Raw genomic sequence first — 42,817 nt, forward strand, 5'->3', positions numbered from 1 at the left:
GCGGCGGGGCGCGTCCCCGCCACCGCCCGCGTCAGGTAAAATGACGGGTTGCAAACCGGATTTGCGGCTGGCAGTGGTCAGCCGCGATACCGGGGGAGATGCTTGGTGAAACCTTACGACTTTCCGGATGCCCAGGGCCATTTCGGCCCTTATGGCGGTGTTTTCGTGGCGGAAACGCTGATGCACGCGCTCGACGAGCTGCGTGCGGCCTATGACCATTACCGTGTCGATCCCGCCTTCCTGGAAGAGTTCAACTACGAACTCAAGCATTTCGTGGGCCGTCCCAGCCCCGTCTACCATGCCCGGCGTTGGTCGGACCTGGTTGGCGGCGCCCAGATCTGGTTCAAGCGCGAAGACCTGAACCACACCGGCGCGCACAAGGTCAACAACTGCATCGGCCAGGCCTTGCTGGCCAAGCGCATGGGCAAGCCCCGCGTCATCGCCGAAACCGGCGCCGGCCAGCATGGCGTGGCCTCGGCCACCGTGGCCGCCCGCTATGGCATGGAATGCGTGGTCTACATGGGCAGCGAAGATATCCGCCGCCAGGCCTCCAACGTCTATCGCATGAAGCTGCTGGGCGCCAAGGTCGTGCCGGTCACTTCCGGTTCGCGCACCCTGAAAGACGCGCTCAATGAAGCGATGCGCGACTGGGTCACCAACATCGAGAACACGTTCTACATCATCGGCACGGTGGCGGGTCCTGACCCCTATCCCCGCATGGTGCGCGACTTCCAGACCGTCATCGGCAACGAATGCCTGACGCAGATGCCCGAAGCCATCGGCCGCCAGCCCGACTACGTCGTGGCGGCGGTGGGCGGCGGTTCCAACGCCATGGGCATCTTCCACCCCTACATCCCCTACGAAAACGTGCGCCTGATCGGCGTCGAGGCGGCGGGCGAGGGCATGGAAAGCGGCAAGCATGCGGCCTCCCTGGCTGCCGGCCAGGTCGGCGTGCTGCACGGCAACCGCACCTACGTCATGCAGAATGCCGACGGCCAGGTCCAGGAAACCCATTCGGTCTCGGCCGGGCTGGATTACCCCGGCGTCGGCCCCGAGCACGCCTGGCTCAAGGATTCCGGCCGCGCCGAGTACGTCGGCATCACCGACGACGAAGCCTTGAAGGCCTTCCACGACTGCTGCCGCATCGAAGGCATCATGCCGGCGCTGGAGTCTTCCCACGCCATTGCCCAGGCCGTGAAAATGGCCGCCACGCTGCCGCGCGACGCCGTCATCCTGGTCAACCTGTCGGGCCGTGGCGACAAAGACATGCATACCGTCGCCGAACGTGCCGGTATCGAGCTCTAACATGACGACAACCCGCTCTGATCGCATCGCCGCCGCCTTTGCGCGCACCGCCGAATCCGGCCGCGCCGCGGCGCTGATCCCCTACATTGCGGCAGGCGATCCGTCGCCCGCCGCCACCGTGCCGCTGATGCACGCACTGGTCCAGGCCGGCGCCGACGTCCTTGAGTTGGGCGTGCCGTTTTCCGATCCCATGGCCGACGGCCCCGTGATTCAACGCGCCGCCGACCGGGCCATTGCCCAGGGCGTGGGCCTGGCTCGTGTGCTTGAGCTCGTCGCCGACTTCCGCCAGCAGGACACGGCCACCCCCGTGGTGCTGATGGGCTACGCCAATCCCATCGAAAGCATGGGCCAGGCCGAATTCGCCCGCCGCGCCGAAGCCGCGGGCGTGGACGGTGTCCTGGTGGTCGACTATCCACCCGAAGAGATCGTGGAGTTTGCCGACGTCCTCGGCCGCCACGGCATCGCTCCGATCTTCCTGCTGGCCCCCACGTCCACCGACGAACGCATCCAGGCCGTCGCCAAGGTCGCCCGCGGTTACGTCTACTACGTGTCGCTCAAGGGTGTCACGGGTGCCGGTTCGCTCAACACCGACAGCGTGGCTGAACGTCTGGCCGTCATCCGTCGCTACGTGCGCGACATTCCGGTCGGCGTGGGCTTCGGCATCCGCGATGCCGAAAGCGCCCAGCGCGTGGCAGGCGTGGCCGACGCTGTCGTCATCGGCAGCAAGCTGATTGAAACCATGGAGCAGGCGGTGGCCAACGTCCCCGCGGCCCAGCAAACCGACGCTGCAGTCGCCGCCGCCAGCGGCTGGCTGCGCACCATCCGGCAAGCGCTGGATCAAGTAAAACGACAAAACGCGTCGGCCTGAGCGGCCTGGCGCGACCTCCTAACGGGATGAAACAACAATGAGCTGGATCGAAAAACTCCTGCCTCCTCGCATCAACAAGACCAGCGACAGCGGCGCCCGCCGCGTGCCTGAAGGCCTGTGGGTGAAATGCCCGTCATGCGAGACGGTGCTGTACAGCGAAGACCTGGCTGCCAATCTGCACGTCTGCCCCAAGTGCGACCATCACATGCGCATCGGGGCCCGTGCCCGTATCGATTCGCTGCTCGACCTTGAAGGCCGGGTCGAGATCGGCCAGACCACGCGCTCGGTCGACACGCTGAAGTTCAAAGACACCCGCAAGTACCCCGAGCGCCTGCAGGAGGCCGTCAAGCAAACCGGTGAAACCGACGCGCTGGTGGTGGTCAGCGGCTCGATCCGCGGCGTGCCCGCCACGCTGGCCTGCTTCGAATTCGAATTCATGGGCGGATCCATGGGCTCGGTGGTGGGCGAGCGCTTCGCGCGTGGCGCCCAGGCTGCGCTGGACAACAAGACGCCCTTCATCTGCGTGGCCGCCTCGGGCGGGGCGCGCATGCAGGAAAGCCTGCTGTCGCTGATGCAGATGGCCAAGACCAATGCCATGCTGACGCGCCTGTCGGCCGCCGGCCTGCCGTTCATCAGCGTCCTGACCGACCCCACCATGGGCGGCGTGTCGGCCAGCTTCGCCTTCATGGGCGACGTGGTCATCGCCGAACCCAAGGCGCTGATCGGCTTTGCCGGCCCGCGTGTGATCGAGCAGACCGTGCGTGAAAAGTTGCCCGAAGGGTTCCAGCGCGCCGAGTTCCTGCTGCAAAAGGGCGCCATCGACATGGTGATCGACCGCCGTCAGTTGCGTGAGGAAATTGCCCGCCTGTTGGCGCTGCTGACCAACCAGCCGGCTGACGTCGTCACCGCCGCCTGACCTGCCGCACCGGCTCGCCCAGGTCTTGTCGTCCTGGGTGTGCCTGCTGCCAATCGCCGCTCGCGCCATCGTGTGCCAGCGGCGTTTTCTTTGCCTGCGATGAGGGCGGGTGACGCCCTCATTTCACCGCGTTGGCGGAACAGTGTTTTCCGCGCGGATTGTTGCCATATTGCGACACATTGCGAGCCTTCTGGCCCGGTTTTTGCTATGTTGTGAAGTACCGGAAAATCTCGTGATTCGACCGAGAGTCTTGTCCCAATAAATACGGAGTTCCTCCCAATGCAGTCGACGAAGAAGAAAATGCTCACGCGCCTTGTCGGTTTGGCCCTGGCCGGCGTCGCTACCTTTGCCAGCGCGCAGTCGTCCGAGGGTACCCAGGGCGGCGTAAGCGCCCACTATGGCATTGGTGACCACTACCAACGTTTCACCCTGAACTACGAAACCCCGTCGATCTGGACGTACCAGTTCGGCGGCAACTGGGGGCGTCTGGACCTGACCCCCGAATTCGGCGCGTCGTACTGGTGGGCCAATAGCGGCCGCTCGCCGGGCCACGTCTGGCAACTGAACGCCATCCCGATGTTCCGCTGGTGGACCGGCGATCGCTTCTACCTCGAAGCCGGTATCGGCGCCACGGTGTTCTCCAGCACCCGTTTTGCCAACGAGAACATCAGCACGGCCTTCCAGTTCGGCGACCACGTCGGCCTGGGTTTCCTCCTGACCCCGAACAACCGTATCGGCGTGCGCTATTCGCACTTCTCCAATGCCAGCATCAAGCGCCCGAACCCGGGCCTGGACACGGTTCAGCTGACCTACACCTACCAGTTCTGATCCTTACCCCATCGGCATCAAGAGAACCCTCGGCAGCGAGGGTTTTTTTTCGGCCCGCCGAATCGGCGCATGAAAATGCGGCGCATAAAAAAAGCCCCCATCGCAAGATGGGGGCTTTTGCTCGCGCGGGGCGGCTTAGTGGCGGGTTTCGACCTGAACCAGCGGTTCGTTCGAGACGGCGGCCACCGGCTTGCGCTCGCGGCCCAGGCGCACCGGCGTGTGCGCGGCAGCGATGCGCACTTGCGTCTGAGCGTGGCGCTCGGGGTCGGTTTCCACCCATTGCAGGCCGGCGGCGTTCACCACGTCGTGCAGGGCCTGGGCCTTGGCGGACGGAGCGGTTGCCGGCACCACGATGGGTTGGGCGCTGACCGGCGCCGCAGGCGTGGCGGCCACCACAGGGGCAGCCACGGGAGCAGGCGTGGCCGCGGCCGGGGCCGGAGCGGCCTCGGGCGCTGCGGTCACAACAGGGGCCGGGGTCACGACCGGTTCCACAATGGGGGCCGGAGCGACGGGCGCTGTCGCTTCGGAAACCTGGCTGGCAGGCTCGACAGCCACGGGCGCCGTCACCACCGGAGCGGTGGTCTGCACGGGCTGCTCGGCCACAGGCTCGGCGACCGGAGCGGCCGGCGTTGCGGCCGGCTCCGCCTGGGCCACCGCCGCGGTTTCAGCCGGGCGGGCTTGAACCGGTTGGGCGTCAGGCTGGGCGTCGGCTTGCACGGCTTGCGTGTACACGGGAGCCGGTTGGGCTTCGGCCTGGGCGGCGACCGGCGCGGGGGCGGCGGTCACTTGGTCGGGCTGTTCGCCAGCGTCGTCGTCCGAACCGTCGTCCAGTTGCTCGTCGCTGCCTGCCACGCCAGATTCTTCCTGGCTGCGGCGGCCACGACGGCTGCGGCGGCGGCGGCGCTTGCGTTCCGGATCGGCACCGGCTTCGGCGCCTTCGGCGGAAACGGGGACGCCATCGGCGGATTGCTCGGCGGCCTCGGCTTGCTCGGCCGACGCGTCGACGGGCGGCTTGGCTTCAGGCAGGGCGGTGGCAACCGTCTGGGCCAGCGCGGCAACCATGCTTTCCTGTTCGCTCATCGGGGCGTCGGACTGGCCTTCTTCGCGGCGGTTGCGGCCACGGCCACGGCGGCGGTTGCGGCCGGCGCCGGCGTCATCCCCGTTGGCGTCCACGGCGACGTCAGGGCGGTTCGATGCTTGCGCGGCCTGCACGGCCTGGTCGCGTTCGGCGCGATCGCCACGCTCGTTGCGATTGTTGCGTTCGCCACGTTCCTGGCGCTCGCCGCGTTCGCCTTCAGGGCGACGGTTGCCACGGATGTGGTGGCGGCCGCCTTCGCTGCCCTCGGCGCCTTCCGTGCGGGCTTCGCCGCGACGGTTGCGGTTGCGGTCGGAGCCATGACGTTCGCCACGGCGTTCCTGGCCATCGTGGCCGCTACGGCCCTTGCCGCCGCGCGACGGCGACGAGGCGCGCTTGGCGCTCGCGTCTTCCTGGGCGGCAGGCGCCGTCTTGGCGGGTTCGGCGTTGCCGGTCAGCCAGCCGACCAGGCGCTTGAACAGGCCGCCGAGGCCGGCCGGCTGTGCTTGGGCTGCCACGGGGGCGGGCGCCGGCGCGGGCGTGGACACGGGGGCGGGCTGCGACGGCGTGATGCCCTTGACCAGCGCTTCGGGGCGAGCCTTGATTTCGCTTTCGCGCGGCTGCCAGGGGGCGTCGGTGGCCGGGGCTTCGACCAGCTCGAAGCTGGTCTTCACTTCTTCCAGGCGCGGGTCATCGTGGCGCAGGCGCTCGATGTGGTGATGCGGGGTCTCGAGATGCTTGTTGGGGATCAGCATCAGGTTGACCTTCAGGCGGGCTTCCATCTTGGTGATGTCGGCGCGCTTTTCGTTCAGCAGGTAGGTCGCCACGTCGACCGGCACCTGGGCGTGGACCGCCGCGGTGTTTTCCTTCATGGCTTCTTCCTGCAGCAGGCGCAGGACGTGCAGCGCGCTGGACTCGGCGTCGCGGATCACGCCGGTGCCGTTGCAGCGCGGGCAGGTGATGTGCGAGCCTTCGTTCAGGGCCGGACGCAGGCGCTGGCGCGACAGTTCCATCAGGCCGAAGCGCGAGATCTTGCCCATCTGGACGCGGGCGCGGTCGAAATGGAGGGCATCACGCAGGCGCTGTTCGACGGCGCGCTGGTTCTTGCTGTCTTCCATGTCGATGAAGTCGATGACGATCAGGCCGCCCAGGTCGCGCAAGCGCAGCTGGCGGGCCACTTCGTCGGCGGCTTCCGAGTTGGTCCGCAGGGCGGTTTCCTCGATGTCGGCGCCGCGGGTGGAGCGGGCCGAGTTGACGTCCACGGACACCAGCGCTTCGGTGTGGTCGATGACGATGGCGCCGCCCGAGGGCAGCGTGACCGTGCGCGAGTAGGCCGTTTCGATCTGGTGTTCGATCTGGAAGCGCGAGAACAGCGGGATATCGTCGCGGTAGCGCTTGACGCGCTGGACGTTGTCCGGCATCACGACGCTCATGAACGCGGTCGCCTGGTCGGCGATTTCGTCCGTGTCGATCAGGATTTCGCCGATTTCGGGCGAGAAGTAATCGCGGATGGCCCGGATGACCAGGCTGGATTCCAGGTAGATCAGGATGGGTGCGGAATTGTCGCGCGCGGCGCCGTCGATGGCCGTCCAGAGTTGCAACAGGTAGGACAAGTCCCACTGGAGCTCTTCGACGTTGCGGCCGATACCGGCGGTGCGGGCAATGATGCTCATGCCCTGGGGCAGCTCGAGCTGCTCCATCGTGTCGCGCAGTTCCTGTCGGTCTTCGCCCTCGACGCGGCGCGAAACGCCACCGCCACGGGGGTTGTTGGGCATCAGGACCAGATAGCGGCCGGCCAGCGAGATGAACGTGGTCAGGGCTGCGCCCTTGTTGCCGCGTTCTTCTTTTTCGACCTGGACGATCAGTTCCTGGCCTTCGCGCAGGGCATCCTGGATGCGGGCGGTGCGGACGTCGACGCCTTCCTTGAAGAAGCTGCGGGCCACTTCCTTGAAGGGAAGAAAGCCGTGGCGGTCTTCGCCGTAGTTGACGAAGCACGCTTCAAGGCCGGGTTCGATCCGGGTGATGACACCTTTGTAGATGTTGCCTTTGCGTTGTTCGCGGCCGGCAGTCTCGATGTCGAGGTCGATGAGTTTTTGCCCATCGACGATAGCGACGCGTAATTCTTCCTGGTGCGTCGCATTGAACAGCATGCGCTTCATGAGAGGGTTTCTCCGTTGTCATGACGCGCCGATATCGGCGCGTGACCTCGGGCCACTCGGGCTGCGGCTGAAGCGGGCAAGAAGATGCGGACCGTACCTGGGCGGCGCCCAGGCGTATCCGCCGCGGGTCAGGCGGGCACGTCGTGCCGTGGGGCACGGGGTTCTTTCAGCAGGAGGGTCAGCTTCACTGAATGTGGTTTGACGGAAATGTGCTGTGAACGGCAGTTGCGGTCGGATTGGTTGCCTACACGCAGCTGGTGCTTTAAATATGCGACGATTCTTGCGGTGCTTCAAGCCGCTTGCGGCATGCAACGGACCTGCTGGGACAGCGGGCAAAATGAATGCCACACCACTATCCGGCAGGGCGCGGTTGCGCCGGCGACCAAATGACCCAGGGGTTGAATGAGCAGGCAGTACAATGGCGGCCCACGCGCTCGACGGAGTTGCGTACTTGAGTTGCATCTCTACGCCAGCGGCTGATTCAGCCCCTTAAGGCTGTCCCGATTATATGTCGCTTTCCGCAATGCGCAAAGAAACTTCCTCCCCTATGGCACCCCCTTCCGTCCGCATGGTGGAGGTCGGTGCCGAGCATGCCGGCCAGCGCCTGGACAATTACCTGATGCGCCTGTGCAAGGGCGTCCCCAAAACCCACATCTACAAGGCCATCCGTGGCGGTGAGGTGCGGGTAAACAAGGGACGCATCTCGGCCGACTACCGCGTGGTGGAGGGCGACATGGTCCGCATCCCGCCGCTGCGGCTGCCGGATCCCGGTACGCCCAAACCGGTGCCGGCCGCGGAATTTCCCGTGGTGTTCGAAGATGACGCGATGCTGGTGGTGGACAAGCCCGCCGGCGTGGCCGTCCACGGGGGCAGCGGCGTGTCGTTCGGCGTCATCGAGCAACTGCGCGCCGCGCGCCCCGAGGCCAAATTCCTGGAACTGGTGCACCGGCTCGACCGCGAGACTTCCGGCCTGCTCATGGTGGCCAAGAAGCGCAGTGCGCTGCTGGCCTTGCATGCCATGCTGCGCGAAGGGCGCAGCGACAAGCACTACTTTGCACTGGTCGAGGGCGACTGGGTCAATGACCGCCAGCACATCAAGCTGGGGCTGTCCAAATGGACCACCCAGTCGGGTGAGCGTCGGGTCAAGGTCGACCCTGACGGCCAGTCGGCCCACACCATCATCACCCTGAAACAGCGCTTCGGCCGCTACAGCCTGGTCGACGCCGAGCTGCGAACCGGCCGCACCCACCAGATCCGGGTGCATCTGGCCGCCAGCGGCTTCCCTATCGTGGGTGACGACAAGTACGGCCATGACGAGGTGCGCGCCGAATTCTCGCGCATGGGCTTTGGTCGGATGTTCCTGCATGCCCATCAATTGACCCTGGCCCACCCCCTGACGGGCGAACCGATGACGCTCACGGCCGAATTGCCGCCCGCGTGCCGGAAAATACTGAAACAACTGGAGTCGGTCTGATATGTCGTATTCGCTGGTCGTTTTTGACTGGGACGGAACCCTGATGGATTCCACGCACAGCATCGTGGCCGCCATCCAGGGCGCCTGCCGCGACCTGGAGCTGCCCGTGCCGTCGGCGTCGGATGCCAGCTGGGTCATTGGTCTGTCCCTGGAAAGCGCATTGCGCCGCGCCGTGCCCGAGCTGACCCAGGCGATGCTGCCGCGCTTTCTCGAGCGCTATCGCACCCATTACCTGCTGCGTGACCCTGAACTGCGCTTGTTCGACGGCATTCCTGAACTGCTGACCGAACTGGCCGGGCGGAACGTGCGTCTGGCCGTGGCGACGGGCAAGAGCCGGGTCGGCCTGACCCGCGCCCTGGCCGCGACCGGCCTGGGCCCGATGTTCGATGCCACCCGTACCGCTGACGAAACCTTCAGCAAGCCGCACCCCGGCATGCTGCATGAGCTGATGCAGGAACTGGACGTCGACCCGACTCGGGTCGTGATGGTGGGCGATACCTCGCATGACCTGCAGATGGCGATCAACGCCGGTGTGCACGGGCTGGGGGTGACCTATGGCGCCCATACCCTGAAGGAACTTGAGGGTTGCTCGCCGCAGGCCGTGCTGGAAAGCGTGCCCCGGGTGCGCGAATGGCTGCTCAGCCGGACCCTGGCGGCCGCTGCCTGACGCGGCCTTGCCGCTGAACCGGGGCTTGCCGCGTGCCGGAAGGCGGGCGGGCTGCCCATCTGGCTGGGAACGCCTTTGTCGGGTCCAGGTCTATTCCAGATGCCCGCCGGCAGCGCCGGCGGAATATCATGGGGCCGCGCAACGTCCATGGTTTGCGCGCGGAACGGCAGCGGCCCGTGCCGGCCCCCCAGGAGACCCCGATGCTGATACGCAAGCCCGATGACATCCTTCCGTCCGACATAACTCCCGAGACGGTGTGGCGCTCGCGCCGCGAACTGATCCTGCGCGCAGGCGTGGCTGCGGCCGGGTTGGGCCTGCCTGGGTGGGCGACCCGCAGCGCGTTCGCGCAGGATGCCGGGGCGTTGCCCGGTCAGGCCAATGCCGCGTTCAGCGTCATGGACAAGCAGACGTCGCTGGCGGATGTGACGTCGTACAACAACTACTACGAATTCGGGGTGGACAAGGGTGAGCCCGCCGCCAATGCCGGCAAGCTGCAGACCCGTCCCTGGACCGTCAGCGTCGAGGGTGAGGTCGGCAAGCCGCGCACGTTCGGCATCGAAGAGCTGCTCAAGCTGGCGCCGATGGAAGAGCGTGTCTACCGGTTGCGCTGCGTCGAGGGTTGGTCGATGGTGATCCCTTGGGTCGGCTATTCGCTGTCGGCGCTGCTCAAGCAGGTCGAACCCACCGGCAACGCGAAGTACGTCGAATTTGTCACCGCGGTGCAGCGCGAGAATATGCCGGGCGTGCGCGCCGCGATCCTGGATTGGCCTTATGTCGAGGGGCTGCGCATCGACGAGGCCATGAACCCGCTGGCGATGCTGGTATTCGGCGTCTATGGCAAGGTGCTGCCCAACCAGAACGGTGCGCCCGTGCGCCTGGCGGTGCCCTGGAAATACGGCTTCAAGTCGGGCAAGTCGCTGGTCAAGATCCGCCTGGTGGAAAAACAGCCGGTGTCGTCGTGGATCAAGGCCGCGCCGCAGGAATACGGTTTCTACGCCAACGTGAATCCCACGGTGCCCCATCCGCGCTGGAGCCAGGCAACCGAGCGCCGCATCGGCGAAGACGGCCTGTTCTCGCCCAAGCGCAAGACCTTGATGTTCAACGGCTATGCCGATCAGGTCGCCTCGCTCTACCAGGGCATGGACCTGAAGGCCAACTACTGATCCGCCCATGACCGACGTGAGCCGCACAGCAGCCGCCCGCAAGCCGCAGTGGTCGGCCCGGGCCGTGGGGCGGTTCAAGCCCTTCCTGTTCCTGTTGGGGCTGGCGCCATTTCTCCGTTGGATCTGGCTGGGGTTCAACAACGGCCTGACCGCCAATCCGGTGGAGTTCCTGACCCGATCGTCGGGCACCTGGACGCTGGTCTGCCTGCTCGTCACGCTGGCCATCACGCCCTTGCGCCGCTTGAGCGGCCAGCCGGCGCTGGTGCGTCTGCGCCGCATGTGCGGACTGTTCGCATTTTTCTATGGGGCCATGCACTTCATGGCCTGGGTCTGGTGGGACCGCGGCTTCGATCCGGCGGCCATGCTGCAGGACATTGGCGAGCGCCCATTCATCACCGTGGGGTTTGCTGCCTTCGTGCTGCTGACGGCGCTGGCGGCCACCTCTACCCAGTGGGCCATGCGCAGGCTGGGCAAGCGCTGGCAGCAATTGCACCGCGCCGTGTATCTCATCGGGCTGCTGGCGGTGCTGCACTACTGGTGGCACAAGGCCGGCAAGAACGACCTGGCCCAGCCCGTCTTGTATGCTGCCGTGCTGGCGCTGCTGCTGGGATGGCGGTTGGCGGCGTGGTGGCGCCGCCGCCGCGCCTAGGGCCTGTCCTCGACGTCGATGGCCCCTGCGGCCGCTGCGCCGGCCGGGCAGGGCTACAGCATCGCCAGCATGATTGCCGCGGTTTCGGCATCCGGCTGGCCGTCGTGCACGGCGGGGCGATAGTGCATCTGGAAGGCGGCCAATACGTTGATCGTGGCGCGGTCCAGCGTGCCGTTCTGCGGGCAGGCGTAGCCCAGCCGTTGCAACTGCTGCTGGAACCAGGCGACGTCGGGCGTGCCCTGGGCCTGCAGCCGCGCCAGGTGCGATGCGGCGCCGGCTTCGTCGTACCAGCGGCCTATGCCGGCCGCGGCCAGTTGCTTCCAGGGGAACAGCGGGCCGGGGTCGACCTTGCGCTGGGGCGCGATGTCGCTATGGCCCACCACGTTCTGGGGCAGGATGCCGTTGCGCTGGATCACGTCCCGCAACAGAAGGGTCAGGGCGCGGAGCTGCTTGTCGTCATAGGCGTGCCACTGCCGCTTGCCGTCCTCGCCCTCGGTCCAGCCCGGGTTGACGATCTCGATGCCGACCGACGTGCTGTTCATGGCATTCAGGCCATACCACGCGCTTTCGCCGGCATGCCAGGCGGCACGCGTCTCGTCGACCAGGCGGTAGGTGCGTCCCGACGTGTTGATCAGGTAGTGGGCGCTGACCTGGCCCTGCGACAGGAGTCGCATGGACCGGGCGTCGTCGGCCGAGGTGTAGTGCACCACGACGAAGCGCACCCGGCTGCTCTGGCCGACCGCGGTGACGGAGGTGTCCAGGTTCAAGCCGGCGGGGCCGCGATGGGCGCAGCCGGCCAGGGCCGCGGCGGCCAGAAAGACTGCCAGGAACCGCATCATGTCAGCGCGCCAGGTACAGGAACAGGGTGGGCATCTTGTCCAGCTGCGGGGCGGGCTGTTTTTTCCAATCGGCGATGGTGCGGGTCGCGATCCATTCGTCGGCGGTGGTCAGCGCGCGGGCGATGCACAGCTTGGTATCGCCTTTCAGGCTGGCCAGGAGCGTCGCGAACATGGCGGCGTTGCGGTAGGGGGTTTCGATCAGCAACTGGGTCTGGTTATGCTTGGCGGAATGCTGTTCCCAGGCCTTGAGCTGCTTGGCGCGTTCGGCGGCGTCCACCGGGGCGTAGCCATGGAAGGCAAAACGCTGGCCGCCCAGTCCGCTGGCCATCAGGCCCAGCAGGAGGGAGGAGGGGCCGACCCAGGGCTTGACGGTCACGCCCAGCCGATGGGCGGCGTCCACGACCTTGGCGCCGGGGTCCGCGACCGCGGGGCAGCCGGCTTCGGACACCAGGCCGATGTCGGCGCCCTGGCGCACGGGCTCCAGCCAGGCCTTGATCTGGGTCGCGTCGGTTTTGTCGCTCAGCGTGTGGATGGTGATTTCCTGCAGCGGCCGGGTGGTGCCGATCTGCTTGAGGAAGGCGCGTGCCGTCTTGGCGTTTTCGGCGATGTAGGTGTCCAGCTGGCCGGCCAGGGCTCGCGCGTCGGCGGGCAGCCAGCTTTCGGGAGCGGCCTCGCCCAGGCCGACGGGAATCAGGTGCAGCGAACCACTCATGCGGGCGCTCCCGGGGCGTGCAGTGGGTCCAGGCCGAACTGGCCCAGCATGCGGGTCAGGGCGATCAGGGGCAGCCCGATGATGGCGGTGGGGTCATCGCTCTGGATGCTCTCCATCAGGGCGATGCCCAGGCTTTCCGCCTTGGCGCTGCCTGCGGTATCGTAGGGTTCTTCGGCGCGCAGGTAGGCGTCGATGGCGTGATCGGACAATTGCCGGAAACGGCACCGCGTCACGATGTCGGCTTTTTCCACCCGCTGGCCGTCCGTGACGGCCAAGGCGCTGTGAAATTCCACGATCTGCCCCGAAAGTGCGCGTAACTGGGCCTGGGCGCGCGAAAAATCCCCCGGCTTGCCGATGGGCTGGCCGTCTACCGTGGCTACCTGGTCCGATCCGATGACGAGGCTGCCCGGGTGCGTGGCCGCCACCGCCATGGCCTTGGCGACCGACAGGCGCAAGGCCAGCGCCTCGGGCGTTTCGCCCGGCTGTGGCGTTTCGTCCACATCGGGCGAAATGGCGGTAAAGGGCAGGCGCAGGCGAGTGAGCAGCTCTTTGCGATAGCGCGAGCTGGAAGCGAGGATCAGACCAGGTTGTTGGGGCATGCGGTATTTGACGCTGATACGTAAGTCACAGTATTATCTAACGTTTTGCGGCATTTTTGCAGTGCAACAGTACTGAAACCGTACTTCGTTGCATGCGAGCCTGCCTGCCAATGCACAGGAGGATGTACAGAATCCTGTGCGAAAGGACTGATCATCAAGCCCATCGACGCATTCGCATTCGCCCATCAGGGCAGGGAAGCGCAAGGCACCATACCTCTTGTGCGGTTGGCGCGCGCGGTTGACGGGCTACCCGAACAACCGCTGGGTGATGCCGGGCTGGTGACGTGGTCCGCGCGCGGCGAGATGGGCAAGACGGGGCTGGTGCTAGGCCAGCCGCTCTTGCGCATCCGTGTGCAGGCGAATCCGGTCGTGGTGTGCCAGCGGTGCAATGCGCCGTTCGCCTACCCGGTCGACAGCGAAGTCCTGCTGCAGCTGGTCAAGTCTGAAGACGATCTCGACGACGGCATTGCCGGGGGCGATCACGCCGCCGGCCTCGACGACGAGAGCGACGAAGACGAAGAAGTGGAAGGTAAAGGTTTTGTGTCCAACCAGCCTGAAAAGGTGGTGGGTTCGCATCATTTCGATTTGCTGGCCCAGATCGAAGATGAGCTCATTCTGAGCGTTCCGTATGTGCCCAAGCATGATGTATGCCCGGGCGCGCAGGCCAAAGACAACGAAGCTTCCCAAGAGCCCGTTGTCAAGCGTCCGTCGCCGTTTGCGGTGCTGGAACAACTGAAGCACAAAGATTGAGATCAACATCGGGCCGCATCGCGTACAATGCGCCCCGTTTCTAGGAGTCATCATGGCTGTTCAACAAAACAAGAAGTCCCCGTCCAAGCGCGGTATGCACCGCTCGCACGATTTTCTGGTGAATCCGTCGACGGCTATCGAACCCAACACGGGCGAGACCCATCTGCGTCACCACATCAGCCCCAACGGCTTCTACCGTGGCCGCAAGGTCCTGAAGACCAAGGCCGACGAATAAGGCCCCCGGGCCGAACTCGTACTCGGACCATTTCGGCTGAGCGCTGATACCTGGCACCCGTGATACGCATCGCCATAGACTGTATGGGCGGAGACTTCGGTCTGCCCGTCACGATTCCGGCTGCGATCGAGTTCGCCCGGCAATTTCCGGATACCCGGCTGTTGCTGGTCGGGCTTCCCGACGCTATCGAAGCGGCGCTCTCCGAGCACCGCGACGTGGCGCGCGATCGCCTTGAGATCGTGGCGGCTTCCGAAGTCGTCACCATGGACGACCCGGTCGAGGTCGCCCTGCGCCGCAAAAAAGATTCCTCCATGCGCCTGGCTGCCCAGTCCGTCAAGGATGGGCGTGCCGACGCCTGCGTTTCCGCGGGCAATACCGGCGCCTGGATGGCCATTTCACGCTACGTGCTCAAGACGCTGGACGGCATCGACCGCCCTGCGATCGCCACGTCCATTCCGAACCAGACGGGCCGCGCCACCACGGTGCTGGACCTGGGCGCGAATGTGGACTGCTCGGCCGAGCACCTTCTGCAATTCGCCATCATGGGCGCCGCGCTGTCGCAGGCGGTCGACCATCGCGAGAACCCCACCGTGGGCTTGCTCAACATCGGCGAAGAAGTCATCAAGGGCAACGAGGTCGTCAAGGAGGCCGCCGAGCTTCTGCGCGCCAGTCCCCTGAACTTCTACGGCAACGTGGAAGGCAATGACATTTTCAAGGGCACGGTCGACGTGGTCGTCTGCGACGGTTTCGTCGGCAACGTCGTGCTCAAGTCCGTCGAAGGCCTGGCCAAGATGTTGTCCAGCGTCATTCGCGAAGAGTTCAAACGCAACCTGGTCACGCTGCTGATCGGCGCGCTGGCCAAGCCGGTGCTCAACCGCCTGCGCAACCGTGTCGACAACCGCCGCTACAACGGCGCGGCGCTGCTGGGCCTGCGCGGCGTGGTCATCAAGAGCCATGGCTCTGCCGACGCCTACGCCTTCGGCTTCGCGCTGCAGCGTGCGCGCGAAGCCGTGGTGAGTAAACTGCTTGAGCGCACCGCTCAGACGGTCGCACAGATCAACCAGCGCGTGCAGTCAGGTTCGAGCGCTTCCGCGCTGGAATCGGGCGTGGCTGGGGACACCGCTTGATGGATACCGCAATGAAATATTCCGTGATCGCGGGCACCGGCAGCTTCCTGCCGGAACGCGTGGTTTCGAATGACGCCCTGGCGGCGGAACTGGCGACGCGCGATATCGCCACGTCCGACGAATGGATCGTCGAGCGTACGGGCATCCGCCAGCGCCATTTGGCCGAGCGCGGTGTCACGACCAGCCAGCTGGCCACCGAGGCCTCGCGCCGCGCGCTGGCCGATGCCGGTGTGGATGCGTCCGAAGTCGACCTGATCGTGCTGGCCACGTCCACGCCGGATTTCGTGTTTCCCAGCACTGCCTGCCTGGTGCAGGCGAACCTGGGCGCCAAGGGCTCCGCAGCCTTCGACGTGCAGGCCGTGTGCAGCGGCTTCGTCTACGCCCTGACCACCGCCGACAGCTTCATCCGCGCGGGCCGTGCGCGTTGCGCGCTGGTGATCGGCGCCGAAGTGTTCTCGCGCATCCTCGACTGGAACGACCGCAGCACCTGCGTGCTGTTCGGCGATGGCGCGGGCGCCGTGGTGCTCAAGGCCTCCGACAAGCCCGGCATCCTGGCCGCACAGCTGCATGCCGACGGCAGCCAGATGAAGATCCTCAGCGCCGCGGGCAACGTCGCCTATGGCGATGTCACGGGCGACCCGTTCCTGCGCATGGACGGCCAGGCGGTGTTCAAGCAGGCCGTCACCGTGCTGGACCGATCGGCGCGCGACACGTGCGCCGAAGCCGGTGTCGAGCTGGCCGACGTCGATTGGCTGATCCCGCACCAGGCCAACGTCCGCATCCTGAATTTCCTGGCGCGCAAGCTTGCCGTGCCGGTCGAAAAGGTTGTCATCACCGTCGACAGCCACGCCAATACCTCCGCGGCCAGCGTGCCGCTGGCCCTGGATGCCGCGCGCCGCGATGGCCGCGTCAAGCCGGGTCAGCTCATCCTGATGCAAGGCGTAGGCGGCGGATTCACCTGGGGTTCCGTACTGGCCCGCATGTAAGGGCGAGTCCGGCTCGGGCGCGGCCTGCCGCGTCCGCCCGGATGACGCGCCCGACATTCCCACAGACTCTGAATCAATCCATACGGTCGAACATGAAAATCGCTTTTGTCTTTCCTGGCCAGGGTTCCCAGTCGGTCGGCATGCTGGACGCCTGGTCCGATGTCGCCGCGGCGACCGATGTCGTGGCACGCGCCTCGCAGGCGCTCGGCCAGGACCTGGGCGCGCTGATCGCGCAGGGCCCCGCCGACCAGCTCAACCTCACCACCAACACCCAGCCGGCCATGTTGACCGCCAGCGTCGCGTTCTTCGCCGCCTGGCGCGCCGCAGGTGGCCGCATGCCCGACGTCGTGGCCGGCCACAGCCTGGGTGAATATGCCGCGCTGACAGCCGCCGGTTCGCTGGCCCTTGAAGACGCCGTGCGCCTGGTGCGTGTGCGCGCCGACGCCATGCAGGCCGCCGTGCCGGTCGGCACCGGCGCCATGGCCGCCATCCTGGGCCTGGACGACGACGCCGTGCGCGCTGCCTGTGCCGCCGCTGCTCAAGGCGAAGTGGTCGAAGCCGTCAACTTCAATGCCCCCGCCCAAGTCGTGATCGCGGGCCACAAGGCCGCCGTCGAACGCGCCTGCGAACTGGCCAAGGCCGCCGGCGCCAAGCGCGCGCTGCTCTTGCCGGTATCCGCGCCGTTCCACTCCAGCCTGCTCAAGCCTGCCGCCGACGTGCTGGCCGGCGCCCTGGCGGGCGTGACGGTGTCTGCACCCCAGGTGCCCGTCATCAACAACGTCGATGTCGCCTCGCCGGTCGAGCCCGGGGCAATCCGGGATGCGCTGGTCCGCCAGGCATGGTATCCTGTGCGCTGGGTGGAAACGCTGCGCGCCATGAAGGCCCAGGGCGTGACCCACGTCATCGAATGCGGTCCCGGCAAGGTACTGGCCGGCTTGACCAAGCGCATCGATCCCGAGCTTACCGGCCTGGCCATCACGGATCCGGCTTCGCTTGAAGCCGCGTTGGCCGCGGTTAACGGAAATTAAGAGCATGGAAAACACCTCGATCGAACTGCAGGGCAAGATCGCCCTGGTCACGGGCGCCACGCGCGGCATCGGCCGCGCCATCGCCCAGGAACTGGCCGCGCGCGGCGCAACCGTCGTCGGCACGGCCACGTCCGAGTCTGGCGCGGCCGCCATCACCGAAGCCCTGGCGCCGTTCGGCGGCCGCGGCGTGGTGCTGGACGTGACCAACGCCGAAGCGTGCGACGCCCTGATCGAAGCCCTGGGCAAAGAGGGCGGTGGCCCCCATATCCTCGTCAATAATGCAGGCATCACCCGCGATACGCTGGCAATGCGCATGAAAGACGACGACTGGTCGGCCGTCATCGACACCAACCTGGCGTCGGTGTTCCGCCTGTCGCGCGCCGTGCTCCGCAACATGATGAAGGCCCGTTGGGGACGTATCATCAACGTCACGTCGGTGGTGGGTTCCAGTGGCAACCCGGGCCAAGCCAACTACGCCGCGGCGAAAGCGGGCGTGGCCGGCATGTCGCGTGCCCTGGCGCGTGAACTGGGCAGCCGCAACATCACCGTCAATTGCGTGGCCCCGGGCTTCATCGATACCGACATGACGCGCGCCCTGGGCGAGAACCAGACCGCCGCGCTGCTGCAGCAGATTCCGCTGGGCCGTCTGGGTTCGCCCGCGGACATCGCCCATGCGGTGGCCTTTTTGTCCGGACCGCAGGCGGGTTACATTACCGGCACCACCCTGCACGTCAACGGCGGGATGTACATGCAATAAGTCACGAAGCGCGCGGGCGGCCCAGGCCGCCGCGCCATTGCCGGGCAACTGGCAGGGCAACGCGCGGTTCAACCGGAAACGCCGCACACCGGTATTGCTGCGCCCTCGGGGCGACAGTTCGAAGTGCGCGGTGTTATTTTTGTCACGGCCTGGCGTTTGCAGTACTCTGCGCTTGGCTATAATTCGCGGGATTTTTCCCATTTGGAGATCTGCATGGAAAGCATCGAACAGCGCGTCAAGAAGATCGTCGCTGAACAACTTGGCGTGAACGAAGCCGAGATCAAGAACGAATCCTCCTTCCTTGACGACCTCGGTGCCGATTCGCTCGACATGGTCGAACTGGTCATGGCGCTCGAAGACGAATTCGAGACCGAGATCCCCGACGAAGAGGCCGAAAAGATCACGACCGTGCAACAAGCGATTGATTACATCAATTCGAACGGTAAGCAGTAAGCTCAGCCTATATCCTTCTGGTTGCCCGAAATCCGATTTCGGGGCCAACCGGGAATCGGGGCGGTTTCAGGAATTTGCCGTGTGGTCCACGCGCGGGACGGGGGTTAAAGCCCGACCCGCTTTTGCGTGTTCCGCACGTGCAGCGCATCCCGAAAACCGCCTTTCTTTTGTCTGTTTGAGGAGTCATCCGTGAAGCGACGAGTCGTCATCACTGGCCTTGGTATCGTTTCGCCCGTTGGCAACGACCTGACCACCGCTTGGGACAATATCGTCAACGGACGTTCTGGCATCAGCCGCATCACCCGTTTCGATCCCTCGGCCATCACCACGCACATCGCTGGCGAAGTCAAAGACTTCGACATCAGCACCTATATCTCGGCCAAAGAAGCCCGCCAGATGGATACCTTCATCCATTACGGCCTGGCTGCCGGGATGCAGGCCTGGCGCGACAGCGGCCTGGAAGTCACCGAAGCCAATGCCGAGCGCATTGGCGTGATCGTCGGTTCGGGCATCGGCGGCCTGCCGCGCATCGAAGAAACCCAGGTCGAATACATGGCCAAGGGTCCGCGGCGCATTTCGCCGTTCTTCGTGCCGGGTTCGCTGATCAACCTGATCTCCGGCCGCCTGTCCATCGCCTATGGCATGAAGGGTCCCAGCTACGCCGTCGTGTCGGCCTGCACCACGGGCCTGCACTGTATCGGTGATGCGGCCCGCTTGATCGAGTACGGCGATGCCGACGTCATGGTGGCCGGTGGCGCCGAGTCGACCGTGTCGCCGCTGGGCATCGGCGGTTTTGCCGCCATGCGTGCGCTGTCGACCCGCAACGATGATCCTCAAACGGCTTCGCGTCCCTGGGACCGCGACCGCGATGGTTTCGTGCTGGGCGAAGGCGCCGGCGTGCTGGTGCTGGAAGAATACGAACACGCCAAGAAGCGCGGCGCGCGCATCTATGGCGAGTTCGCCGGCTACGGCATGAGCTCCGACGCGCACCACATCACGGCCCCCGACAAGGACGGCCCGCGCCGCGGCGTCATCAACGCGCTGCGCAACGGCGGCCTGAACCTGGACGACATCCAGTACGTCAACGCGCACGGCACGTCCACGCCCCTGGGCGACAAGAACGAGACCGACGCGCTGAAGCTGGCTTTCGGCGACCACGCCAAGAAGCTGGTGGTGAACTCGACCAAGTCCATGACCGGCCACCTGCTGGGTGCGGCCGGCGGCATCGAAGCCGTGTTCACGACCCTGGCGGTCTACAACCAGGTCTCGCCTCCGACCATCAACATCTTCAATCAGGATCCGGAATGCGATCTGGATTACTGCGCCAACGAAGCGCGGCAGATGAAGATCGACGTGGGGCTGTCCAACTCGTTCGGCTTCGGCGGCACCAACGGCTCGATGGCCGTTCGCCGGGTCTGATTTGGAAGGCCCGGGCCAGGGGCGCTGGACGTTTCGCGTGCCTGTCTTGCGGCCGCGCGGCGTTGCGGCGCTTCCGGCCCTGGGCCTGGCCGCGGCCGCGGTCAGCCTCCTGACGGCGGGCGCCTGGCTTGGCCCGGCCTGGCTGGGCGCCGCCGCTCTGGTGACGCTGCTGCTGGCGGCCGGGCTGTTACACTCGGACCGTAGTGGCCTGTCCCCGGTATCGGCGTTGCGTACGGCGGCCGGGTCTGGCCGCTGGCAGGTGCGCCTGCCAGGCGGCTGGCAGGACGCGGCGCTGGTGGACCAGCATCGCGGGCCGGCATGGCTTACGCTCACCCTGCAGCCTTTGCCCTCCGGGAGTATGGCCTTTAACAACAACAATGTAACTTTCACCGTCTGGCAGCAGACGTTGCGACCCCAGGCCTGGCGGCGTTTGTGCCTGCTGGCTGGTGCGGCGCGACGCCCGTCCCCGGCGGTCCGCCTGCGGGAGGCCTCATGAGCGAGCGCGAAGTCGACGCTGAGCTTGTCGCCCGCGTCCAGCGGGGCGACAAGAAGGCCTTCGATCTGCTGGTGCTCAAGTACCAGCGCAAGATTCTTCGCCTGCTGGCCCGGATGATCCGGGACCCGTCCGAAATCGAGGACGTGGCCCAGGAAGCGTTCATCAAGGCCTACCGGGCCCTGCCCCAATTCCGGGGCGAGAGCGCGTTCTACACCTGGTTGTATCGCATTGCCATCAATACGGCCCGAAATTGGCTCGCCTCGCAGGGCCGGCGGCCGAGCGCGCCCAATGCGATAGAAACGGAAGACGGTGAAACTTTTAACGAAACCGACAACCTAACCGATATAAGCACGCCGGAATCCATGGTGGCCAGCCGCGAAATCGCCGAGACGGTGAACGCGGCCATCGAGGAATTGCCCGAGGAATTGCGCACCGCGATCGTCCTGCGTGAAATCGAAGGTATGAGTTACGAAGACATCGCCCAGAGCATGGATTGCCCCATTGGTACGGTGCGTTCCCGCATTTTTCGTGCGCGTGAAGCCATCGCGACCAAGTTGCGCCCATTGCTTGGCACCGATGCCGAGCGTCGCTGGTAAGGAGTGGCAGTCATGCAGACAACAGCAGCCAAGTCCGTCGTTTCTTCCGAGGCCGCCTGGGAAGAATCACTTTCCGCCTGGATGGATGGAGAGGAAACCGACGATATTCTCCCCGGCCTGCTGACCCGTGAAGGGCGGCAGACCTGGGACACCTATCACCTCATCGGTGATGCCCTGCGCAATACCGACCTGGCGCTGACGCCCAGCGCGGGCTTTCACGCCCGCCTGTCGCGCGCGCTGGACGCCGAGCTGCCCATCGTGGCAGCGCCCCGGCGTCGTTCGCCGCTGCGCATGGGCCTGTCCGGTCTGGCCGTGGCGGCTGCGGTTGCCACCGTCGCCTGGGTGGCCCAGCCGTATCTGGCGGGCGGTTCCCCTGGCACCGAGACGCGCGTGCTGGCCGACGCCAGCCTGAGCGGCACCGACACTTCGGGCCTGAGCGACTACCTGGAGGCCCATCGCCAGATGGCTGGCCCCAGCGCGGTGCGCCAGGTGTCGTTCGATGTCGGAGCGGGACGCTGATGGCCTTGGTGCTTCCGACCCGCTGGCCGGTGCTGGGCCGGGCCGCCTCGTGGCAGGCCCACCGTGCCGGCTGGTTCGCCGCTACGCTCCTGACCGCATTCCTGGCCGCGCACGAACCCGCGCGAGCCGCCGACACGGCGCCCGCCCAGCAGGGCGATGACGTGGTGCAGCTGCTTTCGCGCATCCAGCAGGCGGCGCGCAAGCAGGACTACGCAGGCGTGTTCATGTACCAGCAAGGCGAGATGATCCAGTCGTCGCGCCTGGTGCACGTCCTGGACGGCACCGGCGAACGCGAGCGCCTCGAGATCCTGGACGGCCAGCCGCGCGAGTACCTGCGCCACAACGAAGATGTGCAGTGCCTGATTCCCGAGCGCAAGACGGTCCTGATCGAGCGTCGCCGCGGCGACCGCTTTCCCGGCCTGCTGCTGGGTGACCCGGCCAACCTGACCGAGCACTACAAGATCCGCACCGAATCGGCCCTGCACCGGGTCGCCGGGCGCGAGTGCCGCCTGATCACTATCGAACCCCTGGACAAGTTGCGTTATGGCTATCGCCTGTGCGCCGACGTCGAAACCAACCTGCTGCTGAAGGCCCAGACGCTCAACGCCGCCCGCGGCGTGGTCGAGCAGGTGTCGTTCACCTCGCTGCGCCTGGGCGCCGAGGTCGACCCGCAGTCGCTCACGTCCCGCTGGAACACGCGCGACTGGAAGGTGCTTGAGCCCGCGATGAAGCCGGTGGACCTGGGCGCGCTGGGATGGCGCATTCCGGCGCCCAAGGGGTTCAGCGTGGTGATGCAGGTGTCGCGCTCGATGGGGCGCGGCGCGACGGTCAACCAGATGGTGCTGTCCGATGGCCTGGCGGCAATTTCCGTGTTCATCGAACCCTATGACAGCCAGCGTGGCCATCATCCGCCCCCTGGCGCGGCCCAGCGCGGTTCGATTACCGTGTACGGGACCCGTATCGCCGATTACTGGCTGACCGCCGTGGGCGAAGTGCCGGTGGCGACGCTGGAACAATTGGCGCAAGCGACTGAATACGTCCCCGTGGCGAACGCTCCGGCGGCCGGCTCCAAGTGAGCGGCCTCTGCGGCAAGAAGGAAACTCGGAGCAATCTATGAAAGCATTGATGGTGTCGAACCCCAGCCTGCGGCGCTTTCTGGCGGCCGCGACGGCGGGGCTCATGATGTCGGCTGCGTTCGCGCCCCTCTCGCAGGCGCAGACCCCGGCGGCCGACACGCCCACCCCGACGGTGGTGCTGCCTGACTTCACCAGCATCATCGAGAAGGCCGATCCGGCGGTCGTGAACATCCGTACCACGGCCACCGTGCCGATCCGTGGCGTAGGCCCCGGCGGCAACGATCCGGCCGAACTGTTCCGCTGGTTCTTCGGCCCCGACTTCCAGCCCCCGGGCCAGCCGTCCCCCGGCCAGCGCCAACGTCCGCAGCAGCCGCAGCCCGAAGAACGCACCGTGCCGCGCGGCGTGGGTTCGGGCTTCTTCATTTCCGATGACGGCTACATCATGACCAACAACCACGTGGTCAGCGATGCAACCGACATCTACGTCACCCTGACCGACGGCCGCGAGTTCAAGGCCAAGGTCATCGGCACCGACGAGCGCACCGACGTCGCACTGATCAAGATCGAAGCCAAGGACATGACGCCGCTGGTCATCGGCGACCCCAAGAAGCTCAAGAAGGGCCAGTGGGTGCTGGCCATCGGCTCGCCGTTCGGGCTGGATTCCACGGTCACGTCGGGCATCGTCAGCGCGATCGGACGCGATACCGGCGAGTACCTGCCGTTCATCCAGACGGACGTGGCGGTCAACCCGGGCAACTCGGGCGGTCCGCTGATCAACCTGGCGGGCGAAGTCGTGGGTATCAATTCCCAGATCATCTCGCGCAGCGGCGGCTTCATGGGCATTTCGCTGGCCATTCCCATCGACGAAGCGATGCGGGTGGTGGATCAACTGCGCGCGACCGGCAAGGTGACGCGCGGCCGCGTGGGCGTGCAGATCGGCGAAGTCGGCAAGGATGTGGCCGAGGCCATCGGCCTGCCCAAGGCCGAAGGCGCCCTGGTCAGCAGCGTCGAGGTCGACGGCCCGGCCGAGCAGGCGGGCGTGCAGCCGGGCGACGTGATCCTGTCGTTCAACAAGGAACCGATCAAGCGTTGGTCCGACCTGCCGCGTATCGTCGGCGAAACCAAGCCCGGCACCCGCGCCGACATGGAAGTGTGGCGCAAGGGCAAGAAGATGACGCTGTCGGTCAAGGTGGGCGAGATCCCCGCCGAGAAGGCCGCGGGCGGCAAGAAGCCTGCGGCGCCTGCCCCGGAAGTCACCAATGCGTTGGGCCTGGGCGTGGTGGACGTGCCCGCCGACGTGCAGAAGAAGCTGCGCATCAAGGGCGGCGTGCAGGTCAAGGTTGCCGAGGGCGCCGCCGCCAAGGCGGGCCTGCAGGAAGGCGACATTGTGTTGGCCCTGAACGACACCGACGTCACCGGCGCCAAGCAGTTCGCCGAGCTGGTGGGCAAGCTGGACAAGGGCCGCGCGGCAGGCTTGCTGGTGCGCCGTGGCGACCAGACACAGTGGGTGGCGGTACCCGCAAGCAAATAAGGCCCAAGACCGGCTAAAATGGCTGGTTGCCGCAAGAGGGGGCGCCTGGCGCCCCCTCGTTTTTGCCCGGAAACGCCGCGAATCGCGGCCCGGCAGGGCGGCCGGGCCAGGTGCCCGAGGCGTTTGCCTGCAACCCCCCGTCAGCCGTGCCTACCCTGGTGGCGGCGTCTTCCGGCAGTTTGCCGAGTGTTCCGTCCCTTTTAAATTCAAGCATGCAGCATATTCGCAACTTCTCCATCATTGCCCACATCGATCACGGCAAATCGACCCTGGCCGATCGCCTGATCCAGCGCTGCGGCGGATTGGCGGATCGCGAAATGTCGGCGCAGGTGCTCGACTCCATGGAGATCGAACGCGAGCGCGGCATTACCATCAAGGCCCAGACCGCGGCCCTGCACTACAAGGCGCAGGACGGCAAGATCTACAACCTGAACCTGATCGACACCCCGGGGCACGTCGACTTCTCGTATGAAGTCAGCCGCTCGCTGTCGGCCTGCGAAGGCGCGCTGCTGGTGGTGGATGCATCCCAGGGCGTCGAGGCCCAGACCGTGGCCAACTGCTACACCGCGATCGAGCTGGGCGTGGAAGTGCTGCCGGTGCTGAACAAGATGGACCTGCCGCAGGCCGACCCCGAGGGCGCCCGCCAGGAAGTCGAGGACGTGATCGGCATTGACGCCTCGCAGGCCGTGCTGGCCAGCGCCAAGACCGGCATGGGCATCGACGAAATCCTCGAAGCCATCGTGGCGCGCGTGCCGCAGCCCAAGGGCGACCCCGACGCGCCGCTGCAGGCCCTGATCATCGACTCGTGGTTCGACAACTACGTGGGCGTGGTGATGCTGGTGCGCATCGTCAACGGCGTGCTCAAGCCCAAGGACAAGATCCTGCTGATGGCCTCCGGCGCCACCCACCTGTGCGAGCAGACCGGCGTGTTCACGCCGAAGTCGCAGCAGCGCCCGCATCTGTCGGCGGGCGAGGTGGGCTTCATCATCGCCGGCATCAAGCAGCTCGAAGACGCCAAGGTCGGCGACACCGTCACGCTGGCCAACAAGCCGGCCGCCGCGGCCTTGCCGGGTTTCAAGGAAGTGAAGCCGCAGGTGTTCGCCGGCCTGTACCCGGTCGAAAGCTCCGAATACGACCAACTGCGCGATTCGCTCGACAAGCTCAAGCTGAACGACGCCGCGCTGATGTTCGAACCCGAAGTGTCGCAGGCGCTGGGCTTCGGCTTTCGCTGCGGCTTCCTGGGTCTTCTGCACATGGAAATCGTGCAGGAACGCCTGGAGCGCGAGTTCGACATGGATATCATCACCACCGCGCCGTCGGTGGTGTACGAAGTCGAACAGCGTGATGGCTCGGTGATCACCGTGGAAAGTCCGTCGCGCATGCCGGAAGTGGGCAAGATCGCCGACATCCGCGAGCCGATCGTGAAGGTCACGCTGTTCATGCCGCAAGACTACGTCGGCCCGGTCATGACCTTGTGCAACAACAAGCGCGGCTCGCAGATCAACATGAGCTACCACGGGCGCCAGGTGCACCTGGTGTACGAGATCCCGCTGGCCGAAATCGTGCTGGACTTCTTCGACAAGCTCAAGTCGGTGTCGCGCGGCTATGCATCGATGGACTACGAGTTCCTGGAATACCGCTCGGCCGACGTGGTGCGCGTGGACCTGTTGATCAACAACGACCGCGTCGACGCATTGGCCGTCATCGTTCACCGCAGCAACGCGCGCCATCGCGCCCGCGACGTCGTGACCCGCATGCGCGGGCTGATTCCGCGCCAGATGTTCGACGTCGTGATCCAGGCCGCCATCGGTGCCGAAATCATCGCTCGCGAAAACGTCAAGGCGCTGCGCAAGAACGTGCTGGCCAAGTGTTATGGCGGCGACATCTCGCGCAAGAAGAAGCTGCTGGAAAAGCAGAAGGCCGGCAAGAAGCGCATGAAGCAGGTCGGCACGGTGGAAATTCCCCAGGAAGCGTTCCTGGCCATCCTGCAAGTGGACGACAAATAGAACCCAAGAAGGCGGTTAGCTGATGAGTTGGAACTTTGCCCTGATCCTGTTTGTTCTGCTGGTGCTGACCGGCATTATCTGGGCGCTCGATCTGGTTGTTCTGCGGCGCGGCCGCGAGCGTCGGGCGCAAGAGGCGATGGCGCAGTACGATGCGGCCCTGGTCGGCGACGCCCAGGAAGCCGAACGCCTGCGCCGTGAGGCCGGCGACAAGGCCCGTCGCGTGCCGTGGTGGATCGAATACGCCGTCAGCTTTTTCCCTGTGATCCTGTTCGTGTTCGTGCTGCGATCGTTCGTGGTCGAGCCGTTCCGCATCCCCTCGGGCTCGATGTTGCCCACCTTGCAATCGGGCGACCTGATCCTGGTGAACAAGTTCAGCTATGGCCTGCGCCTGCCTGTCATCGACAAGAAGGTCGTCGATATCGGCAAGCCGCAGCGTGGCGACGTGTTCGTGTTCCGCTATCCCGTGGATCCGGACGTCGACTACATCAAGCGCGTGGTCGGCCTGCCGGGTGACGAAGTGGCCTACCTGGACAAAAAGCTGTACGTGAACGGCGAATTGGTGACGCATGTGCGCGACGGCGACTACTTCGAACCCGACCGTGTGTCGTATATCGCACAATATAAAGAGAAGTTGGGCGAAGTTAGCCACAATATCCTGCTGGATGAAAGCCGGCCGCAGGAATATCGTCCGCAGTACCAATTTCCGTCCATCGGGAACTGCCAATATTCCCGCGATGGGGTACGCTGCAAAGTACCCGAAGGGCAGTACTTCGCCATGGGCGATAATCGGGATAACAGCGCCGACAGCCGATATTGGGGTTTCGTACCTGAAGCCAATATCGTCGGGAAGGCCTTCTTCATCTGGATGAATTTCAGCGATCTCAGCCGGATCGGCCGGTTCAACTGATTATGTCGCTAGCCACGCTAGAAAACCGGCTGGATCACCACTTCGGTGATCCAGCACTGCTTGAACAGGCACTGACGCACCGCAGCCATGGTGCGCGCCACAACGAGCGGCTGGAATTCCTTGGGGATTCCGTGCTGAACTTCGTCGTCGCGGCCATGCTGTTCGAGCGTTATTCCAAAATCGACGAGGGCGACCTGTCGCGCCTGCGGGCCAACCTGGTCAAGCAGGCCTCGTTGGCCGATATCGCCCAGCGCCTGGAACTGTCGCAGTACCTGCGCCTGGGCGAAGGCGAATTGAAAAGCGGCGGTTTCCGCCGCCCGTCGATCCTGGCGGACACGGTCGAGGCCCTGTTCGGCGCCGTGTTCCTGGATGCCGGCTTCGATGCTGCCCGCCGCGTGATCGTGCGCCAGTACCAGCCGGTGCTGGCTTCGGTCGATCCCAAGACCCTGGGCAAGGACGCCAAGACCTTGCTGCAGGAATTCCTGCAGGGCCGCAAGCTGGCCCTGCCCGTGTATACCGTGGTGGCCACGCATGGCGCGGCCCATAGCCAGCAGTTTGAAGTCGAGTGCGCCATTCCGGCGCTCGAGATCAAAGTGACGGCACCTGGCGCCAGCCGTCGCGCCGCCGAGCAATCGGCGGCCAAGCTGGCGCTGGAAGCCGCGCTGGCCGTCAGCCCGGCCGCCAAGGCTGCCCGCAAGTCGGGCAAGGCGCGCAAAACCGCGCAATTGTCGCTGCCCGTGGCAGTGTCCCAAGAGACTAAATGAGCGATACCCCTTTTCGTACCGGCTTCGTGGCCATCGTCGGCCGCCCCAATGTGGGCAAGTCCACGCTGACGAACGCCCTGATCGGTTCCAAGATTTCCATCGTGTCGCGCAAGGCGCAGACGACGCGTCACCGCATTCATGGCGTGCTGACGCGCGAGCACGAGCAATTCGTGTTCGTCGATACGCCGGGGTTCCAGACGCGCCATGGCGGCGCCATGAACCGCATGATGAACCGCGTCGTGACGCAGGCCCTGGCCGACGTCGACGTGGTGGTGCACGTGGTCGAGGCCGGCAAGTGGTCCGAGGGTGACGCCAAGTTGCTGCCGCTCTTGCCGTCGCCGGAGCGCACCATCCTGGTCGTCAGCAAGATCGACGCCTTGAAGAACCGCGACGAGCTGTTTGCCTTTGTCTCCAAGATCATGGCGCTGCACCCGTTCGGCGCCGTGGTGCCGGTCAGTGCCACCAAGAACCAGCAACTGGACCAGCTGCTGCAGGAAATCGCGGCGCGCCTGCCGGAAGGCGAGGCGATGTTCGAAGAAGACACCCTGACCGACCGTCCGATGCGCTTCATCGCGGCCGAGCTGGTGCGCGAGAAGATCTTCCGCCTGGTCGGCGACGAGCTGCCCTACGGCTGTACGGTCGTCATCGAGCAATGGGAAGAAACCGACAAGGGCGCGCGCATTGCGGCCTGCGTCGTCGTCGAGCGTGACAGCCACAAGCCCATTCTGCTGGGCACGGGTGGCATGCACATGAAACGCATCGCTTCCGAGGCGCGGCAGGACATCGCCAAGCTGCTGGACAAGCCGGTGCACCTTGAGATCTACATCAAGGTGCGCAAGGGCTGGTCCGACCGCGAGAGTGCGCTGCGCGATCTGGGCTATGAGTAAACGGGCGCCACGCGTCCAGGATCGCCCGGGATACATGCTGCACGCCACTGCGTGGCGTGAGACTTCCCTCATTGTTCAGACCTTCTCGCGCGACCACGGCTGCGTGGCCATGGTCGCCAAGGGCGCCAAGCGCCCGTATTCCGTCCTGCGCCCCGTGTTGTCGGCCTTTCAGCCCTTGCTGCTGTCCTGGACCGGCAACGGCGAAGTCAAGACGCTGACGCGCGCCGAGATCATGGGCGTGCGCGCCCTGAGCGGCACCGCGCTGATGTCGGCCTGGTACATGAACGAGCTGCTGCTGCGGCTGTTGCCCCGCGAAGACGCCCATCCCTTGCTGTTCGATGCCTACGACATGGCGTTGCAGCAGCTGTCGGGCGGCACCCGCGCGGCCGGCGCCTTGCGCCGTTTCGAATGGACGTTGCTGCGCGAAACCGGCTATGGCGTGGATGAAGTCGAGCCCGATTTTGACGACCCGGTCATCGAACCTGCCTTGCGCCGCGACCTGCGCGAACGCCTGGCCGAGAACCTGGCCGGCCGGCCCCTGGCCACGCGCCGGGTGCTGATGGACCTGCAGCGCATCTGAGCCTGCGGCGCGTTCGGCCATGACCTTCACGCTCAAACAGGTCGAGACCTTCCGCACGGTCTATGAAACCGAAAGCGTGACCGCCGCCGCGCGGCGCCTGGACGTATCCCCCGCCACCGTCAGCGCCACCCTGGCCGCCCTGGAGGCCAGCATTGAACTGCGGCTGTTCGAACGCGTGCGCCAGCGCATGCTGCGCACCCCCGAAGCCACGCTGCTGTACGAAGAAATCCGGCGCCTGAACGTGGGGCTGGAAAGCCTGGGCAGGAAGATCCGCGCCATTCGCGGAGCGGCCCAGCCGCGCCTGCGCATCGGTTGCATCCATGCCTATAGCGGCGCAGTGGTCAGCGATGCCATCACGCGCTTTCGCCAACGCTACCCGGATACGCCGCTGTACTTGCAGATACGCGATTCGAACACCTTGCGCGACATGGTCGTATCCGGCGAGCTGGACCTGGCGACCGTGGCCGACGAGTCAGAACTGGAAGGCCTGCGTGGCCATCGGTTGGCCAGTTTGCGAGCCGTCGTGGTGTTTCCCAAGGACCATGCGCTGGCGCGCCTCGCGCAGGTCGGGTTTGCCCAGCTGGCCGACGCCGATGTCATAGCGTTGAACACGGAAGATGCCTCGCGCCAGCGGCTGGATGCGCTGGTGCTGCAGGCCGGCGCCAGCCTGAAGATCGCGATCGAGACGCCGTATTCCGCCACGGTCTGCCAGTTGGCACTGGACGGCCATGGGATTGGCATTGCCAATCCCGCCACGGCGGTGAGCCTGGAAGCGGCGGGGTTGTGCCACCGGCCGCTGGGCGCCCCGGTGCACTTCGAGTGCCACATGATCGTCCATGGCAGCCGGCCCTTGTCCGAGGCCGGCAAATTCTGGGCAACCTGTCTGCGTGCTGCGCTGGCGCCGCTGGTGGAACGCTATGGGGTTGCCCGCGGCTAGACGCGCAGCGCAGCGGGTCCGCCGCGGCCTCGAGCCCGCGTCACCCCCGCCGTCCGTCCGACGTCAGGATCAGCACGACGGACGACTCGGCATCCAATTGCCCGGCGCGTCGCAGTCGCGTCAGCGCGGCCAGCGCCGCGGCCGACGACAGTTCGGTGGCCAGGCCCATGCGTTCCAGCCGTTGCTGGGCTTGCGCGGCGGCGGCATCCGAGACCTCGACCGGTGAGCCGCCCGAGCGCGACAGGGCTTGCAGCGACTGCAGGGTGGTGGTGCCGCCCGCGATCGAATACTGATCCGTGGTGCCTTCCCAGAGGCTGCGTGCATCGCCCGTGGTCTGCGCCCGCGACAGCCGGGCGTAGGGCTCGACGGCGTGCAGGCGTGGCAGCTGTGCAATCAGGCCGGCGTTCAGCAGGTGCTGCCAGCCCAACAGGATGCCCCACAACAGGTCGCCCCGCGCGGTCGGCACGACGATGTCCGTCGGCAGGCCGCAAGCATCGAAGATTTCGCGCGCGATGGGCTTGTAGCCTTCGACGCCATAAGGGTGGGTGCCGACGGGCGGATTGAGGTAGTTGGTGCCGGCAAAGGCGCCCTGGTTGCGGCACAGGTCCGCCACAAAGGGCCAGCGGCCCAGGCTGTCGTCGAAAGCCGTGAGGCGCGCGCCGAAGCGCTGCATGGCATCGCGTTGCAGGGGCGGACAGTTGCGGGTGATGGCGATGTCCGCTTGCAGTCCGGCGGCGGCGCAGTAGGCGGCCAGCGATACGCCGGCATTGCCGCTGGATGCGGCGGCCACGCGCGATGCCCCCGCCAGGCGGGCGCGGGACACGAGCTGCGCGGCCATGCGGTCCTTGTGGCTGCCGGTGGGATTGGCGCTTTCGCACTTGAGCCACAGCCGGCCGACGCCTTCGGCCTGTGCCAGCGTGGCGGCGTCCAGGCAGGGCGTGGCGCCTTCGCCCAGCGTGACAGGCTCCCACACCGGCAACGGCATCGCGTCATCGCCTGCGGCGGCCTCGTAGCGGCATTCCAGCGAGGCGGGGTGGCCGGCCTGCAGGCAGTGGGGGCAGCCTTCGGGGTAGTCGGCGGGCGGCAGCAGGCGTTCGCAGCGGATGCAGCGCAGGCCGGACAAGCGGGGGTTCATCTGCATGGGTCAGTACAACGAGGCAAGGGAGTCCAGGGAAAGGGCAGGCGCGACTTGCAGCAGGCAGTCGCCATCGTCGCTGCGGGCGATGGCGCGCAGGCAGACGACGGTGCCTGCCTGCGGGCTAGGCAAGTTGCGCGAAGCCAGGTCGGGCCGGGCCGGTTCGATGAGCTGGCCGATGGTCTGGCCGGCCGTCACGGTCTGGCCGAGGGCGACGCCGGGTACGAAGACGCCGCTGTCGTGCGTACGCAAGGTGGCGGCCGGCGCATCCAGGTCATAGAGGGACGGGTTGGGTCGGCGCGGCGCGGTGCTGGACAGAAGGCCCAGCTCGGCCAGGCAGCCCAACAGGCCGTCGCGGCAATCTTCGACCAGTGTGCGGGTGGTTTCGCGGCCGCCGCCGATTTCCGCGCTGAGCCGCAGCACGCCCAGGCGGCTGGCGGCCGCGGGCAGGGAGCCGGCTTCGGTGCCGCGAAAGAACACGCAATGGGGCTGGCCGAAGGCGCGCGCCAGCGCCGGCAGGCGTTCGTCGTACGCATCGTCGCCGTAGCGGGTGATGACCGATGACGGCAGGTAACGCAGCGATGCGCCACCGCTATGCACGTCGACCAGCGTCTGGATGCGCGGCAACAGCCGGGCTTCCAATGCGGCGGCCACGCTTTCCGTGTAGCCGCGCGCAGGCGCGCCCAGGAAGGCGCGATTGAGGTTGCCGGCGTCCGAGGGCGACAGGCGGGTGCCGGCCAGAGACGCTTCGGCGTTGGCGGCGGGCAGCAGGTAGACCGTGCCGCGTTGCAGGATGCCGGGCAGCAGGTGCCACAGTTGCAGGATGGCGGCCTGGCCTTCCCATTCGTCGCCATGCACGCCGGCCATCAGGGCCACGGCGGGGCCGGGCCCGGCCTCGATCTTCAGCATGGGCACGGTGATGCGCCGGTACGCCGATGTGTTGGTGGCGGCGGCGCAGGTGAAGTCCTCCCGGCTTACCTTGGCCATGGCGAGGCTCCCGTCGGCAGTGCGCGACGCGTCAATCCAGCGTGGTGCCGGCGGCCTTGATGATGCTTTCCCATTTGGGCAGTTCCTTCTGGATCTGGGTCTTCACGTCTTCGGGCGAGCCGCCCAGCGGTTCTTGCGATCGGCTGCGCAGTTCCTTGCTGACCGCGTCCGAACGCAGGGCGGTGTTCATGGCCGCGTTGAGCTTGGCAACCACCGCGGGGGGCGTGCCGGCAGGCGCCACCAGGGCGCTCCAGGCGGATTGCTCATAGTCGGGATAGCCCTGTTCGGCCACGGTCGGCACGTCCGGATTGGAGGCGGCACGGCCCTTGGTGGTGACGGCCAGCGCGCGCAGGCGGCCGTCCTTCAGGTTGCCGATCAAGGGCGGCAGGTTCTCCATCATCGAATCCACATGCCCGCCCAGGAGGTCCGACAACTGGGCGGCGGTGGCCTTGTAGGGAATCTGGCGCACGGCCGCGCCGGTCTGGGCGATGAACAGTTTGACGCCGACTTCGCTGGTGGTGCCGGGGTCTGCCGAGGTCATGGTCAGGCGGTCGGGCTGGGCGCGGCTGGCGGCGATGAAGCTTTTCAGGTCGCGATACGGCGAGGCCGCGTTCACCACGATGACGTTGGGCGTTTCGGCCACCAGCCCGACCGGGACGATGTCGCGATCCAGGTCATAAAGCTGCTGCTTGAAGAGATACCGGTGCAGCACCAGGGTGCCGACGTGGGCGTAGCCGATGGTGTAGCCGTCAGGCGCCGCGCGTACCAAGGCCTGGGTGCCGATGCGGCCCCCCGCGCCCACGCGGTTTTCCACGACCACAGGCTGTCCCAGCGTACGGCTCATTTCCTGGCCGACCAGGCGGGCGGTGATGTCGGCGTTGCCGCCGGCCGCCGCCGGCACGATCAGGGTGATCGGGCGGGTGGGGTAATCGGCCAGCGCGGGCGGCGCGGTCAGGCAAAGCAACAGGGCGGCAAGGCTGGCGGTGCGTGTCATGACGATTCCCGGGACGTTAAGGGCGTATGCAATCGTAGGGTGCGATCAGGCTGCGCTATTGTGCGGCGGCCCTGCCGGGAATTCGTTCGGTTTATTAAGATGGATGTTTGGTTGAATCTAATGGTTCGGCCACAGGCATGGGCCGGTCGGCGCGGCGGCCCAGCCCATAGCCAAGCGCGGCGGCGGCCAGCGCGCAGGCTGCGCCCAGCAGGGCGATCAAGGCGACCCCGTGGCCCAGCGCGTCCACGCCGGCCTTGACCCAGCCGCTGGCGGCGTCGCCCGCCCGGTACACGACGGTATCGATGACGTTCTTGGTCTTGTACTTGTCTTCAGGCGAGACCGCCGTGAACAGCATTTCCCGCCCTGGACGGATCAAGGCATATTCGCCCACGCGGCGCAGGATCATGGCCCCCGCCAGTACCGCGAACACGGGGTAGGCCGCCAGCGCCAGAAAGGCCAGCACCATGGCCACCGGCACGGCGGTCATCAGGAACCTCACGCCCAGCCGGGCGGCCACCCGCCCGGTGATGAACAACTGCGACAGCAGCGCCAGCGCCTGGACCGTGAAGTCCAGCGCCGAGAACACGCGGAGGCGCTGGGCGGTGTCGCTGAATGCACCAGCCACCAGGCGAGCCTGCTCCATGTAGAGAAAGGTGTTGAGGGTGGCCAGCAGCACGACCAGCCCGGCAATGCCCAGCAGGTAGCGCGACTGGAACACGCGCGCCAAGCCTGCCAGCAGGGTGCCCGGAATGGGCCGGGCCATGTCGGCCGTGTCGGCGTTGGAATGCGTGGCGCCGCGCCAGCGCAGCAGCCAGCGCTTGAGCGGCAACGTGGCGGTCAGCAGCAGGGCCGACAGCAGCAGCAGGCCCGCCGGGCCCAGCGCCCCGGCCAGCAGCCCGCCCAGCAGCGGGCCACACAGCCCGCCGGCGCTCGCGCCTGCGGCGATCAACGCGAACAGGCGCTTGGCGGAGTCCATGCGGAACACGTCGGCCATCAGGCTCCAGGCCAGCGACACCACGAACAGATTGAAGACCGACAGCCAGACATAGAAGCTGCGTGCCGCCCAGACGCTGTCGGGGCGCCAATGGAACAGCGCGGCATAGCCTGCCATGGTCGCGGCGAACACGGCATAGACCCAGGTCACCAGCGTGGCGCGCGGCACCCGGGCGGACAGCCAGCCGAACAGCGGTACCACCGCCAGCATGGCGACGAACGTGGCGGTGAACAGCCATTGCAACTGGTCCACGCCGGCCTGGATGCCCAGCGTTTCTCGGATCGGCCGCAGCATGAAATAGCCGCAGAAGAGAAAAAAGAAGAAGGCGAAGCCGCACGCGGCCGGGGCCAGTTCATCGGCGCGGATGCCGAGCGCTTGCGCCACCCGGTGACGCCAGGGGCCGGCCTGGAGGGTCATGGCGTCAGGCCAGCAAGGCGGCGATGCGTTCGCGCTGGGCGTCGTTCGCCAGCGGGCCGAAGCCGGCCAGCAGGTTGTCGGCCATGTTGGCCGGCTTGGAAGTGGCGGGGATGACCGCGGTGACGGCGGGGTGGCTGATGACGAATTTCAGGAAAAGCTGCGCCCAGGACCCGCAGCCGATCTCGGCTGCCAGCTCGGGCAGGGGCCGACCCTTGACCTGGCGGAACAGGGCGCCGTCCTGGAAGGGGCGGTTGATCAGGACGGCCACGCCATTGGCCAGGCACGCCGGCAGCAGGCGCTTTTCGGCGTTGCGCGCACCCACCGACAGGTTGATCTGCAGAAAGTCGGGCTTTTCACGCTCGACCAGTTCGGTGAGTTCGTCGTGGGCGTAATCGGTGTAGTGGGTGATGCCGATGTAGCGCGTCACGCCCTGCTGTTTCAGGTCGCGCAGCAACGCCAACTGGTTGCGGGTGTCGATCAGGTTGTGCACCTGGATCAGGTCGAGCTTGTCGGTCTTGAGCGCGCGCTGCGAGTGTTCGATCTGGCGCCGGGCCGCCTCATGCCCCTGGGTGCTGATCTTGGTGGCCAGGAAGACCTGCTTGCGCATGTCCGGCTTGCGCGCCACCAGGGCACCCGTGACGGCCTCGGCCTGGCCGTAGCTGGGGGCGGTGTCGATCAGCTTGCCGCCCGCCTCGAGCAGCGAGTCCAGCACCTGGGCCAACGGCGCCATGGCGGCCGCATCCGACGGTGGCACATTGAAGGTATCGGCCGTACCCAGCCCTATGGCCGGCAGCATTTCGCCCGACGACCAGATCTCGCGAACACGCATGGGGCGCTTGGTGCTCAGGGCATGGGCCGCCCACGGCTGGGCAAGCAAGGGCGCGCAGGCGGCGGCCTGCAGGAAACGGCGGCGGTCGGACATGGCAAGCTCCAATGAAAAAGGGCCTGCACATTTCATGCAGGCCCTTGTTTGCCGGTAGGCAGCGCGCGATTACTCGCGGTTGCCGCCGAAGATGCCCAGCAGCATCAGCAGGTTCGAGAAGACGTTGTAGACGTCCAGGTAGATGGCCAGCGTGGCGGAAACGTAGTTCGTTTCGCCGCCGTTCACGACGCGTTGCAGGTCAACCAGCATGAACGCCGAGAAGATGACGATGGCCAGCACCGAGATGGTCAGCATCAGCGCAGGCAGCTGCAGGAAGATGTTGGCCAGGGCGGCAACCAGGATGACGACCGCGCCGATGAACAGGAACTTCTGCAGGCCGGACAGATCGCGCTTGATGGTGGTGGCCAGGGTGGCCATGGTGCCGAACACGATCGCGGTGCCGCCGAAGGCCGTCATGACCAGTTGCGAGCCGTTGCTGAAGCCCATCACGAAGCCGAGCAGGCGCGACAGCATCACGCCCATGAAGAACGTGAAGGCCAGCAGCAGGACGACGCCCAGCGAGTTGTTCTTGTTTTTCTCGATGGCGAACATCAGGCCGAACGCGCCCACCAGGAACACGATGGCGGACAGGCCGGGGCTGGCGCCCATGACCCGGTTGATGCCGGTGTACAGGCCGACGGCAGCACCGAGCACGGTCGGGATCAGCGAGAGCGCCAGGAGCCAATAGGTGTTGCGCAGCACCTGGTTGCGCGCGACCTCGCCCGGCGCGCCGGCGATGGTGCCGGAACGGTTAAAGGGGGACGGACGATATTCGTTCATGGAGGACTCCTGTGTACGGCAGAAATTGATTTGCCTAGAAGGCTTAGATGCCAAGGATACCTTACAGTTCCCTGAAGAATCCAGTTTTTGGAGGAATTAGGACAGGTGGAGGGCAGTGTAGTCCCGTAATGGGGGCGGAAGGCCGGATTTCAACCGGGGCGTACGTCCTGCAGGACCCGGGCGACGATGCGGGGTAGTTCTTCGTCCATGCGTGCCTGGATCTGCTCGATGGCGTCGGCCAGCGCCTGGCGCATGGCCTGTTCGACTTCCGCTTGCAGGCGCGCGGCCAACACGGCGCCCTGTGGCGGCACGACCGCCGGAGACGCTTGTGCGGGTAGCTCGCCTTGCACTGCCGCCTGGCTTGCAGCGGGCATGGCGGGCCGGTCGGCATCCGGCGCCGCGGGCAGGTCGGCCGCTTCGGTCAGCAGCGGGAAATCGTCTGATTCGGCAGTGGCCGTCAATAGCGGGAAGTCGTCCGCGGGCCAGTCGTTCAAGCCCGCCGATTCGGCCACGTCGGTCAACACCGGGAACGCTTCGTCAGGATAAGCCCGCGCGCGGTCTTGCGCCACCTCGGTCAATACGGGGGCGTCGGGCCGGGAGGCGGAGGGCGACAGGGTGGGTTCTGCCCGCTGGGTCAGGGTGGGGATGCCGGGGTCGGTGGGGTGGGGCATGGGGGCTCCCGAGGGAGAGGCGCCGCCGGGCGGGGCGGCGCGGGTGTACGGACGGTCAGTTGCTGGCCGCTTGCCGGCTCAGGTCGTGGCTTTGCGGCGTGTGGCCGGCCCCGACGTAGGTGCGCCAGCGCTGCCGGGCGGCTTGCTTGTCGTCGGGGTCGTCCGAGACGATTTCAAGCAGACGCTCGAAGGCGTCGAAGCCGGGCGGGCAGTCGTCGTCGAGGTTCAGCAGCCAGGGTTGGGCCTGGCCATCGGCGGACGGCTGCATCGCCTGGCCAGGATCGCCGGCGGTCAGCACGACCGGCGTTTCGGCCGCCAGGGGATCGTTGGCCAGCACGTGCGGCACGAAAGAGGTGTCGTCGAACGCCCACAGCATGCGGTCGAAGGCGGTCAGCCGCGAGCCTTCCTTACAGTACACCACCAGTCGCTGGCCTGCCAGGTAGCGCTTGCGCACGACCTGGCAGGCCATGCGCAAGCGGTCCGGCGCGCCGAAGGCGAAGTCGATGCGCGTCATGCCGGGTTCCGTCGCAGGGCGATCAAGCCTGGTCCAGCAGGAACTGCATCAGGAGCGGCACGGGACGGCCCGTGGCGCCCTTGTCCTTGCCGCTTTTCCAGGCGGTGCCGGCGATGTCCAGGTGGGCCCAGCGGTACGACTTGGTGAAGCGCGACAGGAAGCAGGCGGCCGTGACGGCGCCGGCCGGGGGACCGCCGATGTTGGCCAGGTCGGCGAAGTTGGACTTCAGCTGTTCCTGGTAGGCGTCGTCCATGGGCATGCGCCATGCGGTGTCCAGCGACTGGCGGCCGGCGGCCGTCAGGGCGTCGGACAGGGCGTCGTCCTTGGTGAACAGGCCCGTGTTGACGTGGCCCAGGGCCACGACGCAGGCGCCGGTGAGGGTGGCGATGTCGATGACGGTGGACGGCTTGAAGCGTTCGGCGTAGGTCAGGGCATCGCACAGGACCAGGCGGCCTTCGGCGTCGGTATTCAGGATTTCGATGGTCAGGCCGGCCATGCTGGTGACGACGTCGCCCGGCTTGTTGGCCGTGCCGCTGGGCAGGTTTTCGCAGGCCGGGATCAGGCCGACCACGTCCAGGGGCAGCTCCAGTTCGGCCAGGGCGCGGAACGAACCCAGCACGCTGGCGGCGCCGCACATGTCGTACTTCATTTCGTCCATCGTGGCGGCGGGCTTGAGCGAGATGCCGCCGGCATCGAAGGTAATGCCCTTGCCGACCAGCACGATCGGGCCTTGCGCGGCCTTGGCGCCCTTCTTGGCGGCGGGCTTGCCGGCATGGCGCAGGACGATGAAGCGCAAGGCTTCTTCGGAACCGCGGGCCACCGACAGGAACGACCCCATGCCCAGGGCCTCGACCTGCTTCCTGTCCAGCACTTCGACCTTGATGGACTTGAACTCGCGGGCCAGTTTCTTGGCGGTGTCGCCCAGGTAGGTGGGGGTGCAGATGTTGCCGGGCAGGTTGCCCAGCGTGCGGGTCAGTTCCATGCCGTTGGCGATGGCGGCGCCTTCGCGCAGGCCCTTCTGGACCTGGCTGGCGTCGGCGCGTTCGACGATCTGGACGATCTTCTTGAGCTTGGGACGGGCGTCGCGGTCGGGTTTGCCGAAGCTGGCGTCGTAGTGATAGGTGGCGCTGCCGGCCGCGATGGCGGCGCTGCGGGCGCGGGCGATGACGGCCACGTCCGGGATCGGGTTGGCGACCAGGGTCGAGACGCCCTCGGTCAGCTGGGCGGACACGCAGGCGGCGGCAAAGGCCTGTTCGGCCGAGGCGTGGGCGCGGGCCGAGTATTCGTCCTGCTTGCCCAGGCCCACCAGGACCACGCGCTGGGCGGTCACGCCCGGCAGCGAGCGCAGCACCAGGGTGGCGCCGGCGCGGCCGCGGAATTCGGCTTTGGCGACGGCGCGCACGGCGCCGTTGGAGGCCCGGTCGATCAGGTCGGCGGCGGGGCTCAATACGCCGTCGGCAAAGACCCCGATCGCCAGCGCGGCGGTTTTGATCTGGTGCAGGGAAGCGGTGGTCTGTGTGCTAAATTCCATGAGGGTTTCCCGTGTGCGTCTGTATGATGCGGTCGATTATCCCGCATATTCTCCCATGTCTCTATTCAAACGCTCTGTCGTCAGCGAGATCACCAGTCACGCTGGCGTTGTCTTTTCCACGTTGCTCATCGTGTGGCTCAGCGTGCTGCTCGTGCGCCTGCTCGGTGAAGCGGCGGGCGGCAACATCGGGGCGGACGTCGTGCTCGTGCTGGCCGCGCTGTCCACCATCACGGCCCTGCCTACCATCCTGGCGGTGTCGATCTTCATCGCGGTGCTCACCACCGTCACGCGCAACTATCGCGAATCCGAAATGGTGGTGTGGTTCGCCAGCGGCCTGTCGCTGGCCGATTGGCTCAAGCCGGTGCTGCGGGTTGCCGTGCCGGTGGCCATCGCGGTGGCGGGACTGACGCTGGTGGCTGCGCCCTGGGCCTACCGCCAGATCGGCGAATACCACGAACGCTTCGAGCAGCGCTCGGACCTGTCCAAGGTCACGGCGGGGCAGTTCGCGGAATCCGCCGGTGGCAACCGCGTGTTCTTCGCCGAAGACCCGGCCAAGCCTACCGATGAGCTGGGCAATGTGTTTGCCCGCGAAAACGGACCCGAGTGGCTCAGCGTGCTTACCGCCGCCAGCGCCCACAGCGAAACCCTGCCCAACGGCGACCGCTTCCTGGTGCTGGGCGAAGGCCATCGCTACGACCTCAAACCCGGCACGCCCGAGATTCGACTGGTGCACTTCGACAAGTACGGGCTGCGCCTGGAAAGCAAGGGCGGCGACGATCCGGTCGCCTCGGCCCGCGCCGCCGCCGAGCGCTCGTCCAAGGCCCGCACCACGCCGCAACTGATGGCCGACAACACCACCAGCAGCTGGTCGCAGGTGATGTGGCGGATCTCGTTGCCGCTGGCCGCGCTGAACCTGGCGCTGCTGGCGATTCCGCTGGGCGCGGTGAATCCGCGCCTGGGCCGTTCGGGCGACCTGCTCATCGCCGGCCTGGTGGGCCTGCTGTACATGAACCTGATCAACCTGTCGCGCGCCTGGATCTCCAACGGCAAGCTCAGCTTCGGCGTGGGCACGTTCGCGATCCACATCATCGTGGCCATGCTGACGGCCTTCCTGTTGATGCGCCGCCTGCGGGTCAAGGCGCCCAAGACCAGCTAAGGCTGGGGCCCGCGCCCAATGGCGCGGGCGATCACCTGCCCCGGCACGCCGCCGCAGCGCGGGCCGGGTTCACGGCAGGTACTTCATCGTGCCGCGCTTGCCGGCCAGCAGGTCGGCGTTCTTGAGCACCGACTTGCGGATGAATTCCCACAGCACCGTCACGCGCTTGAGCTTGCGCAGGTCTTCGTGGCAGTACATCCAGAACGACCGCGTGATCTCCACTTCGTTTTCCAGCACAGGCTTGAGCCGCGGGTCCTGTGCGGCGATGAAGCACGGCAGGATGGCCAGCGACTGCCCCTGCAGCGCGGCGTGGTACTGCGCCACCACGCTGGTGCTGCGCAACACCACGCGGCTCGCGGGCAGCAGGTCTTCCAGGTAGCGCAGGCGTTCGCTGAACAGCAGTTCGTCGACATAGCCGATGAAGCTGTGGCCGGCCAGGTCGGCGCGGCTCTGGATGGGCGGGTGGCGTGCCAGGTAACCCGGGGTGCCATACAGGCGCAGGGTGTAGTCGCACAGTTTGCTGCAGACGTACGGACCGCGCTGGGGGCGTTCGATGGTGATGGCCAGGTCCGCTTCACGCTTGGACAGGCTGACAAAGCGCGGCACGGGCAGGATGTCCAGGGTGATGTGCGGATAGCGTCGCTGGAAGTCGGCGGCCAACGGCGTCAGCACATAGCTGCCGAAGCCCTCGGTGGCGCCGATGCGCAGGTGGCCCGACAGCGCCTGGCCGATGCCCGACAGGTTCTCGCGGGCGGTATGCACCGTGCTTTCCATCTGCTCGGCGTGCACGAACAGGCGCTGGCCGTCTTCGGTCAGCACGAAGCCGGCACTGCGCGATTTTTCGAACAGCAGAGTGTCCAGTTCGCTTTCCAGCGCGCGGATGCGCCGTGACACCGTGGTGTGTTCGACCCCCAATTTGCGCGCGGCCGCGCTGACCCGCTGGGTGCGCGCCACTTCCAGGAAATACCGCAGGCTGTCCCAATCCAGCACGTTTTTCGCCCCGATCTTGATTGTGCATTGATGCACAAGGAATGTGCATTTCTAGTGTTGCTTGTTGATTTTCACACATCTACACTGGGTCGGCAGGCCCTAGGGCAATGCTCCTGGGGACCGCAGGCCGCAAAGACGGCGCCATAACGCATAAAACTCAGGAGACAAATCCATGGAATTGCACGTACGCGGGCTGGCCGCAGGCTTGTGTCTGGGCGCTGCGCTGGTAGGTCAGGCGCAGGCGGCGGACAAGCCGCCGGTGAAGATCGGCATTCTGACGGACATGTCGGGCACCTATGCCGGCATGGGCGGGGCAGGTTCGGTGGCCGCGGCGCAATTGGCCATCGACGATTGCCTGGCGGCCGAGTGCAAGGGCATGAAGATCGAGCTGGTCTCGGCCGACAATCAGAACAAGGCGGACGTGGGCGCGGCCAAGGCGCGCGAATGGTTCGACCGCGACGGCGTCACCGCCATCGCCGACCTGACCAACTCCGCGGTGGCGCTGGCGGTGCAGGGCATTGCGCGTGAAAAGAACAAGGTCGTGATGTTCTCTGGCCCGGCCACCACGGCGCTGACCAACAAAGAGTGCTCGCCGGTCGGTTTCCACTGGATGTTCGACACGTATTCGCAGTCCGCCGGGGGCGCCAAGGCCACCGTCAAGGCGGGCGGCAAGTCCTGGTATTTCATCACCGTCGACTATGCCTTCGGCCACTCGCTGGAAGCCGACACGGCCAAGGCGGTCAAGGCGCTGGGCGGCACGGTCGCCGGCAGCGTGCGCCATCCACTGAACGCGCCCGACTTCGCTTCCTATCTGTTGCAGGCGCAAAGTTCCAAGGCGCAGGTCGTGGCGCTGGCCAACGGCGGCCAGGACACGGTCAACGCGGTCAAGCAGGCGCGCGAGTTCGGCATCGTGGCGGGAGGGCAGCGGCTGGTGTCGCTGCTGATCTTCCTGTCGGACCTGCGCGCGCTGGGGCTGGAAAGCGCGCAGGGGCTGTCGTACGTGGACGGCTTCTATTGGGATTACGACGATGCCTCGCGCCTATGGGCCACGCGTTTCGAGAGGGCCTTCCGCGGCCTCAAGCCCACCATGACGCAGGCCGGCGTGTATTCCAGCGTGCTGCACTACCTGCGTTCGGTCGCCGCTTCGGGCAGCACCGACGGCAAGGTGGTGGCCGACAAGATGCGCGAGCTGCCGATCAAGGACCCGATCATGCGCAATGCGTCGATCCGCCCCGACGGCCGCGTGATTCACGACATGTATTTGTACGAAGTGAAAAAGCCGTCCGAATCCAAGGGCGGTTGGGACTATTCCAAGCTGGTCGCCACCATTCCGGCCGCCGAGGCCTTCCAGCCGCTGGCCGATTCGACCTGCCCGCTGGTACAGAAGTAGGACGCGTCGGTGCCGGCCGGCCAGGGGC

42 protein-coding genes are annotated in these 42,817 nt (G+C 66.4%); 28 read left to right on the forward strand and 14 right to left on the reverse strand.

Going from position 1 to position 42,817, the window contains the following annotated elements; translation table 11 throughout:
- Positions 1-105 precede the first annotated feature (105 nt).
- From trpB to AC6LJ2_RS23170, 4 genes are all read left to right on the forward strand, one after another.
- Positions 106-1,305, forward strand: a complete 1,200-nt coding sequence (trpB, locus tag AC6LJ2_RS23155; RefSeq protein ID WP_263910478.1) for a tryptophan synthase subunit beta — start codon at positions 106-108, stop codon at positions 1,303-1,305.
- A 1-nt stretch (position 1,306) separates the two neighbouring features.
- The gene (gene trpA / locus AC6LJ2_RS23160; RefSeq protein ID WP_263910479.1) at positions 1,307-2,173 is read left to right on the forward strand and encodes a tryptophan synthase subunit alpha; all 867 of its coding nucleotides are present in this window, start codon (positions 1,307-1,309) and stop codon (positions 2,171-2,173) included.
- 37 nt (positions 2,174-2,210) lie between these two features.
- On the forward strand, positions 2,211-3,089 hold the full coding sequence (gene accD / locus AC6LJ2_RS23165; protein ID WP_445658412.1) for an acetyl-CoA carboxylase, carboxyltransferase subunit beta: 879 nt from the start codon (positions 2,211-2,213) through the stop codon (positions 3,087-3,089).
- Positions 3,090-3,368: 279 nt separating this feature from the next.
- Positions 3,369-3,917 carry an acyloxyacyl hydrolase gene (locus AC6LJ2_RS23170; RefSeq protein WP_263910481.1) on the forward strand — a complete coding sequence of 183 codons (549 nt, stop codon included), beginning with the start codon at positions 3,369-3,371 and terminating at the stop codon, positions 3,915-3,917.
- A gap of 135 nt (positions 3,918-4,052) precedes the next feature.
- On the opposite strand, the gene AC6LJ2_RS23175 is transcribed toward AC6LJ2_RS23170, so the two are convergent.
- Complete coding sequence (locus tag AC6LJ2_RS23175; RefSeq protein ID WP_498152271.1) at positions 4,053-7,151, reverse strand: Rne/Rng family ribonuclease; 3,099 nt, start codon at positions 7,149-7,151, stop codon at positions 4,053-4,055.
- Positions 7,152-7,659: 508 nt separating this feature from the next.
- On the opposite strand from AC6LJ2_RS23175, the gene AC6LJ2_RS23180 reads away from it, so the two are divergent.
- From AC6LJ2_RS23180 to msrQ, 4 genes are all read left to right on the forward strand, one after another.
- Positions 7,660-8,625, forward strand: coding sequence for an RluA family pseudouridine synthase (locus tag AC6LJ2_RS23180; protein ID WP_498152272.1), 966 nt, complete (start codon positions 7,660-7,662; stop codon positions 8,623-8,625).
- A 1-nt stretch (position 8,626) separates the two neighbouring features.
- Positions 8,627-9,292: an HAD family hydrolase gene (locus AC6LJ2_RS23185; RefSeq protein ID WP_263910484.1), complete on the forward strand. Its 666-nt coding sequence runs from the start codon at positions 8,627-8,629 to the stop codon at positions 9,290-9,292.
- 200 nt (positions 9,293-9,492) lie between these two features.
- A complete protein-coding gene (msrP, locus tag AC6LJ2_RS23190) occupies positions 9,493-10,455 on the forward strand; it encodes a protein-methionine-sulfoxide reductase catalytic subunit MsrP (RefSeq protein WP_263910485.1) in 963 nt (320 codons plus the stop codon).
- Positions 10,456-10,462: 7 nt separating this feature from the next.
- Positions 10,463-11,104 (forward strand): protein-methionine-sulfoxide reductase heme-binding subunit MsrQ, encoded by a 642-nt coding sequence (gene msrQ / locus AC6LJ2_RS23195; RefSeq protein ID WP_263910486.1) that lies wholly within the window; start codon positions 10,463-10,465, stop codon positions 11,102-11,104.
- Positions 11,105-11,157: 53 nt separating this feature from the next.
- Here the strand turns inward: msrQ and AC6LJ2_RS23200 are convergent, their stop codons facing one another.
- The 3 genes from AC6LJ2_RS23200 to AC6LJ2_RS23210 are packed head-to-tail and all read right to left on the reverse strand — an operon-like array spanning position 11,158 to position 13,254.
- Positions 11,158-11,943, reverse strand: coding sequence for an N-acetylmuramoyl-L-alanine amidase (locus tag AC6LJ2_RS23200; protein ID WP_263910487.1), 786 nt, complete (start codon positions 11,941-11,943; stop codon positions 11,158-11,160).
- 1 nt (position 11,944) lies between these two features.
- Entirely contained in the window at positions 11,945-12,655 is a 711-nt protein-coding gene (locus AC6LJ2_RS23205) for an SAM-dependent methyltransferase (protein WP_498152273.1), read from the reverse strand.
- A complete protein-coding gene (locus tag AC6LJ2_RS23210) occupies positions 12,652-13,254 on the reverse strand; it encodes a Maf-like protein (RefSeq protein ID WP_263910490.1) in 603 nt (200 codons plus the stop codon). The genes AC6LJ2_RS23205 and AC6LJ2_RS23210 overlap by 4 nt, the downstream gene beginning before the upstream one ends.
- A 147-nt stretch (positions 13,255-13,401) precedes the next feature.
- On the opposite strand from AC6LJ2_RS23210, the gene AC6LJ2_RS23215 reads away from it, so the two are divergent.
- The 18 genes from AC6LJ2_RS23215 (at position 13,402) to AC6LJ2_RS23300 (ending at position 30,308) form a co-directional block, all read left to right on the forward strand.
- The gene (locus AC6LJ2_RS23215; RefSeq protein WP_263910782.1) at positions 13,402-14,004 is read left to right on the forward strand and encodes a YceD family protein; all 603 of its coding nucleotides are present in this window, start codon (positions 13,402-13,404) and stop codon (positions 14,002-14,004) included.
- Positions 14,005-14,056: 52 nt separating this feature from the next.
- Positions 14,057-14,239 carry a 50S ribosomal protein L32 gene (gene rpmF, locus AC6LJ2_RS23220; RefSeq protein ID WP_025137127.1) on the forward strand — a complete coding sequence of 61 codons (183 nt, stop codon included), beginning with the start codon at positions 14,057-14,059 and terminating at the stop codon, positions 14,237-14,239.
- A 59-nt stretch (positions 14,240-14,298) separates the two neighbouring features.
- Positions 14,299-15,366, forward strand: coding sequence for a phosphate acyltransferase PlsX (plsX, locus tag AC6LJ2_RS23225; RefSeq protein WP_263910492.1), 1,068 nt, complete (start codon positions 14,299-14,301; stop codon positions 15,364-15,366).
- On the forward strand, positions 15,366-16,352 hold the full coding sequence (locus AC6LJ2_RS23230) for a beta-ketoacyl-ACP synthase III (protein ID WP_263910493.1): 987 nt from the start codon (positions 15,366-15,368) through the stop codon (positions 16,350-16,352). The genes plsX and AC6LJ2_RS23230 overlap by 1 nt, the downstream gene beginning before the upstream one ends.
- Before the next feature lie 92 nt (positions 16,353-16,444).
- The gene (gene fabD / locus AC6LJ2_RS23235) at positions 16,445-17,380 is read left to right on the forward strand and encodes an ACP S-malonyltransferase (protein WP_498152274.1); all 936 of its coding nucleotides are present in this window, start codon (positions 16,445-16,447) and stop codon (positions 17,378-17,380) included.
- A gap of 4 nt (positions 17,381-17,384) precedes the next feature.
- A complete protein-coding gene (fabG, locus tag AC6LJ2_RS23240; RefSeq protein WP_498152275.1) occupies positions 17,385-18,137 on the forward strand; it encodes a 3-oxoacyl-ACP reductase FabG in 753 nt (250 codons plus the stop codon).
- A gap of 213 nt (positions 18,138-18,350) precedes the next feature.
- Complete coding sequence (gene acpP, locus AC6LJ2_RS23245; protein WP_005012191.1) at positions 18,351-18,590, forward strand: acyl carrier protein; 240 nt, start codon at positions 18,351-18,353, stop codon at positions 18,588-18,590.
- A gap of 189 nt (positions 18,591-18,779) precedes the next feature.
- Positions 18,780-20,009 (forward strand): beta-ketoacyl-ACP synthase II, encoded by a 1,230-nt coding sequence (fabF, locus tag AC6LJ2_RS23250; protein WP_498152276.1) that lies wholly within the window; start codon positions 18,780-18,782, stop codon positions 20,007-20,009.
- Positions 20,010-20,501: 492 nt separating this feature from the next.
- On the forward strand, positions 20,502-21,101 hold the full coding sequence (rpoE, locus tag AC6LJ2_RS23255) for an RNA polymerase sigma factor RpoE (RefSeq protein ID WP_006223829.1): 600 nt from the start codon (positions 20,502-20,504) through the stop codon (positions 21,099-21,101).
- Positions 21,102-21,113: 12 nt separating this feature from the next.
- Positions 21,114-21,620 carry a sigma-E factor negative regulatory protein gene (locus tag AC6LJ2_RS23260; RefSeq protein WP_025137134.1) on the forward strand — a complete coding sequence of 169 codons (507 nt, stop codon included), beginning with the start codon at positions 21,114-21,116 and terminating at the stop codon, positions 21,618-21,620.
- The gene (locus AC6LJ2_RS23265; protein ID WP_263910500.1) at positions 21,620-22,696 is read left to right on the forward strand and encodes a MucB/RseB C-terminal domain-containing protein; all 1,077 of its coding nucleotides are present in this window, start codon (positions 21,620-21,622) and stop codon (positions 22,694-22,696) included. Before AC6LJ2_RS23260 ends, AC6LJ2_RS23265 begins: the two co-directional genes overlap by 1 nt.
- A gap of 37 nt (positions 22,697-22,733) precedes the next feature.
- Positions 22,734-24,227, forward strand: a complete 1,494-nt coding sequence (locus AC6LJ2_RS23270; protein ID WP_263910502.1) for a DegQ family serine endoprotease — start codon at positions 22,734-22,736, stop codon at positions 24,225-24,227.
- 212 nt (positions 24,228-24,439) lie between these two features.
- Entirely contained in the window at positions 24,440-26,233 is a 1,794-nt protein-coding gene (lepA, locus tag AC6LJ2_RS23275) for a translation elongation factor 4 (protein ID WP_263910504.1), read from the forward strand.
- 22 nt (positions 26,234-26,255) lie between these two features.
- Positions 26,256-27,140, forward strand: a complete 885-nt coding sequence (lepB, locus tag AC6LJ2_RS23280) for a signal peptidase I (RefSeq protein ID WP_445658414.1) — start codon at positions 26,256-26,258, stop codon at positions 27,138-27,140.
- A 2-nt stretch (positions 27,141-27,142) separates the two neighbouring features.
- Positions 27,143-27,904, forward strand: a complete 762-nt coding sequence (rnc, locus tag AC6LJ2_RS23285) for a ribonuclease III (RefSeq protein WP_183007441.1) — start codon at positions 27,143-27,145, stop codon at positions 27,902-27,904.
- Positions 27,901-28,791, forward strand: a complete 891-nt coding sequence (gene era / locus AC6LJ2_RS23290) for a GTPase Era (protein ID WP_025137140.1) — start codon at positions 27,901-27,903, stop codon at positions 28,789-28,791. Before rnc ends, era begins: the two co-directional genes overlap by 4 nt.
- Positions 28,784-29,371, forward strand: a complete 588-nt coding sequence (gene recO / locus AC6LJ2_RS23295; protein WP_498152277.1) for a DNA repair protein RecO — start codon at positions 28,784-28,786, stop codon at positions 29,369-29,371. The genes era and recO overlap by 8 nt, the downstream gene beginning before the upstream one ends.
- A gap of 19 nt (positions 29,372-29,390) precedes the next feature.
- A complete protein-coding gene (locus AC6LJ2_RS23300) occupies positions 29,391-30,308 on the forward strand; it encodes a LysR family transcriptional regulator (protein ID WP_263910508.1) in 918 nt (305 codons plus the stop codon).
- 40 nt (positions 30,309-30,348) lie between these two features.
- Here the strand turns inward: AC6LJ2_RS23300 and AC6LJ2_RS23305 are convergent, their stop codons facing one another.
- From AC6LJ2_RS23305 to AC6LJ2_RS23345, 9 genes are all read right to left on the reverse strand, one after another.
- Entirely contained in the window at positions 30,349-31,449 is a 1,101-nt protein-coding gene (locus AC6LJ2_RS23305) for a pyridoxal-phosphate dependent enzyme (protein ID WP_263910510.1), read from the reverse strand.
- Positions 31,450-31,452: 3 nt separating this feature from the next.
- The gene (locus tag AC6LJ2_RS23310) at positions 31,453-32,430 is read right to left on the reverse strand and encodes a M14 family metallopeptidase (protein ID WP_498152278.1); all 978 of its coding nucleotides are present in this window, start codon (positions 32,428-32,430) and stop codon (positions 31,453-31,455) included.
- A 31-nt stretch (positions 32,431-32,461) separates the two neighbouring features.
- Positions 32,462-33,424 (reverse strand): Bug family tripartite tricarboxylate transporter substrate binding protein, encoded by a 963-nt coding sequence (locus AC6LJ2_RS23315; protein WP_263910514.1) that lies wholly within the window; start codon positions 33,422-33,424, stop codon positions 32,462-32,464.
- 94 nt (positions 33,425-33,518) lie between these two features.
- Entirely contained in the window at positions 33,519-34,835 is a 1,317-nt protein-coding gene (locus AC6LJ2_RS23320; protein WP_498152279.1) for an NTP/NDP exchange transporter, read from the reverse strand.
- Between the two features lie 4 nt (positions 34,836-34,839).
- Positions 34,840-35,757: an aldo/keto reductase gene (locus AC6LJ2_RS23325; RefSeq protein WP_263910517.1), complete on the reverse strand. Its 918-nt coding sequence runs from the start codon at positions 35,755-35,757 to the stop codon at positions 34,840-34,842.
- Positions 35,758-35,826: 69 nt separating this feature from the next.
- Positions 35,827-36,537 (reverse strand): Bax inhibitor-1/YccA family protein, encoded by a 711-nt coding sequence (locus AC6LJ2_RS23330; protein ID WP_263910519.1) that lies wholly within the window; start codon positions 36,535-36,537, stop codon positions 35,827-35,829.
- Between the two features lie 149 nt (positions 36,538-36,686).
- Positions 36,687-37,208, reverse strand: a complete 522-nt coding sequence (locus AC6LJ2_RS23335) for a hypothetical protein (protein ID WP_498152280.1) — start codon at positions 37,206-37,208, stop codon at positions 36,687-36,689.
- 55 nt (positions 37,209-37,263) lie between these two features.
- Positions 37,264-37,722, reverse strand: a complete 459-nt coding sequence (locus AC6LJ2_RS23340) for a DNA polymerase III subunit chi (protein WP_263910522.1) — start codon at positions 37,720-37,722, stop codon at positions 37,264-37,266.
- A gap of 22 nt (positions 37,723-37,744) precedes the next feature.
- On the reverse strand, positions 37,745-39,253 hold the full coding sequence (locus AC6LJ2_RS23345) for a leucyl aminopeptidase (protein ID WP_263910523.1): 1,509 nt from the start codon (positions 39,251-39,253) through the stop codon (positions 37,745-37,747).
- A 55-nt stretch (positions 39,254-39,308) separates the two neighbouring features.
- Here AC6LJ2_RS23345 and lptF point away from each other — a divergent pair, with 55 nt between their 5' ends.
- Positions 39,309-40,409, forward strand: a complete 1,101-nt coding sequence (gene lptF, locus AC6LJ2_RS23350; protein ID WP_263910525.1) for an LPS export ABC transporter permease LptF — start codon at positions 39,309-39,311, stop codon at positions 40,407-40,409.
- Between the two features lie 69 nt (positions 40,410-40,478).
- Here lptF and AC6LJ2_RS23355 read toward each other — a convergent pair whose 3' ends face one another.
- On the reverse strand, positions 40,479-41,399 hold the full coding sequence (locus AC6LJ2_RS23355) for a LysR family transcriptional regulator (protein ID WP_263910527.1): 921 nt from the start codon (positions 41,397-41,399) through the stop codon (positions 40,479-40,481).
- Between the two features lie 172 nt (positions 41,400-41,571).
- Between AC6LJ2_RS23355 and AC6LJ2_RS23360 the strand changes: the two genes are divergently transcribed.
- Positions 41,572-42,789: an ABC transporter substrate-binding protein gene (locus AC6LJ2_RS23360; RefSeq protein ID WP_498152281.1), complete on the forward strand. Its 1,218-nt coding sequence runs from the start codon at positions 41,572-41,574 to the stop codon at positions 42,787-42,789.
- Positions 42,790-42,817: the final 28 nt, after the last annotated feature.

Source organism: Achromobacter sp. 1014246743, from assembly GCF_059760725.1.

Bases quoted from the DNA above. Each gene is read 5' to 3' on its own strand.
- msrP (WP_263910485.1), top strand. From the start codon at position 9,493: ATGCTGATACGCAAGCCCGATGACATCCTTCCGTCCGACATAACTCCC.
- lepA (WP_263910504.1), top strand. From the start codon at position 24,440: ATGCAGCATATTCGCAACTTCTCCATCATTGCCCACATCGATCACGGC.
- AC6LJ2_RS23305 (WP_263910510.1), bottom strand. From the start codon at position 31,449: ATGCAGATGAACCCCCGCTTGTCCGGCCTGCGCTGCATCCGCTGCGAA.
- AC6LJ2_RS23175 (WP_498152271.1), bottom strand. From the start codon at position 7,151: ATGAAGCGCATGCTGTTCAATGCGACGCACCAGGAAGAATTACGCGTC.
- AC6LJ2_RS23310 (WP_498152278.1), bottom strand. From the start codon at position 32,430: ATGGCCAAGGTAAGCCGGGAGGACTTCACCTGCGCCGCCGCCACCAAC.
- AC6LJ2_RS23230 (WP_263910493.1), top strand. From the start codon at position 15,366: ATGGATACCGCAATGAAATATTCCGTGATCGCGGGCACCGGCAGCTTC.
- AC6LJ2_RS23180 (WP_498152272.1), top strand. From the start codon at position 7,660: ATGTCGCTTTCCGCAATGCGCAAAGAAACTTCCTCCCCTATGGCACCC.
- AC6LJ2_RS23325 (WP_263910517.1), bottom strand. From the start codon at position 35,757: ATGTCCGACCGCCGCCGTTTCCTGCAGGCCGCCGCCTGCGCGCCCTTG.
- fabG (WP_498152275.1), top strand. From the start codon at position 17,385: ATGGAAAACACCTCGATCGAACTGCAGGGCAAGATCGCCCTGGTCACG.
- AC6LJ2_RS23185 (WP_263910484.1), top strand. From the start codon at position 8,627: ATGTCGTATTCGCTGGTCGTTTTTGACTGGGACGGAACCCTGATGGAT.
- AC6LJ2_RS23335 (WP_498152280.1), bottom strand. From the start codon at position 37,208: ATGCCCCACCCCACCGACCCCGGCATCCCCACCCTGACCCAGCGGGCA.
- AC6LJ2_RS23315 (WP_263910514.1), bottom strand. From the start codon at position 33,424: ATGACACGCACCGCCAGCCTTGCCGCCCTGTTGCTTTGCCTGACCGCG.
- lptF (WP_263910525.1), top strand. From the start codon at position 39,309: ATGTCTCTATTCAAACGCTCTGTCGTCAGCGAGATCACCAGTCACGCT.
- AC6LJ2_RS23270 (WP_263910502.1), top strand. From the start codon at position 22,734: ATGAAAGCATTGATGGTGTCGAACCCCAGCCTGCGGCGCTTTCTGGCG.
- AC6LJ2_RS23210 (WP_263910490.1), bottom strand. From the start codon at position 13,254: ATGCCCCAACAACCTGGTCTGATCCTCGCTTCCAGCTCGCGCTATCGC.
- acpP (WP_005012191.1), top strand. From the start codon at position 18,351: ATGGAAAGCATCGAACAGCGCGTCAAGAAGATCGTCGCTGAACAACTT.
- lepB (WP_445658414.1), top strand. From the start codon at position 26,256: ATGAGTTGGAACTTTGCCCTGATCCTGTTTGTTCTGCTGGTGCTGACC.
- AC6LJ2_RS23300 (WP_263910508.1), top strand. From the start codon at position 29,391: ATGACCTTCACGCTCAAACAGGTCGAGACCTTCCGCACGGTCTATGAA.
- AC6LJ2_RS23330 (WP_263910519.1), bottom strand. From the start codon at position 36,537: ATGAACGAATATCGTCCGTCCCCCTTTAACCGTTCCGGCACCATCGCC.
- AC6LJ2_RS23200 (WP_263910487.1), bottom strand. From the start codon at position 11,943: ATGATGCGGTTCCTGGCAGTCTTTCTGGCCGCCGCGGCCCTGGCCGGC.
- trpA (WP_263910479.1), top strand. From the start codon at position 1,307: ATGACGACAACCCGCTCTGATCGCATCGCCGCCGCCTTTGCGCGCACC.
- rpoE (WP_006223829.1), top strand. From the start codon at position 20,502: ATGAGCGAGCGCGAAGTCGACGCTGAGCTTGTCGCCCGCGTCCAGCGG.
- rnc (WP_183007441.1), top strand. From the start codon at position 27,143: ATGTCGCTAGCCACGCTAGAAAACCGGCTGGATCACCACTTCGGTGAT.
- AC6LJ2_RS23360 (WP_498152281.1), top strand. From the start codon at position 41,572: ATGGAATTGCACGTACGCGGGCTGGCCGCAGGCTTGTGTCTGGGCGCT.
- AC6LJ2_RS23265 (WP_263910500.1), top strand. From the start codon at position 21,620: ATGGCCTTGGTGCTTCCGACCCGCTGGCCGGTGCTGGGCCGGGCCGCC.
- AC6LJ2_RS23260 (WP_025137134.1), top strand. From the start codon at position 21,114: ATGCAGACAACAGCAGCCAAGTCCGTCGTTTCTTCCGAGGCCGCCTGG.
- era (WP_025137140.1), top strand. From the start codon at position 27,901: ATGAGCGATACCCCTTTTCGTACCGGCTTCGTGGCCATCGTCGGCCGC.
- msrQ (WP_263910486.1), top strand. From the start codon at position 10,463: ATGACCGACGTGAGCCGCACAGCAGCCGCCCGCAAGCCGCAGTGGTCG.
- rpmF (WP_025137127.1), top strand. From the start codon at position 14,057: ATGGCTGTTCAACAAAACAAGAAGTCCCCGTCCAAGCGCGGTATGCAC.
- AC6LJ2_RS23340 (WP_263910522.1), bottom strand. From the start codon at position 37,722: ATGACGCGCATCGACTTCGCCTTCGGCGCGCCGGACCGCTTGCGCATG.
- recO (WP_498152277.1), top strand. From the start codon at position 28,784: ATGAGTAAACGGGCGCCACGCGTCCAGGATCGCCCGGGATACATGCTG.
- AC6LJ2_RS23320 (WP_498152279.1), bottom strand. From the start codon at position 34,835: ATGACCCTCCAGGCCGGCCCCTGGCGTCACCGGGTGGCGCAAGCGCTC.
- accD (WP_445658412.1), top strand. From the start codon at position 2,211: ATGAGCTGGATCGAAAAACTCCTGCCTCCTCGCATCAACAAGACCAGC.
- AC6LJ2_RS23205 (WP_498152273.1), bottom strand. From the start codon at position 12,655: ATGAGTGGTTCGCTGCACCTGATTCCCGTCGGCCTGGGCGAGGCCGCT.
- AC6LJ2_RS23170 (WP_263910481.1), top strand. From the start codon at position 3,369: ATGCAGTCGACGAAGAAGAAAATGCTCACGCGCCTTGTCGGTTTGGCC.
- fabD (WP_498152274.1), top strand. From the start codon at position 16,445: ATGAAAATCGCTTTTGTCTTTCCTGGCCAGGGTTCCCAGTCGGTCGGC.
- AC6LJ2_RS23345 (WP_263910523.1), bottom strand. From the start codon at position 39,253: ATGGAATTTAGCACACAGACCACCGCTTCCCTGCACCAGATCAAAACC.